Genomic DNA, 55,507 nt, shown 5'->3' on the forward strand with positions numbered 1-55,507 from the left:
GCGATGATCGGTGCGTACGTCCTGGGCGCCTGGGGTGTGTGGGCCGCCGGCTGGCTGTCCTGGACGGCCGACGGCCCGAGCGCCGCCGCCCGTGCGGCGGCGCTCCTCCTCCTCGCGGCGGGCGTCGCGCTGACGGTGGCCTGGCAGGAGACCGCCGCGAAGCACGCGGACGGCCTCGCGGTCGCCGCCGGTCTGCTCACGGTGGCCGCGTTCGGCGGCACGGCCCGCTCGGCGGTGCCGGACGGATGGACGGTTCCGGCCTGTCTGGCCTGCGGTGTCGCGTTGCTGGCGGCGGTACGGCTCAACCGGCTGCCGGATGCGGTACGGCGTGGGCTCGTCAGGGCCTCCGCCGCGGTACAGGGGCTCGCGCTGCTGTGGACGCTGCCCCCGCTGGGGATCATGCTGCTGGGTCCGGTGGGGTGGGCGGAGCGGGTGTGGTCCGGTGCCCCGGCGGACCTGCGGCAGGCGGTGACGGTGGACGCGCCGTGGCCGCCGGACGCCGCAGCGGTGCCCGTCGTCTCGGCGGTCGTCGCCGCCGTGCTGTTCCTCGCGGTGCGGGACGCGGTGTGGCGGCCCCGGGCCCTGACCGGTGTGCTGGTCCTGGTGTGGGCGACGGCGCTGGTCCTTCCGGTGGTGCTCGAAGTCCCGTACGTGGTGGGTCTGGTGGCGCTCGGGCTCACGGCGGCGGGCGCGCTCGCGGCGGCCGCGTGGCTGCGTCCGGCCGCGGCCCCGGAGGCGGAAGGGGCCCCCGCCCCGGGCGTCCCCACCCCCGCCCCGACCGCCACGGTCCTCGCCCTGTGCACCTCCGTCCCGCCCGCCTTCCTCTCCCTGGCCTCCGAGCCCGCGACCATCGCCGTACTGTGCGCGATGACGGCACTGTTCGCGCTCGCCTCCTCGAAGCCGCACCTCGCCCCGGTGACGGCCCCTGCCGCCCTCGCGTACGCCGCCGCGCTGGCCTGCTCGGCCGGTGCCGCGGCCGGCTGGCAGCCGCAGTACACCGCGCTGCTGGTCCTGGCCGTCCCGGTGGCGGCGGCCCTGCTCGCCGCACGGCTCAAAGGCTCGCCGGCGACGGTCCCGGTGGAGATCGCCGGCGCGGTCGCCGCACTGCTCGCCGTCGCACTGGTCGCGGCCGCGGCCGACCTGCCGATGCTCGCGCTGGTCCTGGCGCTGTGCGGGGTGATCAGCGCCGGGACGGCGATCCGGCCCGACCGCCGTCCCGTCGCCTACGCCTCCGCCGCCCTCTTCGTCCTGGCCGCCTGGGTGCGCCTGGCGGCCTGGGACATCGGGACACCGGAGGCGTACACGCTCCCGGTCACCGCCCCCGCGCTGCTCGTCGGTGCCCTGCGCAGGCGGGCCGACACGCAGGTCTCCTCCTGGACGGCGTACGGTCCCGGACTCGCCGCCACGCTCCTGCCGAGCCTCGTCACGGCCTGGGGCGACCCGCACTGGACCCGCCCCCTGCTGCTGGGCCTCGCGGCCCTGGCGGTGACCCTGCTGGGAGCCCGGCACCACCTCCAGGCGCCCCTGCTGCTCGGCGGCGCGGTGCTCGCCCTGGACGCGCTGCACGAACTGGCCCCCTACCTCGTGCAGGTGACCGACGCGCTCCCCCGCTGGGTGCCGCCGGCCCTCGCCGGCCTCCTGCTGCTGGCGATCGGAGCGACGTACGAGCAGCGCCTCAGGGACGCCCGCAGGATGCGGGAGTTCCTGGGAACGATGCGCTGAGCCGCCCTACGGCATCCGGTCCCCGAGCAGCGCCAGGTTCTCGATGGCGGCGAGGCCGTACAGCGCGGTGTCGTTCGTCGACACCCACGCGGCCTCGTCGCCCGGCACCAGCGCGTCCGGACCGCTCAGCTTCTCCGTCCGCCAGGGGGCCGACTCCTTGTAGCCGTCGGAGTTGTAGAACTTCTCCCACGCCCGCTCGGCGAGCTTCTCGTCACCGGTCTTCACGGCGGCGTACGCGTCCAGGCGCGAGTGGCCCTGGAACAGGATGAGGCTGCCGAAGTGGGAGCCGTAGCGCGCCGCCTGCTCGGCCTTGGTGGCGTTGAAGTAGCGGCAGTAGTCGAAGTAGGCCTCGTTGAACTTCGGCATGTCGACGAGGTCGACGAGTTCGGCGCACAGTTCGTTGAGGCCGAACACGGCGGAGAGGTGGGAGACGCTGACGACCGGCTTGTCGGCGACGGCGAACCTGCCCGTGTCGAGGTCGTACAGGCCGGTCCCCTGCACGAAGCCGTTGGGCTGGGCGGCGATCGTCTCCATGGTCGACAGCACGCGTGCCTTGGCCTTCTCCCACTTGGGGCCCTTGCGCTCCCACTCGGTCAGCCACGCCGACACGAGCCCGCTCCAGTCCGTGCCGAAGCCGATCGACAGGGCGTGCCGGTCGGGGGTGTACGGCTCGGTGCGGATCTTGCGGATCGGATCGAGGACGAGGAAGGTCTCGTCGGAGTCGACGTTGGCGTGCATGAGGTCGCCGACGCGTTCGTCGGCGGTGAGGAAGTAGTAGTAGCGGCGGTACGTGGTGTTGGCGATGCGCTGCTGCTTGGCGCTGTCGGCGTAGTGCTGCACACCGTGCCGGGTGCCGAGTCCGGCCCACTTGCCCAGGTGGTACACGTCGACCTCACCGGTGTGCCGGGTCATCGCCTCGGCGAACCGGAAGATGTCCGCGCGGCCGGAGCGAAGGTAGGCGAACCACAGCCACAGGTCCGGCGACAGCTCGGAGTTGTCCCAGGCGTAGCCGCCGATGTCGTACCGCCACTGGTGCCGCACGGTGTCGTACGTGTGCATGATGTCGCCGTGGTCCCAGAAGCCGTACCAACGGCGCATCTCCACCTGGTCCTTGTAGTAGGTGAAGAGGAAGTCGAGGTGGTCCTCGATCTTCGCCTTGGCCGGGGTGGACCGGTCCGGCTCGGCGTACAGGCCGTGGCCGAAGACCTTGGCCCTGATGAGCTGCTTGGGCGGGGCGGCCAGCTGCGGCAGCACCCGGACGGCCTCGACCTGCCGGACGAGCGTCTCGGGGCTCGGGGTGGACGCGTTGGCCCAGAAGAGGAGTTCGCAGGTGCGGGCGATGCCGTACGGCGTGCCGAAGCCGGGCTCGTAGTCCTCGTAGGTGATGTTGAGGCCTTCGAGCTGCTCGGGATAGGTGTCCTGGCCCATGCCGTCGTGGTAGAAGCGCAGGTCCATGGGCTGCGCCTCGGGCGACCAGAGCCACAGGGTGACCTCGGCCTCGTCGGTGTGGGCGTCGCGGATGTCGAGCTGGGCGGGGAACCTCTCCCAGAAGTCCCGCAGCCCGAAGGAGAGTCCGCCGCCGACCCCGCCGACGCGCCGAAGCCGGAGGCTCGCCGGCCGCCGCCCGCGCCGATCCAGCCGTGGCCCTTCTTGGTGCGCTTGCGCAGGGTGAAGCCGTCGGCGGACAGCTGGGAGAGGGTGTAATCGCCCCACTCGGGGATGTACTGCAGGCGGGTCGTCACCCGCTGGTCCCAGGTGGCGGGGTCGGGCAGCTTCCGCCCTGCGAACTGCGCCGCCTGCACGGCCGCCCCCGGGTCGCGGCGCAGTCCGGTGATCCCCTTGACGGCCTCGCGGAGCATGCCGGTGCCCTCGCCGCCGATGCGGATGTGGCGGTCGTAGGACTCGTCGCGCATCGGCACGCTGAAGCGGACGCCGATGCCGCGGATGAAGTCGCCGCTCGCCTTGCCCGGCTCCTGGGTGCCGTCGTAGGTGAGGGTGTGCACCATGCGGAAGGAGTCGGCGCCCGCGTAGAAGTAGAGCCGGATCGAGAAGGGAAGCCAGCTGCGGCTGCCCCTGCGGTGCTTGCCGTCGATCTTGACGACCGCCCGGACCGGGCCCTCCTGCTCGACCTCGACCCTGGAGATGGCCCCCTCGAAGCGCTCGGTCCTGACCGCGCCCTGCTCCTCGTCCTCGATCTCCGGCTGGCGGATCAGCACCAGCCGCCCGTTTCTGGCGATCTCCGTGGAACCACGGGTGACCGACTTGACGAGGGTCGCGCCCGACGTGCCGATCTTCGCGGTGATGACGCCGGTGGCCACGGTGATCACGCCGCCGCTGGTGTCGACGGTCACCTTCCTTTCCGGTACCGCGGCCTTTCCGGCGGCGAGGGTGAGCTTGCCGTTGCCGGAGCTCACGGCGTGCGCGGTCCACTTGAGGGAGCCGTCGGGCCAGTGGGCGAGCGGCCAGGACTGCACCGGCACGGCCCTGCCGTCCGCGTCGGTCACCGCGAAGGCCTGGCCCGGCTGGTACGTGCCCCTCGGCCACGGCACACCCACGGTGGAGCCGGGTGCGGCACCCAGGCCGCCGTCCTCCAGCCAGTTCAGGGTCACGGGGCCGTCGTCGGCCTCGGCGGCTCCGGGCGCGGCCTGCGCGTCCTTGGCACCCGGTGCCCAGCCGAACTGCGCTGCGGCTCCGGCGACGGCGGCCGCCTTGAGGAGGGACCTGCGGGGGATGGGGGACATGGCCTTTCCTTTCCGTGCGAGTGCAAGGTGGTCAGGGGCATGACAGAGAGGGCCTCATACGGCCCACGGGTCCTGTGCCGCGTGCGAGCACCGCCGCTTCAGCGGTGCCGGTACCGCTCCTCCACGGCGACGGCGGCCGCCGCGACGGCCCCCAGGACGGGGACCGCCAGCGGCGGGACGAACCAGGCGGACACGGCCACGACCGCCAGCCCGCAGACGACCAGGAACGACCCCGCGGGATCGAGCACGGTCCGCCGGCCGGCGGCCGCCAGCAACGCCCGCCAGGCCGCACCCGGCGTCCAGACCGCGGCCGCCCGCAGCAGGGCCACCGCGGCCCCGATCAGCGCGAAGACCCCGACCGCCCCGACCACGGGTCCACCGGGAATCCCGGCGCGGGCGGCCAGGACGTCCACCCACACGGCGACGGCGACCGCCCACCCGCCGAGCCCGACGGCCCAGCCGCGCCGCACGCCCGCCCGGAAGTCCTCGGCGAACTCCCGCAGGCCACCGCCGTCGTGAGCCGTACGACGCCGCAGATGCCGCGCTCCGGCGGCGAAGGCCGCGGGTAGGTGACGACCCCGAGGCAGGCCACGGCGATCCAGACGCCGGTGAGCAGGCATTCGGCGAAGACCGCGAACCGCTCGCCGAACACCGACTCCCCGCGCGGGGCACGGGCCTTCACGCGTGCGTGCGCCATGGTGACCGCCTCAGCCCTTCAGTCCGGAGGTCGCCATGCCGTCGATGAGGTACCGCTGGAAGGCCATGAAGAAGGCGATGACCGGCACCAGCGCCACCAGCGACATCGCGATCATGCTGCCGTAGTTGGAGATGCCCTCCTGGTCGCGGAACATCATCAGGCCGAGCGAGACGGTGTACTTCTCGGGGGTGTTGAGGTAGATCAGCGGCCCCATGAAGTCGTTCCAGGCGTTGATGAAGGTGAAGATGGCGCTGGTGATGAGGGCGGGGCGGCTCAGCGGAAGCACGATGGACCAGTAGGTCCTGAGGTGCCCGCAGCCGTCGAGCCTGGCGGCCTCGTCCAGCTCGCGCGGCAGTCCGCGCATGAACTGCACCATCAGGAACACGAAGAACGCCTCCGTGGCCAGGAACTTGCCCGCCACGAGCGGCACCAGGGTGTCGGTGAGTTCGAGGTTGCGGAAGAGCACGTACTGCGGGATGAGCAGCACGTGGTACGGCAGCAGCAGCGTGCCGATCATCAGCGTGAAGAGCAGGTTCCGCCCGGCGAACCCGATCTTGGCGAAGGCGTACGCGGTCAGCGAGCTGGACAGCACCACACCGGCCACGGCGAGCAGGGCGTACACCAGCGAGTTCCAGAAGAAGCTGCCGATGGAGATCCCCGAGATGCCGTCGGCGAGTCCGGAGAAGTTCTCCCGGACCGGCGCGGTGGGCAGCAGGTCGAGGCTGGCGATGATGTCCTTGCTCGGCTTGAAGGAGGCGCCGACCACCCAGACCACGGGATACAGGACGACCGCGAGGACGACGAGCGCGCCCAGGTGCCAGGCGATCGATCCGGCGCGCCGCCGCTCGTTCCCGGTGTGCGGGGCGGGGCTGACGGCAGTGGTCACTTGGCGGCCTCCTCGTAGTGCACCCACTTCTTCTGCGACCAGAACAGGACCGCCGTGACGAGCGCCACCGCGACCACCAGCGTCCAGGCCATCGCGGAGGCGAAGCCCATCTGGGCCTCCTTGAAGCCCTTCTGGTAGAGGTAACAGGTGTAGACGAGCGTGGCGTCGGCGGGCCCGCAGCGGGTGTCGGAGACGACGTAGGCGGAACCGAACACCTGGAACGCGTGGATGGACTCCAGCAGCACGTTGAAGAACAGCACCGGGGAGATCATCGGCAGCGTGATGTTCCAGAAGCGGCGCAGAGGGCCGGCACCGTCCACCTCGGCGGCCTCGTACAGCTCCTGAGGGACCTGCTTGAGGCCTGCCAGGAAGATGACCATGGGGGCGCCGAACTGCCAGATGCTCAGGGCCACGAGGGCGTAGATGACGTAGTCCGGGTTGCCGATCCAGCCGCCCACGTCGAGACCGAAGATCTTCTGCGTACGGTCCACGATCGCGTCGTCCGAGAACAGTGCCCGCCACACGAAGCCGACGGAGACGCTGGCGCCGATGAGCGAGGGCATGTAGAACGCGGCCCGGTACAGGCCCTGTCCGCGCCGCTTCTGCGCGAGCAGCAGCGCGACGCCGAGCGCGAGCAGCAGCTTCAGGGGGGTGGCCACGACGACGTACTTCAGCGTGACCTCGACCGACTTCTGCCAGCGCGGGTCCTGGAACATCGTCGTGAAGTTGTCCAGCCCCACCCACTTCGGCGGCGTGAACAGGTTGTAGCTGGTGAACGCGTAGTACAGCGACGCGATCATCGGCCCCGCCGTGAGCAGCAGGAACCCCGCGATCCACGGCGACATGAAGAGGTAGCCGGCGAGGTTCTCGCGGCGCCGCCCGCGCCGCCCGGCGGCGGGAGCGGCGGGCCGCTTCCCGGCCGGGCGCGCGGGCGCTTGCTTGACGAGCGTCATGGCGGTACGTCCCCTCAGCCCGCGAACGCGGCCTTGGCCTCGCTGAACAGCGCCTTGGCGGCGTCGGCCGGCTTGGTCCTGCCCTGGGCGACCTCGCCGCCGATGCGCAGGAACGCCGCCTCGATGACGTCGGCGCCCGACGGGTGCGGGGTGATCTTCCCGAGGACGCCGGCCTCGGCGACCTGCTCCTCGTAGGCCTTGACGCCCTTGTTGTTGGCGTCGGTGGGCGTGAAGGCGTCGTACTGCTCGTTCGTGGCGAGGATGCCGCGGTCGTAGCCCATGACCTTTCCGACCTCGGGGTCGTGGACCATGAAGTCGATGAACTGGGCGACCTCCTTGGGGTGCTGGGTCCCGGAGAAGGCGCTCAGCATCAGCGAGCCGAGGTACTGGCCGGTCCGCCTGCCGTCCGTGGTGGGGATCGGCGCCAGCCCGTAGTCCGACTCGCCCTCGCCCTCGTAGCGGATGGAGAAGTTGTCCCAGGTGAACTCGGACGCGGCGAGGCCCGCCGAGAGCGCGGACTTGGGCTTGACCTGCTCGACCTTCTTCGGGTCGGCGACGAGCCCGGACTTCACGCGCTTGTAGCCGTCCTCCCACCACTCGGTCAGATCGTCCTCGGTGAAGCCGAGCGCGGTGTCGGTGAAGAAGGCCTTGCCGTTCTGACGCAGGTACAGGTCGTAGAGATACATGATGCTGAAGTAGCCGGTGTCCCCGGCGATCTTCAGCTTGTCCTGGATCGTCTGGAGCGCGTCGAAGTACTCGTCCCAGGTCCAGCCGAACTTCGCCTCCACGCCGGCCTTCTCGAAGGCCTTGAGGTCGATGACGAGCGCCATGGTGTTGGCGCCGACGGGGATGCCGATCTGCTTGCCGTCGACCTGGCCGTTCGCCAGAACGCCGTTGCGGAAGTCGTCCAGGCTCAGATTCCCGGCGTCCGCCTGCGCCTTGAGGTCCATCAGGACACCGCGCTTGTCGTACTTGCGCAGGAAACCCACCGCATTCTGGAAAACGTCCGGCGGATTCCCGCCGGACGCCTGCGTCTGGAACTTCTCCCAGAACGCCTCGTAGTCGGTGAATTCAGGCTTGATCTTGATCTTCGGGTACTTCTTCTCGAAGAGCGCGATCGTCTTCTTGATGGCGATGGTGCGCGGCTCACCACCCCACCACGCGTAACGGAGGGTGACCGTCCCGTCTCCGGAACCGCTGTCACCGCCGCAGGCGGTCGTCGCACCCAGGCCGAGCGCGGCCGCGGAGGCCCCTGCCGCCTTCAGGATCGTACGCCTCTCAACATTCCTGCTGGTTCCCATGGTCGGGCCCCTCCCCGCAGCGTCGCCTCCGACGGCATGAATCGTTTCAAGTAAGCGCTTGCTGGCACAAGCTACGAGGGGGCCAGTGATGCGTCAATGATTCGGACAGGAATTTCTTGCGGGCCGGGGCGGCGACTTGACGGGCCGTCGGAGGCGCCCCGGCAGCCGGGCCGTCCAACTCCGCAGGCAGGACGGGCGCGACCGAGGAACCGAAAGCAAACCGGACCTGCGCACACGGCTGCCGGTCGGCCAGAACCGGCCCGTTCGGGCAAGGCCACCACAGGGCCCTCACACACGGAAGCGCACATACGACGGCGGCCCGTCCGCTCTGTCGCAGACGGGCCGCCGCATCCGGGTGGGCGATACTGGGTTCGAACCAGTGACCTCTTCGGTGTGAACGAAGCGCTCTCCCACTGAGCTAATCGCCCGGGCGCAGGAAGAACATTACCCCATGTCAGGGGGTGCGGGTGACCAGCGCGGAGCCGCAGCGGCCGAGGCCCGCACCCCGTCGCGGATCACTGGTTCTCGATCTTCCAGGGCATGACGATGCCGAACTTCCACAGGTAGATCCCGACGAGCACGCCCACGATCACGAGGCCGATCGACGTCAGGATGATGTTGCGGCGGCGCACCTTCGGGTCGAGGGCGCGCTGCGCAGCCTCGGTCACCTTGCGCTTGGTCCAGCGCAGGACGAGCTGGGCCCAGACGAACTCGGTCGCCCAGACCGCCATGCCGCAGAAGATCACGACCCAGCCGGGACCGGGCAGCGGCAGCATGACGATGCCGGCGGCCACGATCGCCAGGCCGATGATGAAGACGCCCACCTGCCAGCTCAGATGCAGCACACGGCGCGCCTTGATGAACTCCGGCGCTCTGGAGCCGAGGCCCTGCTCGCTGTCGCCCTTCACACCGTCCACTTCAGTCTCGTCCGCCGCCACGGCAACCTCGCCCGGCTCGTCACTCCCCGTATTCATACGGCCAAACCCTACCGGACCGAAACCAGTCACCGGAATGGCCGTACCTCGCAAACGGGTTCTCGGCCGGAAGAGTTACGTAAACGCACGCAAAACACTCAGAGGGGTTTACAACGGCACCGTAGGTGGCATGTCGATTTCGCCGACGTGCGAATCCCCGAGCGCACACTGAGCGAAAGGCCCTGGCGCTTATGAACACCACGGTCAGCTGCGAGCTGCACCTGCGCCTCGTTGTGTCGAGCGAGTCCTCCCTGCCTGTCCCCGCAGGCCTGCGGTACGACACGGCCGACCCCTACGCCGTGCACGCCACCTTCCACACCGGAGCCGAGGAGACCGTCGAGTGGGTGTTCGCCCGCGACCTCCTGGCGGAGGGCCTCCACCGGCCCACCGGAACCGGCGACGTCCGCGTCTGGCCGTCGCGCAGCCATGGCCAGGGCGTCGTGTGCATCGCCCTGAGCTCCCCGGAGGGCGAGGCCCTGCTTGAGGCACCTGCGCGCGCCCTGGAGTCCTTCCTGAAGCGAACAGACGCCGCCGTGCCTCCCGGCACGGAGCACCGGCACTTCGATCTCGACCAGGAGCTCTCGCACATCCTGGCGGAAAGCTAGGGCGAGGCCGCACAAGCCGCCCGGTGCCGTCGACTCGGGGAGACGGCTCGGGCCAAGACAGCCGTACAGCGGCATGCAGCAGCGCCGCCTCCGCTCAGCGGAGGCGGCGCTGCTGTGCGTGCACGCGCATCCGTCGGGCCAGGGGCCCTGCGGGAACCGTCGGCGCTCCCTCGGCGTTGTAATCGACGTCACCAGTAGGGCCTGGGCCGGTACAGCCCGGGCAGATGCCGTTACCATCGGCCACCATCGGCGGGCGCCCGCCCGACCCTCAGGCCAGGGAGCGAAACGTGCTGATCACCCATGACACCCGGTGTGCGCTCGATGCCGTGGTGGACCTGGTGAACACCGCCCCGGAGGACGACACCGCCCCGGACGGCCTGCCGGACGTCACGGCCCTGGCCGAATTCGTACGAAAGCACGAAATCAGCGATGTCGGTGTGCTCTCGGAGTTCGATCTCTCGGCGGTGCGCAAGGTGCGTGGACGGTTCGCCTCGATCTTCGAGGCGGCGGACGCGCGTGTCGCGGCCGGGCTGATCAACGAGCTGGTCGCCGCCGCGGGCACCACCCCCCGCCTCACGGACCACGACGGGTACGACTGGCACGTGCACTACTTCGCCCCCGGTGCCTCCGTCGCCGACCACCTGGCGGCCGACTGCGGGATGGCACTGGCGTTCTTCGTGGTGGCCGGGGAGCAGGAGCGACTGCGGCGCTGTGAGGCTCCGGACTGCCGCCATGCCTTCGTGGATCTCTCCCGCAACCGCTCACGGCGGTACTGCGACAGCCGTACCTGCGGAAACCGCCTGCATGTGGCCGCCTACCGGGCGCGCCGCAAGGAGGCGGCCGGCTGAGCGGCAGGGGCCGTGCACGGCGGGCACGGCGAGTGTGTCGACGCGGACCCCGGCGGGTGGCGCCGGGGACCGCGAGTACGGCTCAGAGCAGCAGCAGATCGTGCAGCGCAGCCATGAGCAGCAGACACCCGATCACCGCAAGGAAGATCATCAGCGGTGGCTGGGAAAGGGCGAAGAGGCACCCGCGAGGCTCGTCCTGAGGGGGCGCGGCCTCGCTTTGAGTCGTGTCCAGCATCTCGCGGCGATGATGACGCAGTTGCCCCTCACCGCGCGATCACCACGCCCGCGATGAGCGGGTCTTCGCTGTTTTCCGCGGTCTCCGGTCCGAGTCGTGATCGCTTACGGACGGGCGGCGACCCACTGTGTCGTTTCCCCTCCACCCAGGGGGTTCAGCCAAGGCTCATATGCCGTGCTTCTTGAGGATGGCCTCGATGTCACTGAAGTCGTCCCCGGCGTCGGCTCGGGGTGCGGTCGCCGGGCGCTTCGCCTGCCCCGAGCCCGGGCCCAGGGAGGGCGCCGAGGCCGACGGGGCCACCGCCTCGCGCTGACCGGCCGCGCGCGCTTGTCCGCGCTCCTTGCCGGTGCCGCCGCGACGGCGCTCCACCGCCCGGGTACCGGCGAACAGCAGCCAGGACGCGCCGAGGACTCCGAAGCCCGCCCAAGCCGTCGGGCTGAAGGCGGTGTCGGCCAGCCAGTCGACGACCCCGGTCATCACCAGGCCGAGCGGCACCAGGGAGTACGCGACCAGACGCGTGGCCGCGAGGAACCTCTTGCGGTAGGCCGTGACCGCCGCGATGCCCAGGCCGGCCGCGGCGACGGCGGAACAGACTGTCTCGGCAATCATCCGGGCCTCCTGGCAGGCAGGGTCGAGGTCACGGCACTTCGTCCCTTCCATCCTGCACCGCGGCCACCCCGCCGGGCCATGCCTGGCCCCGACATCAGGGACATCTCGGGGTCGCCTCCTCCGCAGGTGCCGGTCGATCCGCTCGGCGCCCCCGCCGGCACGGCACCGCCCGGGGCGCCTCCGCGATCGATCCGTGCCTCCCTGTGCAGCACGGCCGAGCGGGCGTCGAAGCGCGGGTTCCCGCTGCCCTCGGAGGGCCTCTCGTCGGGAGCGGTCCCCGCCGGTGAGTCCCGGCGCCGCACATCCCGCGGTCCGGGCCGTGCCAGGCTCGGGTACGGAACACCGGTCCGCCCTCGCCGGAGCACGAGGCCGGGTTGGGCCGTCCGCGCCGGTGCTGGGAGACTGGCGCCATGAGCGACTCCTTCCCCTACCGTCCCGCCGCCGTACTGGAGGTCTGGTGCGAGCTGCAGTGCCCCGACTGCCGCAGCGCCCTGGACGATCTGCGTGCCCTGCGCGCCCGCTACGGCGACCGGTTGGAGCTGCGGCTGCGGCACTTCCCGCTGGAGAAGCACAAGCACGCCTTCGCCGCCGCCCAGGCCGCCGAGGAGGCCCTGGAGCAGGGGCAGGGGTGGCCCTACGTCGAGGCCGTGCTGGACCGGGTCGAGGAACTGGACCGCAAGGGAGAGTCGTTCCTGGTCGAGGTGGCGCGGGAGCTCGGCCTGGACGCCGAGGAGTTCGACACGGCCCTGATCGACGGCCGGCACATCCTGATCGTCGACGCCGACCAGGCCGAGGGCAGGGCCCTCGGCGTGACCGGCACCCCGACGTACATGATCGACGGCGAGCGCCTCGACGGCGGCAAGAGCCAGGAGGGGCTGCGCCGGCGCATCGAGGAGATCGCCGACCGGCTGCTCGCCGAACAGAGCGCCTGACCGAACGCCTCCGGTCCCGGCGCCGGTCCCCTTCCGCTACAGCAGCGTCTTGTAGAGGCTGTACTGCTTCGTCTCGTAACCGAGCGACGCGTAGAGCCGCTCGGCCGGGGTGTTGTCCGCGAAGACGTTCAGACCGAGGACCCGCTGCCCCGCGGCGATCGCCTGGGCCTCGGCCAGCAGCATCAGCGTGCGGCCGTGGCCCCTGCCGCGGTGGGTCGCCTCGGTCTCGACGTCGAAGACGTAGGCGCGGCCCTCGACCGAGGCCAACCACAGCGTGCCGACGCGTGTCCCCTCGTGTTCGAGGACGCTGAGGTACACGTCCGGCGTGCGCGGGCCGTCCGGCAGCAGGGCGGCGTGGTCGCGCTCGGACCTGGCCCGGGCCTCGTCCTGCGGGACCCCGCGCCGCACCCAGTCCCGGATGTAGTTCTCGCTGCCCCTGGCGAGCCACGGCCCGTACTCGGCGTCCGTCATGGGGCGCGCCCGGCTGCCCGCCGGCAGTCGGGGCGGAGTGTCGCCGAGCGTCTTCTCCATGCCGCGGTTGCGCACGACATAGCCCAGCGCCGTCGCGAGCCGGAGCGCCGGTGCGGCGTCCGCGGGGACCGCCACCTCGATGCGCTTGCAGCCCCAGCCGCGCGCCACCTCCTCGGCCGCGAGGGCGGCCACGGTGCCCCGGCCGCGCCGTCGGTCCGGCACCTCGATGCACAGCTGCGTCACCCGGGCCACCGCCTCCCCGAAGACGGGGTGCGTGCCGAGGTGGAGGCCGCCCACGGGACGGCCGTTCACACACACCTGGTAGCGGCGCGAGCGCGTCCCGTCCGCATGGCGCTGAAGCGGCTCGGTCGGCCGCAGGGTCGTGGTCATCAGGGGTGTTCTACCCACCGTTGCGGACCACGGCAGCCCTTTTTCCCGACTCTCACGGGTCCAGGTCGTCGCCGGACCGCTCGTCGAAGACGCGCATCGCCTTGGCGGTCACCGGGCCCGGGGCGCCCGGCAGTTCGCGGTCGTCGACGCGGTGCACGGCCTGGACGTCGCGCAGGGTGGAGGTGAGGAAGATCTCGTCGGCCCGCTGGAGGACGTCCAGCGGCAGGTCGGTCTCCCTGGCGCCGGTCCACTCGATCGTCAACTGGCGGGTGATGCCCGCGAGACAGCCCGAGGCGAGCGGCGGGGTGTGGATCTCGCCGTCCAGGACGACGAAGACGTTCGACCCCGTGCCCTCGCAGAGTTGCCCCACCGTGTTGCCGAACAGGGCCTCGCTGGCACCTTGTTGATGGGCGCGGGCGAGTGCGACGACGTTCTCGGCGTACGAGGTCGTCTTCAGGCCGGTGAGGGCGCCGCGCTCGTTGCGGGTCCAGGGAACGGTGATCACAGCCGTGGAGTCGGCGCGCCGGGTGGTCTCGCCGAGAGCGACGACGAGGGTCGGGCCGTGCTCGCCGCGGTCGGAGCCGAGGGGGCCGTGGCCGCCGGTGTAGGTGATGCGCAGCCGGCCGAGCGGCATCGGGTTGGCCTCGATGACGGCGGCGCAGGCGCGGCGCACCTCGTCGTGGTCGGGGTCGATCAGCCCGAGCCCGTTCGCCGAGCGAGTCAGCCGGTCCAGGTGCCGGGTCAGCGCGAACGGACGGCCGTCCACCACCTTCAGCGTCTCGAAGATGCCGTCGCCCACGGTCAGCCCGTGGTCGAAGACGGAGACACGGGCGGACTCGATGTCCTGCAGTCCGCCGTCGAGCCAGATCCTCACGATTGCAGTCCCTCTCCACTCACCTCATACGCTCCCGACGCTACCGCGAGCAGCCGGGCGGCCTTCAGCTCGGTCTCCCGCCACTCCCCCTCGGGGTCCGACCCCCAGGTGATCCCGGCGCCGGTTCCGAACCGCAGCAGCCCCGCACCCCGGTCGACCCAGAAGGTGCGGATCCCGACGGCCAGCTCGCCGACGCCGCGGTCGGCGTCGACCCAGCCGATGCCGCCGCAGTACGGCCCGCGGGGCGCCGTCTCCAGCGCGTCGATGATCCGCAGGGCACTGGACTTGGGCGCGCCGGTCACCGAGCCGGGCGGGAAGGCGGCGTCGAGCAGCTGCGGCCAGCCGGCACCGGGGCGCAGCTCACCGCGGACGGTGGACACCAGGTGGACGAGCCCCGGGTGCTTCTCCACGGCGCACAGGTCGGGGACGGTGACGGTCCCGGTGGCGCACACCCGGCCGATGTCGTTGCGCACGAGGTCCACGATCATCACGTTCTCGGCGTAGTCCTTGTCCAGCAGGTCCGCCTCGGTACGTCCGGTGCCCTTGATCGGCCCGGACTCGACTGTCCGCCCGTCCCGCCGCAGGAACAGCTCGGGGGACGCGGTGGCGATCTCCACACCGTGCCGCGGCAGACGAATCGTTCCTGCGTACGGGGCCGGATTGCCGCGCGCGAGCAGCGCGGTCAGGGCGTCCACGTCCGCCTCCGGACCGATCGGCGCGCTCAGTACGCGGCAGAGGTTCGCCTGGTAGACCTCGCCGGCCGCTATGTGCGCGCGGATGCGCCGTACGCCCGCCGTGTACGCGGCGCGGTCGAGCGAGGACGTCCAGTCCCCGGCGACCGGGCCTCGCCAGTGCCCGGGGACCGGCGCCGGCACCGGTTCCTCTCGTACGTCGCGGAAGCGCGCGCAGGTCAGACGGCCCTCGAAGTCGGCGCAGACCGCCCAGAAGCCGCTGGAGTCCAGGGCGGCGGGATCGCTGGTGACGTCGAGGAGACCGGTGGCGACACGGTCGCCGAAGCGGGCGAGAGGAGCAAGGTCGGGCACGCAGTCGAGTCTATGGCGGCTGTCCCCCGGGTGACCTGGCCATGCCGGTTCCGGGACCGTCGGCCGGTCCCTGAGCGGGTGCAGCGCAGCACGCTGCACAAACGCGTTTTTGTACTGGCCCCGGAATCCGCTAGAGTTCAACTCGTCGCCGGGCCGCGAGAGCGGAACGAAACGACAAGCGGACGTAGCTCAGTTGGTAGAGCGCAACCTTGCCAAGGTTGAGGTCGCGAGTTCGAACCTCGTCGTCCGCTCGAAGGAACAAGGGGATCTTCCCGAACCCCTACACTCCTGGTGGAGTGGCCGAGAGGCGAGGCAACGGCCTGCAAAGCCGTCTACACGGGTTCAAATCCCGTCTCCACCTCCAAGGACGATTAGCTCAGCGGGAGAGCGCTTCCCTGACACGGAAGAGGTCACTGGTTCAATCCCAGTATCGTCCACTGGATCTTCGGATCCCCCGCGCGATTAGCTCAGCGGGAGAGCGCTTCCCTGACACGGAAGAGGTCACTGGTTCAATCCCAGTATCGCGCACGCAAGATCCACGACCCTCGGGTCGTGACCCCGAGGACGATTAGCTCAGCGGGAGAGCGCTTCCCTGACACGGAAGAGGTCACTGGTTCAATCCCAGTATCGTCCACAGCCAGAAGCCCCCGGTCGTGACCGGGGGCTTCTTCGTGCTCGGTGCGTGCTCAGCTGGAGAACAGCATGTGACCGAAGCTCTTGTGGCGGCGGTGGCCGTAGTGACCGCCGTGGGGGCCGCCGTGCGGGGCACCCCAGGCCGGGGCCTGCGGGGCCGCCGGGTAGGCCTGCGGGGCGGGTGCGGCCGGAGGCGGCGGGGCCGGCTGGGACCACTGGGACTCCAGGCGGGTCAGCGCCTCCAGCTCCCCGTAGTCGAGAAAGATGCCGCGGCAGCCGCTGCACTGCTCGATCTGGACGCCGTTGCGGTTGTACGTGTGCATCGGGGCTCGGCACTTCGGACACTGCATGGTCGGGTCAACTCCTCGCCGGTCGGTCCTGTTTCGCGTATCGCCAGGACAGACTCTGTCCGGCTGCGGTCGGTTGCACCCTACTTTGCGTATCCCTGGGTCAACTCAAGGGGGACGGAAGTCATTCGGTCACAGGCGTCGACGAGGCACTGCTCGACCTCGTCCAGGAGACGGCCTTCGGCCAGGGCTTTGGTGATCGCCCGAGCGGCCGTCTGCACGGCGAGGGCGCGGGCCGGAACGTCCAGGGCGGACCAGGGGTCGGCGTCGGCGGGGACGGCCGGGCCGCCGGCGTCGCGGTACGCGGTGAGGAAGCGGTCCCACTCGTCGGGCGGGAGCAGCCCGACGGCGTACCAGGCCGCGGGCCGCCCGAGGTCCCAGGTGGGCACGCCCACACCGAGGTCGTCGACGTCGATGAGGAGCCAGGGGCCGTCCGGGGCCGGGTGGCGGACGAGTTGCCCGAGGTGGAGGTCGCCGTGGCAGAGGGTGCTGGTGTCGGGCTGGGGCGCCTCGGCGCGCGCCCAGGCGGGGAGGGTGTCCCAGGCACGGAGAACGGCGGTGGCCTCGGCGGTGAGGGCGTTGCCGGGCGCGACCGCCGCGGTGGCCGTACGCAGACGGGACACCGCGAGCGCGGCCTTGACGGGGCCTCGCATGGGAGGAAGGGGGGCCGGGGCGGGCGTTCGATGCAGGCGGGCCAGGAGGCCGGCGGCGGCTTCCCAGGGGGCCGAGTCGGGATCGGTCGGGTCCACCGGGGCGCCGTACGGCCAGCAGGTCACCAGCCGGCCGTGCAGGTCGACGGGGGCGGGGGTGAGCGGGGGGAGGAGAAGGCCGGGGAGGCGAGCGGCGGCGGTGAGGCGGGGTGTCAGATCGGCGGGGGTGCTGTCCGGGGCGTGGGCCTTGGCGACGGTGTCGGCATGGCGGACGACGGTCGCGTCGGGGCGGTCGGCGAGGGTGACGGTGGCTCCGCAGGGACAGGCGGAGGTACGGGAGTGTGCCGCTGCTTCGGCTCGTGCGGTGAGGTCGGGCAGCAGGGGGTTCGCGGTCACTGTGATCCCTTGGGTGCGGATGCTCTGGGCGCGAGGGTACGTGGGAGGGCCGGTGATCCGACCCCCGCGGGTACCCGGGGCCGTGTGTCCCGTGGAGCCATCGCTCGCGGGCAAGAGCAATGCCGGCGCAGCTCCCCAGCTGCGCCGGCATCTGTGCCGTCCGCCGCACCCCCGTCCCCACGGGGTTTCATGGGTGGATGTCCCCGCCCGAACCGCTCTTCCGGGCCTGGGGTCGCCGCTCAGCGCCCCAGCATCACGCCCACGGACGACGCCTGTGTGGCCACCGTCTCCCAGCCGTCGAAGACGACGAGGAGCAGGGCCGCCAGGGGAAGGGCCATGATCGTCGCCACCAGGGGGTGGCGGCGGCCCTGGCGACGGGAGCGCAGAGTGATGCGCTGCTGCGTGCGGATCAGCGTCCGCGGTGCCGTCTGGGCCATGGTCCCTCTCCCGACCTGTGTCAGTTGTCGTTGGCAGCGGCGGGTGTCTGACCTCGGGGGACGAGTGCTGCACCCGCCGCTTGACCTCAAATCTAGGCGGGCGACGCCTCCGGCACGTCATGCCCTCGTACCCATTGCCGGGCCTCCCCGAGGATGAGCCATGACGTGCGGAGTACTCCCCTGGGTGGAGACGAGGTGCCAGGTCTCGGGGTCTTCCCCGAGGGGACGCCCGGAAGGATCAGCTCTGCCCTACTTTGTCTCCGACCTCTTCTCCGGACCGTCCTCCCGCGGAACCGGCTGCTCGACCAGGGCGAGCACCCGGTTCGCCATGAAGCGGGCGGTACGGACCACCGCCCCACTTCGGGTGACTTCGCTCACTTCGACGACACCCCGGCGCACCGCCGTCTCCACCCTGCGGCCCGCCCTGCTCGCCACCACCTCGTACGTGCGCGTCGTGTCCCCCGCGTCCACGACTATCTCCACGCGGTCACCCTTCACAGGATCAATCCCCCTTCTGCGATGGCTGGTTGGGGGCGGCGACCAGGTTAAGTCGCCCTGCTCACCCGCCCTCTGACCACTCTTCAAGTCTCTCACCCACCACTGACAATCGATCGCGTCGAGAGGGCGCGGCCTCTGCGCACCGCGGCCCGTGGAAACGTAAGCTGTGGCTCGTCAGACGGACCGGGCAGCGGGGATGAACATGGCGATGATGCGCCTGAGGCGCGAGGACCCGCGCGTCGTCGGCTCCTTCAGGCTTCACAGACGGCTCGGCGCGGGCGGAATGGGCGTCGTCTACCTGGGTTCCGACAAGAAGGGGCAGCGGGTCGCGCTGAAGGTGATCCGGCCCGACCTGGCGGAGGACCAGGAGTTCCGCTCGCGGTTCGCGCGTGAGGTCTCGGCGGCACGGCGGATTCGCGGCGGCTGTACGGCACGGCTGGTGGCCGCCGACCTGGAAGCGGACCGCCCCTGGTTCGCCACCCAGTACGTACCCGGCCCCTCCCTGCACGACAAGGTCGTCGACGAGGGCCCGCTCGGTGCGGCGGAGGTCGCCGCCATCGGCGCGGCCCTGTCCGAGGGACTGGTCGCCGTGCACGAGGCCGGGGTCGTCCACCGTGACCTGAAGCCCTCGAACATCCTGCTGTCCCCCAAGGGCCCACGGATCATCGACTTCGGCATCGCCTGGGCGACGGGCGCCTCGACCCTCACCCACGTCGGTACGGCGGTCGGCTCGCCCGGCTTCCTCGCCCCGGAGCAGGTGCGCGGTGCCGCCGTCACTCCGGCCACGGACGTCTTCTCCCTGGGTGCCACGCTCGCGTACGCGTCGATGGCCGACTCACCCTTCGGGCACGGCAGTTCGGAGGTGATGCTGTACCGCGTCGTCCACGAGGAGCCCCAGCTGTACGGCGTACCCGACGCGCTGGCCCCGCTGGTCCGGGCCTGTCTGGCGAAGGACCCCGAGGAGCGGCCCAGCACGCTCCAGCTGTCGCTTCGCCTCAAGGAGATCGCGGCCCGGGAGGCGCAGGGACTCTCGGACGTACGTCCGCCCGCGCCTCGTAGCGCCGAGGCGGACCGCCCCACCGGGCGGCTCGCCGACACCTATGCGCAGCAGCCGCGTGCCCAGCGACGTGCCCAGGGCACTCCCCCGCCGCGCGGCGCCGGGATGTCGCGGGGCAGCGGCGCTCCGCGCGTGCCCGGGCCCGCCCGCGACGGGGCTCCCTCACGCGGTGGTTCCCCGCACAGCGGTACCGGGGCGTCCCGGTCCGGCGCGCGGCCGATTCCCGCCTCGCGCAACCAGCCCCGGTCCGGCAGCGGGAACCGGCCCGCGCCGCGCAGCGGCACCGGGCGTCCGGCGCCGAGGAACACCGGTACCGGGCGCCGGCCCGCCAACCCGCAGCTGCTGCGGCAGCGGCTGTTCGTCTTCGTCGTGGTCACGCTGCTCGTGGCGCTCGGCATCGCCGCGGCGCAGGGCTGCCAGGGCCCGCAGCGCGGGCTCGGCGACGACGGGAACGGCGTACGGGAGCGGCAGGAGCATGTGGACCCGGGCTATGTGCCGCTCGACGGGGACTCGATGTCCGAGCGGTACGAGTCGACGTTCGAGATCACCGAGTAGCCCTTCCCCGGGGAGTGCGAGGCTTCACAGGCCCGGCAGGACGCGCTCGAAGAACTCGCGGTCGCCGTCGAAGACCGGGTCCAGGGCCAGGAACTCCCGCGGTGTGACCCAGCGGGCCTCGGCGACCTCACCCGGGTCGGGGACCACCTCGCCGGCGTCGGCGTGCGCCGTCCACCAGTGCAGGCGGAACGACCCGTCGTCGGTCTCGGACTCCCAGACCTTCGCCACGGGTACGACGGTGAGCCCCACCTCTTCGCGGACCTCCCGGACGACGGCCTCCCGCTGCGTCTCCCCCGGTTCGATCCTGCCGCTGACCGGCTGCCAGTAACCGGGGCGGGGCACGGCGGGGCCGCGGCGGACCGCGAGGATCCGCTCCGCGCGCAGCAGCACCGCGACCACCGCCTCACCCCGCGCCCTCACCGAGCTCTCACCCCTGCGGGCGGCCCGACGCCACGGCGTAGAAGGCGACCGCGGCCGCCGCGCCGACGTTGAGGGAGTCGACGCCGTGGGACATCGGGATGCGCACCCACTCGTCGGCGGCCACCAGGGCCTGGGTCGACAGCCCGTCCCCCTCGGCGCCGAGCATCAGCGCGATCCGGTCCATCCGGTGCGGGGCGGCCTCGTCCAGGGTCCTGGCCTTCTCGTCCGGGGTCAGGGCGAGGAGGGTGAAGTCGGCCTCGCGGACCGACTCCAGGCTCTTGGGCCAGGTGTCCAGGCGGGCGTACGGGACGGAGAAGACCGCGCCCATGGAGACCTTGACGCTGCGTCGGTAGAGCGGGTCGGCGCAGTCCGGTGAGAGCAGCACCGCGTCCATGCCGAGGGCGGCCGCCGAGCGGAAGATGGCGCCTATGTTGGTGTGGTCGTTGACCGACTCCATGACCACCACGCGGCGGGCGCCGCGCAGGAGTTCGGTGGCGGTCGGCAACGGCTTGCGCTGCATGGAGGCGAGCGCTCCGCGGTGCACGTGGTAGCCGGTGACCTGCTCGGCGAGGTCCGGGCTGACCGCGTACACCGGAGCCGGGAGCTCGTCGATGACGTCGCGCATGACGTCGACCCACTTCGCCGAGAGCAGCATGGACCGCATCTCGTAGCCGGCTTCCTTGGCTCGTCTGATGACCTTCTCGCCCTCGGCGATGAACAGGCCCTCGGCCGGCTCGCGCTTACGGCGCAGCTCGACGTCGGTCAGGCCCGTGTAGTCGCGCAGGCGCGGGTCGGCGGGGTCATCGACGGTGATGAGATCGGCCACAGGGTGATACTGCCTTGTCCTGGGTGCGGTGCCAACGGCTCGGTACGGGTTGTGTTACCCGGGGTTACTCGCGGGGCGCGACGGCTTCGGGGCCGACCTTGACGACATCGCCGATGACGATGACCGCCGGGGGCTTCACGTCCTCGGCACGTACGGTCTCGCCGACCGTCGCCAGGGTCGCGTCGACACGGCGCTGGGTCGCCGTCGTGCCCTCCTGGATCATGGCGACGGGCGCGTCCGGGGACTTGCCGTGCGCGATGAGCGTCTCGGCGACCTTCCCGATGGTGCCGACGCCCATGAGGATCACCAGGGTGCCGGTCAGCTTGGCGAGGGACGGCCAGTCGACCAGGGAGCGCTCGTCGTCGGGGGCGACGTGGCCGCTGACCACCGTGAACTCATGGGCGACGCCCCGGTGGGTGACCGGGATGCCGGCGGCGGCGGGCACCGAGATCGAGCTGGAGATGCCGGGGACGACCGTGCACGGGATGCCGGCCTCGGCCAGTGCCTGGACCTCCTCCATCCCGCGCCCGTAGACGAAGGGGTCGCCGCCCTTGAGGCGTACGACCGACTTGCCCTGCTTGGCGTACTCGATCAGCGCGTTGTTGATGGCCTCCTGGGCCATGAACCGGCCGTACGGCAGCTTCGCCGCGTCGATCACCTCGACGTGCGGGGAGAGTTCCGCGAGCAGGTCGCGGGGGCCCAGGTGGTCGGTGATGACCACGTCGGCCGCGGCGAGCAGGCGGCGGCCGCGGACGGTGATGAGGTCCGGATCGCCGGGGCCGCCGCCGACCAGGGCGACTCCGGGAGTGCGGGTGCGGTGGTGCGGGGCGACCAGAGTGCCGTCGCGCAGTCCTTCCACGACCGCGTCACGGATGGCGGCGGTGTGACGGGGGTCGCGGTCGCTCGCCTCGGTCGTGAGGACGGCGACGGTGACGCCTTCGCTGTGACCGGTGGCGGGGGTCCAGGCCGTCGCCTCGTCGGCGTCGTCGGAGCGGACGCACCAGACGCGGTGGCGCTCGGCCTCGGCGGAGGCCCGGGTGTTCGCCTCCGTGTCGCCGGTGGCGATCAGCGCGTACCAGGCGTCGGCGAGGTCGCCCTCCTCGTAGCGGCGGGGGAGCCAGGTGAGTTCGCCCGCGTCCGCCATCGCCTCCACGGAGGGAGTCACCTCGGGGGACACGAGGAGGATGTCGGCGCCCGCTGCGATGAGGGCCGGGAGGCGGCGCTGGGCGACCTGACCGCCGCCGAGGACGACGACCTTGCGGCCGGTGAGGCGGAGGCCTACCGGGTAGGCGGGGTTTTCGGCCATGAGGGTGCGGCTCCTCTGGTGCGCGGTGCGAGGCCCTGACGTGCGGATTTTACGGTGCGTGCGGGAAGGGCGGTTCGGGTGTCCGGTGGCTGGGCGCCGTCGCCTGGGCGGCGGGGGGTCCGTGCCCCGCCGTCGCCTTGGCGGCCGGGGGGTCCGTGCCGTCCGCTCCACTGTGCGGAACGACCGGCCGCGGACCCACGGGCCGCCCGGGAGCCACCGGCGAACAAGGCTCAGAACCTGTGGTGCGGCTCCCGCTACTTCTCGGTCACTCCCGCCGAGTCGAACGTCGCCACCTCGTGCATCGCCCTGGCCGTGCTCTGGACCAGCGGCAGGGCCAGCAGCGCTCCGGTGCCCTCACCGAGGCGGAGGTCGAGGTCGACCAGCGGGCGCAGACCCAGCTTGTTGAGCGCGGCCACGTGGCCGGGCTCGGCACTGCGGTGGCCGGCGATGCAGGCCGCGAGGACCTCGGGGGCGATCGCTCGGGCGACCAGGGCCGCGGCGCCCGCGCTCACGCCGTCCAGGATCACCGGGGTGCGCAGGGAGGCACCGCCCAGCAGGAGGCCGACCAGCGCGGCGTGCTCGAAGCCGCCGATCGCCGCCAGGACGCCGATGGGGTCGGCGGGGTCGGGCTGGTGGAGCTCGATCGCACGGCGCACGACCTCGGTCTTGCGGGCGAGGGTCTCGTCGTTGATGCCCGTGCCACGGCCCGTCACCTCGGCCGGGTCGGTGTCGGTGAAGACCGAGATCAGGGCCGCCGACGCGGTCGTGTTGGCGATGCCCATCTCGCCCGTCAGCAGCGCCTTGTTGCCGGCCGCCACCAGGTCACGGGCCGTCTCGATGCCGACCTCGATGGCCTGCTTGGCCTCCTCGCGGGTCATCGCGGGACCGGTCGTCATGTCGGAGGTGCCCGCGCGGACCTTGCGGGGCAGCAGACCTGGGGTGGCCGGCAGATCGGCCGCCACGCCCACGTCGACGACGCACACCTCGGCGCCCACCTGGCCGGCGAAGGCGTTGCACACCGCTCCCCCGCCGAGGAAGTTGGCGACCATCTGGGCCGTCACCTCCTGCGGCCAGGGCGTGACGCCCTGGGCGTGCACGCCGTGGTCGCCGGCGAAGATCGCGACGGCCGCGGGCTCCGGGATCGGCGGCGGGCACTGGCGGGACAGACCGGACAGCTGCGCGGAGATGATCTCCAGCATGCCCAGCGCACCGGCCGGCTTCGTCATGCGCTTCTGCCGCTCCCAGGCCTCGCCGAGCGCCTTGGCGTCCAGCGGGCGGATCTGGGCCACGGTCTCGGCGAGCAGGTCGTGCGGCTCCTCGCCGGGCAGGGCGCGACGGCCGTACGTCTCCTCGTGCACGACCCACGACAGCGGGCGGCGCTTGGACCAGCCCGCCTGCATCAGCTCGGGCTCCTCCGGGAACTCGTCGACGTACCCGACGCACAGGTAGGCGATGACCTCCAGGTGCTCGGGCAGGCCGAGGGCGCGGACCATCTCGCGCTCGTCGAAGAAGCTGACCCAGCCGACACCGAGGCCCTCGGCGCGGGCGGCGAGCCAGAGGTTCTCCACCGCGAGCGCGGCGGAGTACGGCGCCATCTGCGGCTGGGTGTGCCGGCCGAGGGTGTGGCGGCCGCCGCGGGTCGGGTCGGCGGTGACGACGATGTTCACCGGGGTGTCGAGGATCGCCTCGATCTTCAGTTCCTTGAACTGCTTGGCGCGGCCCTTGGGCAGGGACCTGGCGTACGCCTCGCGCTGGCGCTGGGCCAGTTCGTGCATCGCCCGCCGGGTGTCGGCGGACCGGATGACGACGAAGTCCCAGGGCTGCGAGTGGCCGACGGAGGGCGCGGTGTGCGCCGCCTCCAGGACGCGGAGCAGCACCTCGTGCGGGATCGGGTCGCTGCGGAAGCCGTTGCGGATGTCGCGGCGCTCGCGCATGACCTTGAGGACGGCCTCGCGCTCGGCGTCGTCATATGCGGGCGCGGCCGGCCCGGTGGACCGGCGTGCTTCTTCCGCCACGGTGGTGCTCTCTTCTGCGGTGTCTTCCTGGTCGGCCACCCGGGTCTCCAGGTCCTCCGCGTGCTGGACGAGTTCGGGGTCGCCCTCACGGGGGGCGGGGACGGTGGCGACGGTCGCGTCCTCCGGGGGAAGCACGGTCGGCTGCGGCGGGGTCGGCGCGAGGTGCGGGGCGGTCGGCACCGTGCCCTCCACCGGGACGAACTGACCCAGGGGCTGGTCCGGCGCGGGTTCCAGCGGCACCCCGGACGGCAGGCCCGACACGGTCTCGCCCGTACCGGACGTGTGCTCGACGGGCGGTCCGGCCGGGGCCCCGGCCTGCGCGGACCGCAGCTGCGGGCCGGCGGGTTCGGCGACGTACGGCTCGGGGGCCTCGGCCGCGGCGGGTGCGGCGTCCGGCGCCTGCGGGTCGACCGCTTCGGGCGCGACGGCTGCCGCGGCGAGCGGCTGCGGGGCCTCGGCCGGTGCGGCGTCGACCTCCGCGGTCGGCCCGGGGTCCGCCGCCTGGGCGGCGGGGTCGTCGGTGACGGCGGCTTCCGGCTGCGGGGCCTGCGCGTCGGGGGCGGTCGCGTCCGCCGGGACGGCCTCGGCGCTGTCCGGGGCGGCGGCGACCGGTGTCGGCGGCTGGGCCTGCGCGAGGTTCGGGTCGGCCATGGCTGCGGGCGCCTGCTGCGGGTCCGCAGCGGGCTGCTCGACCTGGACGGCGGGCTCCAACGGCGGGGCGGCCGAGTCCGCGTCCGCGGGTTGCGCAGCCGCTTCGGGGGCTACGACGGCGGAGGCGTCGTCCGCGGGTACGGCAGCGGCGTCCGCGGGCTGGGGCGCCGCCGCGGGCTGCTCGGCGTACGCGGACTCGTCTGCCTGCGCGGCGTCCGGTGCCGTCTGGACGGCGTCGGCCTGCGGGTCGCCCTGGGCGATCGCGGTTGCGGCGGGAGCGGCGTCCTGCGCGGCATCGAGCACCGGGGTGCCCTCAGCGGCCTCGGGAGCGGGGGCCCCGGAGGGCTGCGGGGTGGCCTCGGGAGCGGGCGCGTCCGGGCTCTGGACGGTCTCGGCAGCGGCGGCGGCCGGGACCTGCTCGGTCTCAGGGGCGACCGCCTGCGCGGGCTGGGGGGCCGTCTCCGGGGCGGTGGCCTCCGGCACGTGGACGGCCTCGGGGGCGGCTTCCTCGGCGAGTTGGGGGGCCTCGGGGGCGTGCACCTCGGCAAGCTGCGGGGCCTCGGGGGCGCTGCCCTCGGGCACCTCACCGGTCTCGGGGGCGGGCACCTCGGCGGCCTCGGGGCCGGGCACCTCGGCGGCCTGAACGGCCTCGGGGGCAGGCACCTCGGCGGGGGCGTCCGCAGCCGGGGCCGCCTCGGTCTGCGCTGCCTCGGTCTGCGCTGCCTCGGTCTGCGCTGCCTCGGCCGCGGGGGCCTGCGCGCCCGCAGCGGCGACCGAGCCCGCAACATCCGCGATCTGCACGGCGCTTGCGTCGGCCTCGCTCAGCGGGCCGCCCGGGGTGTCCGTGTCGACGGCGTTCTCGGGGACGGCGATCTCACCGGCGCCGGCATCGGCGCCACCGGTCGCGGCTTCGTCGGCCTCCTGAGCAGGCGCTGCCACCGCGACCTGTTCGGCTCCCGCAACGGGTGCGACCGCCACGGCCTCGTCGGTCTCGCCCACGGCAGCGCCCGGGACCTCGCCGGCGCCCGGGACAGGCCCGCCCTCGGCGCCCGCCATGGCGTCACCGGCCGACGGCCCCGCTGCGCCGTTCCCGGCGTCCCGCGGGGCCGGCACACCGGCCTCGGCGCTCTGGGCGGCACCCTCGGGGCCGGTGCCCGTCGCGGCACCGGCCTCGGTGACCACCCGGGCCACCACCGCCTGGGCGACGCCTCCGTGCTCACCGGCCGGGACAACCGTTTCGGCAGCCGACACCTCGACGCTCACCGGCGCGGGGGCAGGGGCGTGCACGGCCTGGGCGTGCGCCCCCCAGGGCGTCGCCGCCTGCGGGGCCGCCGCCTCGCGGTGCTGAGGGGCTTCGAAGTACTCGGGGCCCGGCTGGCGGGCGGGGGCGCCGACGGCGCCGCGGTCGGCGAGGGAGCGGACCGGGCTGGCGGAGGCGTCGGGGATGGGCGGGCCGAGATGCAGCGGACGGCGCGGGGTGATCGGTGGAATCGGCGTCGTGGGGGCCGTCGGAGCCGGCGTGCGGACCGCGCTGAGGTCGACGGAGCCGCTGTCGCGGCCGGAGAGTTCGTGCGCCTCCGGCTGGTGCACGGCCTCCACGACCGGCTCGGGCGCGGGCGGGGCCACCTCGTTGCCCCAGGCGCCCTGGGAGCCGGGCAGCAGCAGGTCTTCGTCCTCGGCGGTGGTCTCGGAGAGGTAGGGGTACGAACCGTGCGCCGCGGAGGCGCCCGGCTGCTCCACCATGCCTGCGCTCTCCGGCTGTCCCTCGGCCGGGACCTGGCCGGTGTCGGTCATGCGTACCCCTCGCCCATCGGTTAGTGCTCCTACGACCAGCTCACCGGGAACGGCGCACCGACCGCCCCCGCAGTGAAGAACGAGCGTGCGTGCCCAGCGGCACGAACGACCCGCCCAAAAAAGGCGACAAAGCCATTGAGTGGCATTGTCGTGGCCGTTCGGCCGTCGCGACAGGCTGATCCGCGACAGGCCGCTGTGGACTGCGCCACGTTGCGCGTCCTCCGGTTTCCGCCGTACCACACCCACCCCAAACGGGGCGCGTTTTTCCGGACATTGACCGACGAAGTGCCGGGCGACCGAGTGCGGTACAACGATCGGCCAGCCTACCGCGCGCGGTAGGACAACCCGATCACGGGGACGGCGGTGCGCTCACGCCGTACGGTCCGGCAGCACGCCGCTGAGCAGGAACGCGACACTGCGCTCCCGCTCCGTCCAGGCCCGCGTGTCGAGTTCCACGGACTGCAGGAGGGCGCACTCGACCTCGTAGCCGTGCTGGGCGAGGTCCCTGCCGACGAGTTCGGCGGCGTCACGGGTCGCGGCGTGCGTGACGATGCGCTGCGGACGTCGGTCCGCGACGGCGGAGACGACGTCCGGTCCCCCGCCGCCGACGCGGACGACGTCCGGTTCCGGAAGGTTCTCCAGGACGTGCGGGGCGGTGCCGTGGACGATCTGGAGCTGGACGCCGAAGGCGCGCGCGTTGGCCTCGGTGCGGGAGCAGGCCCGTGGGTCGCGGTCGACGGCGATGACGGCGGCGCCGGCCCGGGCGGCCTCGGTGGCGAAGGCGCCGCTGCCGCAGCCGATGTCCCACACGAGGTCGCCGAGGCGCGGGCCGAGCCGGGCGAGTTGGGCCGCCCGCAGCCGTTCCAGCTCGCCCTCGCCCATGAGGCCGCCGTAGGACTCGGCGGGCAGCGTCCAGCCGCGCAGTCCGGCGGCCGGGTCGCGTCCGGCGATCCAGTCCCCTGACTCCCCCGCGGCGGCCGTGCCGCCGATGACGATGACGACGTTCGGATCGCGCCAGGTGTGGTCGGCGGCCTTGTCGGAGGTGACGACGCTGACCTGCTCCCGATCGCTGCCCAGCGCCTCGCAGATGACGAAGGTGCGGTGGACGCCCTCGAGGAGCAGTCCGAGTTCGGCGGGGCCGGCGCCGGGTGAGGTGAGTACGGCGACCTTGGGGTGGGCGCGGCACACGTTGACCGCGCGTCGCAGGGTGCGTCGGTGTGCGACGACCACCTGTGCGTCGTCCCAGGGCATGCCGGCACGGGCGAAGGCGGCGGCGACCGAGGAGACCGCGGGGACGACCTCGACCTCCAGCCCGAACTCGGGCGCGCGCAGGGTCCGTACCACTCCGAAGAACCCCGGGTCGCCGTCGGCGAGCACCACGGCCGTGCCGCGGTGCGCGGCGATCCGGCGGGCGGCGAGGGCGACGCTGCCCAGCCGGATGCGCTCGGCGGCGGGCGGCACCTCGGGAAGCGCCAGGTGGTGGGCGGCGCCGGCGACCAGCGTGGCGGCCCCCAGCGCGGAGCGTGCCGCGGCGGTCAGCGGCGAGCCGTCCCAGCCGATCACCGTGACGCGGTCGGCCATCGTCGTCAGTCTCCAGGTTTCGCGCAGGTCGTCGTGGGCGGCCCGCGGGGCGGGCTTCGTGAGGGTACCCGGTCGTGCGGGCCGGGCATTCGGTGCCCGAGGGCTCGTTTCCCGTCAGTTCCACTCGCCGAACGAGGTGAAACCGCCGGTGTCGGCCAGCTGCTCGCCGGCGCCGTCGAGGTCCTCCGGCAGGAGGCTCCACACGATGAAGTCGGTGCGTACGTCGGTCCAGGTGCCGTCCTCGGTGCGGACGCGCGCTATGCAGGCGTTGCGCAGGACGCCTTCGCTGATACAGCCGATCTTCTGGGCGACCTGCTGGGAGGCGGTGTTGTCGGCGGCGGTGCGCAGCTCGATGCGCTCGAACTTCTGGTCGGTGAACAGCCACTGGGCGGTCGCGAGAGCCGCCTCGGAGGCGTAGCCCTCGCCGCGCGCCCACGGGGCGACGACGTACGACAGCTCCGTGGCACGCACCTGCCAGTTGGTCTTGGTCAGCTGGACGATGCCGACCAGCCGCTGGGTGAGGAACTCGGTGACGGCGAGGTCGAGCCCGCGGCCGCTCTCCCGTTCGGCGGGGGCGTACTCGGTGATCCAGGTGCGGGCGCCGTCCTCGGTGAAGGGCTGGGGCACGTCCGTCCACGCGCCGACCTGCTCGTCGTTCATCATCTCGGCCAGCGCGGGCACGTCGTCCTCGTCGAGGGGGCGCAGCACCAACCGCTCCGTGCTGATGGAGATGTTGGGGAAGGTGCTAGTCATGCGCCGCTCCGTAACCTTCGGAAAATCCTTCAGGACCTGCTGAACTGCCCAGCATGCAGCATGAAAGCACCGAACTGCACCACGGGGTCCACACCAGGTGATGGAGTGGACCCCGTGCGTGGCGATACGCGGTAAACGCACCGTCAGATGGAAGTCGACCTCTCAGAACGCCGCGACGACAGCCCCGTCGTACTTGTCCTCGATGAACTTCTTCACCTCGGGCGAGGTCAGCAGCTTCGCGAGCTTCTCGACGCGCGGGTCGCCCTCGTCGCCCTTCTTCACGGCGAGGAAGTTGCCGTACGGGTTGTCCTCGGGCGACTCGGCGGCGATGGCGTCCTTCGCCGGGCTGAGGTCGGCCTCCAGCGCGTAGTTGCCGTTGATGACGGCGGCGTCGACGTCGCCGAGGGAGCGCGGCAGCTGGGCCGCCTCCAGCTCCTTGAAACGGAGGTTCTTCGGGTTGGCGGCGATGTCCTTGGGGGTCGCGTCGTAGCCCACGCCCGACTTGAGCTCGATCACTCCGTTGGCTTCCAGCAGCTTGAGCGCGCGGGCCTCGTTGGTGGTGTCGTTCGGCAGGGCGATCGTGGCGCCCTTGTCGAGGTCCGTGAGCTTCTTGACGCCCTGGGAGTACACGCCGAGCGGTTCCAGGTGCACCGTGGCGTCGGGCACGGCGACGATGTCGGTGCCGTTCTTCTTGTTGAAGTCGTCCAGGTACGGCTGGTGCTGGAAGTAGTTGGCGTCGACCTCGCCCTGCTGGACGGCCGTGTTGGGGGTCACGTAGTCGGTGAACTCCTTGACCTCCAGTTCGAGGCCGGCCTTCTTCGCGAGCTTGTCCTTGACGTAGGTGAGGATCTCGCCCTGCGGGGTGGGCGTGGCGGCGACCTTCAGGGGGGCGTTCGCGTCGGAACCGGAGTCCGAGCCGCACGCGGTGAGCCCGAGGGTGAGGGCTCCGACGGCGAGGGCGGCGGTGGTGATCTTGGCGGTGTTACGCACGAAAAGTGCCTTTCCTATGGGTGGTGCGACCCCGACATGGGTGTGCGGGGAGTTCTGGGTTTCCGGCCGGTCCGGCCGAGGGCTCAGACGGTCTTGCTGGTGGCGGTGGCGGCCTTCAGCAGGCGCAGCCTGGGCGCCGGGCCCGACTGGCCGCCGCGGCGGTGCAGGGAGCGGGCCGCGTAGTCGCCGGCGAACTGGATGAGGGAGATCACGACGGCGAGGATCGCGACGGTGAGCCACATCAGCTCGGTCTCGAAGCGCTGGTAGCCGTAGCGGATGGCGATGTCCCCGAGGCCGCCGGCGCCGACCGTGCCGGCCATGGCCGAGTAGCCGATGAGGGCGACGATCGTGGTGGTGGTGCCGGCGATCAGCGAGGGCAGGGATTCGGGTACGAGGACCTTGCGGACGACGGTCCAGGTGTTGCCGCCCATCGACTGCACGGCCTCGACGAGCCCGCCGTCCACTTCCCGGACAGCCGTCTCGACCAGGCGCGCGAAGAACGGGATCGCGCCGATCGCGAGCGGCACGATGGCGGCCTCGCGGCCGATGGTCGTCCCGGTGACCCAGCGTGTGAAGCTCATCAGGGCCACCATCAGGACGATGAACGGCATCGAGCGGGCGACGTTCACGATCTGCCCGATGACCTTGTTGGCGACCACGTTCTGCAGCAGGCCGCCCCGGTCGGTGAGGACGAGGAGCACGCCGAGCGGAAGGCCGCCGACGACGGCGATGAGCGTGGAACAGCCGACCATGTAGAGGGTGTCCCAACAGGCCTGCTCCAGCAGGGGCCGCATCTCGGACCAGGTCACTTGGCACCTTCCTTCACCAGCGCGGACTCCTGCTGCGCAGCGCCCAGGACGTCGATCTGCAGGCCCTGTTCGCGCAGGAAGCCGATCGGCACGACGTTGTCCTCGTAGCGGCCGGGCAGTTCGATGCGCATCCGGCCGACCTGCAGGCCGCCGACGGTGTCGATGGCGGCGCCGAGGATCGAGATGTCGATGTTGTACGTCCGCGAGAGCTTGGAGATGACCGGCTGGGTGGCGGCCTCGCCCTGGAAGGTGACGTCGACGACGGTGCGGTCGTCGCCGGAGGCCTCGCCGCCCACCGGGAAGAGAGCGGAGGTCAGTTCGGAGCCGGGGGTCGCGAGCAGCTCGCCGACGGTGCCGGACTCGACGATGCGGCCCTGCTCCATGAGCGCGGCGGAGTCGCAGATCGACTTCACCACGTCCATCTCGTGGGTGATGAGCAGGACGGTCAGGCCGAGTTGCCGGTTGAGGTCGCGCAGCAGCTGGAGGATGGAGCGGGTGGTCTCCGGGTCGAGGGCGCTGGTGGCCTCGTCGGAGAGCAGCACCTTGGGGTCGCCGGCCAGGGCGCGGGCGATGCCGACACGCTGCTTCTGACCGCCGGAGAGCTGGGCGGGGTAGGCCTTGGCCTTGTCGGCGAGCCCGACCAGGTCGAGCAGTTCGAGCGCCTTGCGCGAGCGCTCCTTGCCGGACCTGCCGAGGATCTCCAGCGGAAGTTCGACGTTGTCCTGGACCGTGCGGGAGGACAGCAGGTTGAAGTGCTGGAAGACCATGCCGATGCGGCTGCGCGCCTGCCGCAGTTCGCGGCCGGCCCGGGGGCCGCGGCCGGCCAGGGCGGTGAGGTCCTGTCCGGCGACGGTGACCGTGCCGGCGGTGGGGCGTTCCAGGAGGTTGACGCAGCGGATGAGGGAGGACTTGCCGGCGCCGGACTGGCCGATGACGCCGTAGACCTCACCCTCGCGGACATGGAGGTCGACGCCGTCGAGGGCGGTGACCTCGCGGCCGCGTGAGCGGTAGACCTTGGTCAGGCCCGTTGTGGTGATCACTGGGGTTTTCCGTCACTGTCGAGTGCGCGGCGCATCGTGGGCGCCGGGCACGTGGCGTTCATGGTCGAAGGCGGCCAGGACGCAGCACAGTTCTCGCGGGCACGGTGGGACCGGGGAGGAGAATGTGTGCGCGGGGCGGGGCTCGGTCCCGTACGCCGGGCGTACGCGTGGACATGAGCGGGCTCTCGCTTCGGGGCGCGAGGCGCAGGGGCCCTCTAGAAGGCGCACATTCGACACATACAACGAGCACCGGGCGTCATGGTCGCCTCGGTCGCAAAGGTGCGGCAGCTCGTCGTGGTCATGCGATCAGTAAACCAGACGTACGGTCCTTACCGGCCGCCGCTGTCCGCATGCTGGACAGCGGCGGACAGTTGTCAGCCGCGGACGGAGATCTCCACGCCCGCGCCCGTGACCAGGGCGGACAGGGCCGACAGATCCCGCACCACCAGATCGGCGTCGAGCTCGTGGGCCTGGTGGGTTGTGGTCAACGCCACGGTGGTCATGCCGGCGGCGCGACCGGCCGCGAGACCGGCGGGGGCGTCCTCGAAGACGACGCAGCGGGCCGGGTCGACGCCGAGTTCGCGGGCGGCGAGGAGATAGGGCTCGGGGTCGGGCTTGCCGCGGGTGATGTCGTCGGCGGTGATCATCGTCTTGGGGAGGATCCCGACGGCGTCGAGCCGGGCCTCGGCGAGCCGCCGGGTGGCGGAGGTGACGACGGCCCAGCGGTCGGCGGGCAGTGAGCCGAGGAGGGCCTTCGTGCCGGGCAGCAGGTGGACGCCGCCGTTCGGCACGTCCTGCACCTCCAGCGCCTCGATCCGGGCGAGCGCTTCCGGCACGACGTCGGCCGGGAGCAGGTCGGCGACTATCTCGACCGCCGGACGCCCGTGCAGCTCGACCCGGGCGAACTCCCGTGTGACGCCGTACTCCTCGGCCCATCGCGCCCAGCAGCGGTCCACGGAGGCCAGGGAGGAGACGAGGGTGCCGTCGTTGTCGAACAGGAGAGCGTGCGCATGGATCGTCATGGTCTAGACCCTACGGGCCGCAGCGGTCCGCCCGGCGGGGAGGCCGAGGGACGAGGTCGACCGCCGGGTGGAGCGGACGGGTGCGATCGGGAGCGGAAGACGGCCCGGGCCCGCGCACCGAGGCGGTCCGGCCGACCGACGGGGGCGGCCGCATCAGGTCTTTTGGCCCGTAATAGGCTCGCCACATGCTTGATGCCCTGACGCTGGTGACCGGTGTCGCCGCGCTGCTGCTCGCCGCCTGGTGCGGGTGGGCGGCCTACCGTGACCAGCCGACGAAGGACTGGCACTTCATCGGGATGGCCGTGGTGACGGTGCTGGCCCTGGTGCAGTTGGTGGCCGGGATCGTGCTGCTGGCGCAGGGCGAGAAGCCGGAGCAGGGCACGACGATCTTCGTGGCGTATCTGCTGGGCGCGTTCGCGTGCGTCCCGGCCGCCGGGTTCATGTCACTGGCCGAGCGGAGCAAGTGGGGTTCGGTGACGGTCGCCGCGGGTGGTGTGGTGCTGGCCGTGCTGGAGGTGCGGCTCTATGACATCTGGGGAGGCTGAGGTGGCCGCGACGCAGGAGAAGCGGACGCGGCTGATCAGCGGGCCGGGGATGCTGCTGGTCTGGCTGTACGGCGTGATGGTCGTCGGGGCCGTGTCGCGCTCGGCGTACCAGATCGCGACTCAGTTCGACCGGGCGCCGCTCGCCTACGCGCTGTCGGCGGTGGCGGGGCTCGTGTACGGCTTCATCACGTACACCCTGGTCCGCGGCGGGGAGACGGCCCGCAAGGCGGCGCTGGTGTGCTGCGCCGCCGAACTCGCGGGCGTGGCGGTCGTCGGCACCTGGACCCTGCTGGAGCCCTCGGCGTTCCCCGACGCGACCGTCTGGTCCGACTACGGCATGGGGTATCTGTTCATCCCGGTACTGCTGCCCCTGTCGGCCCTGTACTGGCTCCGCAAGGCGCGCACCGTCACGCCGTAGCGGCGAACGCGCCCGCCTGCTTCTCCAGGACGATCATCGGGACGCCGTCGGCACCCTTGGACGTGCCCACCGCCTCGTAGCCGACCTTGCGGTACAGGCGGAGGTTGCCCTCGCTGCGGTGGCCCGCTTCGAGCCGGAACGTCCTGGCTCCGCGCTGCTCGGCCAGGGCCGCTTCCGCAGCGCGCAGGAGGCGGGCGCCGATGCCATGGCCCTGGAGACGGGGGTGTACGCAGAGTTTGCCGATGGCGGCGGCGCCGTCCTCGGTGACACTGCCGCGGACCGAGCCGACCACCTCGTCGCCGAGCCGTGCCACGAAGACGCAGTCCGCGGCGACCTCGGCCCGGACCGAGTCCAGCGTCTGGACCAGCGGGTCGATGCGGTAGTTCCCGTACAGCGCCGCTTCGCTCTGGAAGCACAGGTACTGCAGCCTGAAGATCTGCTCCGCGTCCTGCTCGGCCGCCGCAGAGATGGTCACGCTCATGCCCATGTGCGCACGCCTCCCGCTCACCTGATCGCCTGTCGTCCCTCACTCCTATCCCCGCGCTCCGCGGGCCGCAACCTCCGGTGCAAGCAATCGACGCAGACATCCCAGGCATCTGGAACGTTCCGGGCCGAGACTGCCCTGTGAGATACCCAACTCCCCCGCGATTTCCCGGTATGTCAGGTCGTCCGGGGAGAGAAGGGCCTCCATCAGGCGGGGGCAGCGGCCCGGCAGGCGGCGCACCGCCTCGCGCAGGTCCCGGTGGTGGGCGGCCGCCAGGGCGAGGTGTTCGGGGCCGGCGGCGGCTTCGTCCGCGGGCTCGTCCTCGTACGGCCGCTCCCGGTGGTTCGTACGGCGGTTGCGGCGTGCCTCGGAGCGGACGGCCCTGCGCAGCCACCGGTGGGGGTCCGGGGGCGGGCCGTGCGCGTCGAGGCGCTCCAGGAGGCGGAGCCAGACCGCCTGTTCCAGGTCGCCCGGTTCCGCTCCGCAGGCGCGGGCCTCGGCACGGGCCTCGGCGGTGAGCAGGGGTCGCAGGGTGGCGACCAGGTCGTTCCTCATATGCGGCACGACGCGGCCGCCCGGGCACGGGGTTGCCCGGGCGGCCGGCCGTCACCCTGACCGGCGCCCGGGGCTCAGTCGTTGACGAAGTCCTGGCGGGCCAGCAGACCCGTGTCCGGCTGGTCGGTGAACACACCGTCGATGCCGGTGGCGAAGTACGCCTTGTAGGCGCCGAACACGTCACCGTAGGCGTCGGCGTCGGTGCCCTTGCGGAAGTTCGCGGGCAGGAAGGGGTTCTCGTTGCGCAGCGTCCAGGGGTGCAGGAGCAGGCCGACCTTGTGCGCGTCGTTCACCAGGGTGGTGGGCGTGGTGAGGTTGCCGCCCGCGTCCTTCGGGATGATCAGGTCCAGGGTGGGGCCGATGCCCTGGGCGTAGGAGGCGATCTCCCTGAGGCCGGCCGGCTCGACCAGGTCGGCGACGGTGCGCGGGTCGCCCGTCTCGACGAAGTCCCAGGGGCGGGTGGCCGGGCCGGAGAGCAGGACCACCAGCGGGTTGTCGACCAGTTTGTTCAGGCGCTGGATGCTGGTCGGCTCGAAGGACTGCAGGACGACCGGCGAGTTCCGCCGGTCCTTGCGGTGCTTGTGCAGCACTTTGGCGACCCGCTCCTCCAGGGGAAGGCCGAGCTTGCGGAAGTAGGTGGGGTGCTTGAGCTCGGGGTAGATCCAGACCTGCTTGCCACGCCTGCGGGTCTGCTCGTCCTGCCACTTCAGGACCTCTTCGAAGGTCGGGATCTCCCAGCGGCCGTCGTAGAGGGTGTTGTGCGGCCGGTTGGCCGGGATGCGCTCGGTGGCGCGCAGGGTCTTCAGTTCGGCGAGCGTGAAGTCCTCGGTGAACCAGCCGGTCGTGGCGACGCCGTCGAGGGACTTGGTCTTCTTGCGGTCGGCGAACTCGGGATGGTTCGCGACGTCGGTGGTGCCGCCGATCTCCGGCTCGTGCCGGCAGACGAGGTGGCCGTCCCTGGTCGGCACCAGGTCGCCCGCCTCGACGATGTCGGCGCCCATGTCGAGCGCCAGCTGGTAGGCGGCGAGGGTGTGCTCGGGCCGGTACCCGCTGGCGCCGCGGTGGCCGATGATCGTGGGCTTGGGCAGGCTCCGCAGACCGCCACCGCCGCCGTGCCCGCCCTCGGCCGCGCGCGCCGTGCCGGACAGCCCGAGGACCGCTCCGCCGGCGCCGAGCACGGCCGCGCCGAGAAGCATCCGCCGTCCGGTCACGCCCGTCTGCTCATTGTCCTGCGTTCCCATGGGGCCCTCCCTGGCCGTCTTCCGTTCGGTGCGGGCCGATCGTAGGTGCGTGTACATGACGGACGGGAGACGTGCGGCGAAACTCGCCGGTGACGCCGGATGTCGTACGAGAACAGAATGATGTCGTCCCGTCGGATTCGGACGGGCGATCGAGGGGAGTCGTTCGGCAGGGCCTGTCGTGTGAACGCCGGGGCGACCGGGCGACGGGCTTCAGGGCTTCAGGGCTTCAGGGCGATGTCCGTCACATCATGGCGGGAGCGTTACGCGCCGTCCTCGGCGCGGCACCGCAGGTGAACGTGCGTCAACAGTGCGTAAGACCTCGGTGAAGTCGACGCACCCGATGTGCGGGACCCCCGGGTCCGCGAGTATCGTCCTCACCTGCACAGACTCATACAGAACCCCTTGACACCGGAGGGCCCGTTGTCCCGCTTCGCGCTCATCAAGGCAGTGCTCGGACCGATCATGCGCCTGATGTTCCGCCCACAGGTGGAGGGTGCGGAGCACATCCCGGGCGACGGTCCGGTCATCCTGGCCGGCAACCACCTGACGTTCATCGACTCGATGATCCTGCCGCTGGTCTGCGACCGGCAGGTGTTCTTCATCGGCAAGGACGAGTACGTCACCGGCAAGGGCCTCAAGGGCCGTCTGATGGCCTGGTTCTTCACCGGCGTCGGCATGATCCCGGTCGACCGGGACGGCGGTCGGGGCGGCGTGGCGGCGCTGATGACGGGCCGCCGGATCCTGGAGGAGGGCAAGGTCTTCGGCATCTACCCCGAGGGCACGCGGTCTCCCGACGGCCGGCTGTACCGGGGCCGTACCGGCATCGCGCGCCTGACGCTGATGACCGGGGCGCCGGTCGTTCCGTTCGCCATGATCGGCACGGACAAGATCCAGCCGGGCGGGGCGGGGATGCCCCGGCCCCGCAAGGTGACGGTTCGCTTCGGTGAGGCGATGGAGTTCTCGCGGTACGAGGGGATGGACCGGGACCGTTATGTGCTGCGGGCGGTGACCGACTCCGTGATGGCGGAGGTCATGCGGCTGTCCGGCCAGGAGTACGTGGACATGTACGCGAGCAAGGCCAAAGAGGCCGCGTAAGGCCCGTTCGGAACGGCGGGTCGCCCATCGGGCGGCCCGCCGTTCGTGTGTTCCTGACCGCCGCGACCGCAGACCGGTCACGACCCCCCGTCCCTCAGCCGGTGCTGTCCAGCCGTTGGCCCCGGAGCATGAACCAGGCCGCGACCGCCGCGGCCAGCAGCACCGCCGCGCCGGTGCCCGCCGCGAGGGACAGGCCGTCCACGAAGGACTGCCGGGCAGCGTCCAGCAGCGCCTCGGACGTGTGGGCGGGCAGGCCCGCCGCCGCCTCCACGGCTCCGCCCAGCGACTCGTGCGCCGCGGCCGGAGTGCCCGCCGGGCCGACGAAGTCCCGGTACACGCCGGTCACGATCGAACCCAGCACCGCGATGCCCAGGGCCGCGCCCAGTTCGTACGCCGTCTCCGAGACGGCCGACGCCGCGCCCGCCTGCTCCTTGGGGACGGACGACAGGATCACGTCGGACGTCACCGTGAAGGACAAGCCCGCGCCGGCGCCGACCACCAGCAGCGCGGCCCCGAGCAGGGGGTAGCCCGTGGTGCGGTCGATCACGGTGAGCACGGCCAGGGCGAGGCCGATCGCCGCGAGGCCGCCGGAGACGACGGCCCGAACCGAGAAACGGCGGGCGGCACGACCGGCGATCAGGCCGGCGACCACCGCGCCGATCGCGGCGGGCAGTTCGGCGAGACCCGCCTCGAAGGGGCCCCTGCCCTGCACGAGTTGCAGGAACTGGGAGAGGAAGAACACCAGCCCGGACAGGCCGAGGATGGTCAGCAGGTCGGCCAGCACCGCGCCGCTGAAGCCGCGGTGGCCGAACAGCCGCATGTCCAGCAGCGGCGTCGGCAGGGTGAGCTGCCGGCGTACGAAGCCGTACAGCGCGGCCGCGCCCAGCAGGCCCATGGCGAGTGTGGCCCAGGTGACGCCGTGCGTGGCGGCTTCCTTGACGGCGTACACGACGCCGACCATGCCGACGAGGGACAGCGCGACGCTGCTCAGGTCCCACGGACCGGAACCCGGGTTCCGTGATTCGGGCAGCAGCTTGATGCCGACCAGGACGAGGACCGCCATCACGGGCAGGTTGATCAGGAAGACCGAACCCCACCAGAAGTGTTCGAGCAGGAAACCGCCGACGATGGGGCCGACGGCCGTGCCGGCGGAGGCGGTGGCGCCCCAGATGCCGACGGCGAGGCTGCGCTCGCGCGGGTCGTGGAAGAGATTGCGGATCAGGGCGAGCGTGGCGGGCATCAGGGTGGCGCCCGCGACACCGAGCAACGCCCGCGCCGCGATCATCAGTTCAGGGGTCGTCGCATAGGCGTTGAGCACGGATATCGCGCCGAACGCCGTGGCGCCGACGAGCAGGATCCGCTTACGGCCGATGCGGTCGCCGAGGCTGCCCATCGACACCAGCAGACCGGCGATGACGAAGGAGTAGACGTCGCCGATCCACAGGAGCTGAGTGCCGGAGGGGTTGAGGTCCTCGCTGATGTAGGGGGTCGCGAGACCGAGGACGGTCGCGTCGACGGCCACCAGCAGCACGGCGAGCACGAGGACGGACAGCGCGAGCCAGCGGCCGGGGCGCTTCACCGCCTCGGTCGTGCTCGCCGGCTGCAGGGTGCTGGTCATGGTTCCTCTCTCCGTAGTGCGCCGCCGAGCAGCAGCTCGACGATCATGTGCTGGAAGTCCTTGGGTGCGCCCTTGCCGCTGTGCACCATCCAGGCGCCGGAGGCCATGAGCCCGTACAGCGCTTCGGTGAGCCAGGTCGGCGTGAGGTCGATGCGGAACTCGCCGCTGAGCTGACCGCGCCGGAACACGGCGGCGATGCGGTCGTCGATCCGGGTCCAGCCCGCGTTCTGCTCCTCGCCCTCGAACAGCTGGTTCTCGGTGTAGAGGAAGGCGAGCAGCCCGGCGACCGGCTCGACCGCGGCCACCAGACGGCGTACCGCATCCGGTGCCGTGCCGGCGTCCAGGTCGGCCGCGTCCAGCGCGGCCTCGCACTCCGCGATGCCGAGTGCCTCCAGCGCCCGTACCAGGGCGTCGCGCCCGGCGAAGTGGCGGTGCAGGGTGGCCCGGCTGATCCCGGCGGCCTTCGCGACCTCGTCCATGGTCGCGGTGGATTTGCGGGTCAGCAGGGCTGCGGCGCTGCGGAGGACGTGGTCACGATCGACGGCCATGAGACAAGAGTAGCGCATGTGAGACATTGATGTCTCATTCTGAATCCGCGTGACTCACGACTGCCTGATCATCGGCGGCCCTTCAGTGCCAGGGCAGCTGTCCGCGCCGCTCCCAGTACGCTTCCGGCTCCTCCACCAGCGCGGCGAGGCGCTCCAGCTGGCCTTCGTCGAGGTCGACGGCGGCGGCGTGCAGGTTGGAGGCGAGCTGTACGGTCGTCGCGGCGCCGGAGAGGACCACGCCGGCCCAGGGCTGGCGCAGGACCAGCGCGAGGGCGACGGCGTCGCACCCCAGAGACGTTTCTTCGGCCACGGCTTTCAGCGCGTCCGGCGCGTACGGGTCCGCGAGCCGTCCGTTGGCCATGCCCTCCTTGACGATCACCGTGAGCCCGGCGTCGTGGGCCTCGGCGAGGGCTGGACCGGCCGAGGTCTCCAGGGCGTTGTACGTCGACTGGACGGTACGGAAGAGGGGCTCGCCGTCGACCGTCACGGCGAGGGCGGCCCGGATCGCGTCGGCCTGGGCGGGGCCGCTGGTGGAGAAGCCGATGGTGACGCCCTCGGCCGCGGCTTCGGCCAGCCGGGCATGGAGGTCCTTGTCGGTGAGCGCTGGGCTGTCCGGGGTCACCGAGTGGATCTGGTAGAGGTCGAGCCGGTCACCGAGCAGGGCGTCGGTCTCGGCCCGCTGACGTTCGTACGTCCGGAGGCTGTGGTCCTTGACCTCGTGCTTCTCGGCGTCGGTGGTCCAGCCCGCCGTGTAGGTGTAGCCCCACTTGCTGCCGACGACGATGTCGTCGATGTCGGGGCGGGCGTTCAGCCAGTCAGCGAGGAACTCCTCCGAGCGCCCGTAGGAGCGGGCGGCGTCGAAGTACCGCACGCCCTGGGCGTAGGCGGCGTCGAGCAGTTCGTGGGTGCGGGTGCGCAGGGCGTCGACGGTGCGCTCGGCCGGGAGGTCGTGCTCCCGGCCGAGGTTGATGTACCCCGGGCGGCCCACCGCGGCCAGGCCGAGCCCCAGGTGGGCGGTGGGGGTGGTAGCGGCGGCCAGACGGCTGAACGGCATGGCGGGCTCCGTGCACGGTCGGCGGACGGGTAACCCGCACCAATCTACCGACGCCCGTCCGGCGAGCGTGCGTGCCGGGCGGCACCGGGCGTGCGGGAATGCGGCGACAGGACCCAGGCACGGGCGGGCGCGGACGGGCGCGGACGGCTCAGCCCACGCTGAGGCAGCGCGGCGCGAAGGCCGGGTCGGCGGGCCCGCTGCGCCCGAGGGCGTTGAGCACCCACTGCCGTACCAGCGCGGACTTGGGCGCCTGGTCGTGCTCGGTGAGGTCGAGCGGGCAGCGGTCCTGGAGCAGGACGTTGGTGACGTAGGAGGCGGGCCCGTCGAGGAAGGAGCTGGTGTACGGCAGCACGACCTCGTCGTACTTGGTCGCGATCGCCGTGTAGTCGGGGCCGACGGGGGTCTCGGGGTCGGCGTTGAGCTGCTGCAGGAAGTCCGAGCCCGCGGTCTGGTCGACGCAGGACGGGCAGAGGGTGGCGCCGGCCACGAGGGCGAGCGGGTTGGTGGTGCCGTGGTTGGAGGGCACGATGCCGACGAGGTCGTCCACCTTGGTGGCGCCGCCCAGGAACTTGACGTAGTAGCGGGGCATCATGCCGCCCTGGCTGTGGCCGACGAGGTCGGCCTTCTTGGCGCCGGTCGCGCCGAGCACGGCGTTCACGAAGTCGCGCAGTTCGGCTGCGGAGTCGGCGACCGGTGCGGTCTCCAGGTCGCCGTACTCGAAGGTGAAGACGCAGTAACCGGCGTTCGCGAGGGCGGGCGAGAGGGTCAGCCAGTTCTCGTAGGAGGTCTTGAAGGTGCCGTTCACCAGGACCACGGGCTGCGGATGGGCCGAATCCGGCTTGCAGGACCAGTCGTTGGCGCCGGGCGGCGGAGTGTCGGCGGCGCTCGCGGGGGCCGTGAGACCGAGGGCGCACAGGGCGGCGGTCGCGACGGCGGCGAGGAGGCGGGCGGTTCGTCTGGGGCGTCTCGCGCGCATGATGTCCCTTTCATGCTCGACCATGATCGACCGGCGTTCGGCAATGTCGACCGGGAACCGGAATGCTTACTTCCGAGTAGGAAGAAGTCAAGGATTCGGTCAGTGGCCGAATCCTTACCGTTACCGGGCGCGCCGGGACGGCGTGAACGGCGCGGCCCGCCGCAACAAGGCCCGCCCCGGACAGCGCGAAGGGCCCGGACGAGATGTCCGGGCCCTTCTCAGAACTGTGTGCGGAACGCTACGCGCGCTTGGCCGTGGCCCACTCGTGCTGCGCCGCCACGTCCGCCTTCACCTCGGCCAGCTGCACGGCGACCGCGCTCGGCGCCGTACCGCCGCGGCCGTTGCGGGAGGCCAGGGCACCCGGCACGTTCAGCACCGAGCGCACCTGAGGCGTGAGGTGGGCCGAGATCTTCGCGAACTGCTCGTCCGTCAGGCCGTCCAGTTCCTTGCCCTCGGCCTCGGCGACCTTGACGCACTCGCCGGCGACCTCGTGCGCCACCCGGAAGGGCACGCCCTGCTTGACCAGCCACTCGGCGATGTCGGTGGCGAGGGAGAAGCCGGCCGGGGCCAGTTCCTCCATGCGCTCGCGGTTGACGGTGAGGGTCGCCATCATGCCGGTGAAGGCGGGCAGGAGGACCTCCAGCTGGTCGCAGGAGTCGAAGACGGGCTCCTTGTCCTCCTGGAGGTCGCGGTTGTAGGCGAGGGGCAGCGCCTTCAAGGTCGCCATCAGACCGGTCAGGTTGCCGATCAGGCGGCCGCTCTTGCCGCGGGCCAGCTCCGCGATGTCCGGGTTCTTCTTCTGCGGCATGATCGACGAGCCCGTGGAGAACGCGTCGTGCAGGGTCACGAAGGAGAACTCCTTCGTGTTCCAGATGATGACCTCCTCGGCGATCCGGGAGAGGTTCACACCGATCATCGCGGTGATGAAGGCGAACTCGGCGACGAAGTCACGCGAGGCCGTGCCGTCGATGGAGTTGGCGGCGGAGCCGTGCTCGAAGCCGAGGTCCTTCGCCACCGCCTCCGGGTCCAGGCCGAGGGAGGAACCCGCCAGGGCTCCCGAGCCGTACGGCGAGACCGCCGTGCGCTCGTCCCACTGGCGCAGCCGCTCGGCGTCCCGGGACAGCGACTGGACGTGGGCCAGGACATGGTGGGCGAACAGCACCGGCTGGGCGTGCTGGAGGTGGGTGCGGCCGGGCATCGCCACGTCCGGGTGGGCCTCCGCGAGGCCGATCAGCGCGTCCTGGAGGTCGGCGATCAGGCCGCCGATGATCCGGGCGTGGTCGCGCAGGTACATCCGGAAGAGGGTCGCGACCTGGTCGTTGCGGGAGCGCCCGGCGCGCAGCTTGCCGCCGAGATCGGGACCGAGGCGCTCCAGCAGGCCGCGCTCCAGGGCGGTGTGCACGTCCTCGTCGGCGATGGTGCCCACGAAGGACCCGTCGGCGACGTCCGCTTCGAGCTGGTCCAGTCCGGCGATCATCCGGGTCAGCTCGTCCTGCGTGAGCAGCCCCGCCTTGTGCAGCACGCGTGCGTGGGCACGGGAACCGGCGATGTCGTACGGCGCCAGCCGCCAGTCGAAGTGGACGGACGCGGACAGCTTGGCCAGGGCCTCGGCGGGACCGTCGGCGAAACGGCCGCCCCAGAGCCGTACGTCACCGCTGTTGCTGCTCACTTGCTGTGCTCCTTGGGAGGTCCGGGTGTGGCACCGCCTCCCCGTGGCGTGAACGGGGAGGCGGTCGTCAGGTTAGTGCGTCGCAGATGCTGTGACCTGGACGCGCGCGACCGAGGTCCGCGTCAGGCTCCGCCGGCGAGATCGCGCCGTGCCGCGAGCTTCGACGACAGGCTGTGGATGTCGATGAAGCCCTTGGCCGCGGACTGGTCGAAGGTGTCGCCCGTGTCGTAGGTGGCGAGGTCGAAGTCGTACAGCGACTGCGCCGAGCGCCGGCCGGTGACGACCGCGCGACCGCCGTGCAGGGTCATGCGGATGTCGCCGGAGACGTACCGGTTGGCCTCGTCGACGAAGCCGTCGAGGGCCCGCTTGAGCGGGGAGAACCACTGGCCGTCGTAGACGAGTTCACCCCAGCGCTGCTCGACCTGGCGCTTGTAGCGGGCGAGTTCGCGCTCGACGGTGACGTTCTCCAGCTCCTGGTGGGCGGTGATCAGGGCGATCGCGCCGGGGGCCTCGTAGACCTCGCGGGACTTGATGCCGACGAGGCGGTCCTCGACCATGTCGATCCGGCCGACGCCCTGGGCGCCCGCGCGCTCGTTGAGCTGCTGGACCGCCTGCAGGACGGTGACGGGCCTGCCGTCGACGGCGACGGGGGCGCCCTGCTCGAAGGTGATGATCACCTCGTCGGGAGCCCGCTGGACGGCCGGGTTCTGGGTGTACTCGTAGATGTCCTCGATCGGGCCGTTCCAGATGTCCTCCAGGAAGCCCGTCTCGACCGCGCGTCCGAAGACGTTCTGGTCGACGGAGTACGGGGACTTCCTGGTGGTCGCGATCGGGAGCTGCTTCTCCTCGCTGAAAGCGATTGCCCTGTCCCTGGTCATCGCGTAGTCGCGGACCGGGGCGAGGCACCTGAGGTCGGGGGCGAGGGCGACGATGCCGGCCTCGAAGCGGACCTGGTCGTTGCCCTTGCCGGTGCAGCCGTGGGCGACGGTCGTGGCGCCGTGTTTCTTCGCGGCGGCGACGAGGTGCTTGACGATCGCCGGCCGGGAGAGCGCCGAGACCAGCGGGTAGCGGTCCATGTAGAGGGCGTTGGCCTTGATCGCGGGGAGGCAGTACTCGTCGGCGAACTCGTCCTTGGCGTCGGCCACTTCGGCCTCCACCGCGCCGCACGCGAGAGCGCGCTTGCGGATGACGTCGAGGTCCTCGCCGCCCTGGCCGACGTCCACCGCGACGGCGATGACCTCGGCGCCCGTCTCCTCGGCGATCCAGCCGATGGCGACGGAGGTGTCCAGACCGCCCGAGTAGGCGAGTACGACGCGCTCGGTCACGGGATTCTCCTCAGCACCGCATTCCCTGTCCTGCATGAGTATGCAGAGCAATGCATGATTCGTCAATCGAGGGTGGTGGACCGGCCGGGCCACCAGCCCGCCGAGGAGACCGGGGAGGGCAAGCGTGAAGGTTTTTCATCTCTCTTTGAACGCGAGCAACCGCTTTCCCGTACCTCTCGCCGAACGCAGGCGCCGCGTTTCACGACCACGACCACCTGACCCGAGTGAGGCATCCGCATGTCCAGGGCTCTTCCGAAGTACAACAAGCGTCGCGTCGCGTTCATCGGCGGCGCTGCCGCGGTGGCGCTGTCCGGCACGGTGATCGCCGGCTTCGCCCTCGCGGGGGAGACGTCCAAGAGCAACGGGACCAGCGCCCGCACGCTGGCGAGCCCGGGCACGATCACATGCCCGGACGTCAGGTCGAAGCTGCCCGCGATCCCGGCCTCCGCCAAGGCCGAGGTCGACCGCAACCTCACGCTGCTGAACACCCAGATCCAGGAGGCCAACCAGCGCCTGGTCAAGACGGTCGGCCAGGGCGGGCCCAACTTCGTCCAGAACGCCATCCTCGGCCCCCTGAAGGACAAGCGGGTGGCGACGGTCAACCGCATCGCCACCGCGATCGGACGGACGGCGGCCAAGCCGCAGGGGCTGGACGCGCTGGCCCCGTGCGCCCTCAACCGCGCCGGCGCCAAGGCCACGCCTGCGGCGCCCGCACAGCAGCAGGGCGGCGGCAACACCGGCAATGCCGGTGCCGGCAACACCGGCAACGCGGGCGCGGCCGGCACCATCAGCTGCCCGGACGTCACCGGCCGGCTGCCCGCGATCCCGGCCTCCGCCAGGGCCGAGGTCGACCGCAACCTCGCCCAGCTCCAGACGCAGATCGACGAGGCCAACAAGCGCCTCGTCGACACGGTCGGCCAGGGCGGGCCCAACTTCGTCCAGAACGCCATCCTCGGCCCCCTGAAGGACAAGCGTGTCGCCGCGCTCAACCGCATCGAGACCGCGATCGGCCGAGCGGCCGCCAAGCCCGAGGGACTGGAGGCGTTCGCCACCTGCACGCTGAACAAGTGACGTGACAGCCGGCCATGGCCGCCCCGTCCGCACGCCGGCCGGGGCGGCCATGGCGCTGCCGAACGGAACACGCAATTCCTTAGACAGTCGAACGACCCCCGCCCATACTCGGTGGACGTGGGAAAAACTTACGAACGCATAGACGGCAGGCTCCGCAGGTTCATCGAGGAGCAGCCCCTCTTCTTCACGGCGACCGCTCCCCTCTCCGAGGAGGGGACGGTCAACCTCTCCCCCAAGGGCCTCAAGGGCTCCCTCGTCATCCTCGACGAACTCACCGTGGCGTACCTCGACTTCGCCGGGTCCAACGCCGAGACCGTCGCGCACCTGCGGGAGAACGGCCGGATCACCCTCATGTGGTGCGCCTTCCAGGGCCCGCCCAACATCGTCCGCGTGCACGGCCGCGGTGAGGCCGTCCTGCGCGACGATCCGCGGTTCGCGGAACTCCTCGCCCACTTCCCCGACATCGACCCCTCCCAGCACGGCCTGCGCGCGATCATCGTGGTGCGGGCCGAACTCGTCCGTGACTCCTGCGGGTACGCGGTGCCCCTCATGACGTACGACGAGGACCGCGACCTGCATGCCAAGCGGTTCGCGCGCGAGGACACCGAATCGCTCAGCGCGTACTTCGCCAAGAAGGAGCACATCGCGAGCAGCCTGGACGGCCTGCCAGGCCTGCCGCTGCCGCTGCCGCTGCCGCTGCCGCTGCCGCCGTCCAGCGTGTGAGCCACGCGCCCCGGTGCCGTCGTCGCCCGCGCGTCCGTGCCCCTGCTCCTGCCCGGCGCCCCGCCCGGGCGGAGGCGGCCTCGGCTTTCCGCGCGCACGACCGGCACCGGGGCGGCCGGGCACCCCGTCCGGCACGGGCTGCCGCACGCACTCGTCGCCGGAACGGCGGGCGAACCGACCGCGAACGCCCGGTACCGGACGAGCGGCACTGAACACACGGGCCTCCCCGCACGTATCTCTGGGCCAAGGGACCACGTCGATAGCCCCTTGCTCCCGTCCCCGGAGGAACCGTGACCACCACGCTCGCAGGCGGCCGTGCCGCCCGCCGCCAGACGATGCGCCGCATCCGACCGCGCCGATCCCCGGCCGTTCCGCTGGTCGTCGCCCTATGGGCGGGCGCGGCGGCGGTGTTGTGGCTGTGGTGGGACAACACGCCTTCCCTGGCCGACAACACCGCAAGGATCCTCGCCGCGGGGCGGATCACCGGCCTGCTCGCCGGATACCTCATGGCGCTCGTGGTGCTCCAGATGGCCCGGGTGCCCGCCCTCGAACGGCGGGTGGGCTCGGACCGGGTGGCACGCTGGCACGCGATGAGCGGCCGCTACACGGTCTGCCTGGTCATCGCGCACGTGTTCCTCACGATGTGGGCGTACGCGCTGCAGGCCGGCAAGACGCTCGGGGACGTCGTCCAGCAGACGATCGACTCGGTGAACACGCTGCCGGACATGGGCAAGGCGGCCATCGGCACCGGCCTGTTGTTCTTCATCGCGTTCATCTCGATCGGGGGCGTCCGCCGCCGGATCCCCTACGACACCTGGTACCACGTGCACCTGCTGACGTACGCGGCGGTGTACCTGACGTTCTGGCACCAGATCACCACCGGCAACGAGTTCGCCGTCGAACCCGCGGCGAAGACCTTCTGGTACGGGCTGTACGGCGCCGTCACGGCGCTGGTCCTCTGGTACCGGATCCTCACCCCGATCCGGCTCAACCTGCGGCACCGGATGTACGTCGAGGCGGTGATCGAGGAGACGCCGGGCATCGTGTCGGTGCTGATCGGCGGGCGCAAACTGCACCGGATGGGGGCGGAGGCCGGGCAGTTCTTCCGGTGGCGGTTCAAGGCGCCCGGCATGCGTTTCAGCTCGCACCCCTACTCGCTGTCGGCGGCGCCCCGCCCGGACATGCTGCGGATCACGGTCAAGGCCATCGGTGACCACACCTCACGGCTGCGCGACCTCGAACCCGGCACCAAGGTGTGGGCCGAGGGCCCGTACGGTGCCCTGACCGCCCAGCGCCGCAGCCGGGGCAAGGTGCTGCTGGTGGCGGGCGGTGTCGGCATCACGCCGATGCGGGCCCTGTTCGAGACGCTGCCCGGCGCGGCCGGTGACATCACCCTGCTCTACCGGGCCAACAGCACCCAGGACCTGGCCCTGTGGGACGAGCTCGCGGCCATCGCCGACGAGCGCGGCGCCCGGCTGATGTACGCGGTCAACAGCCCGGACGGCGAACGGCCCGACATCTCGGCGGAGCGGTTGCGGCAGAAGCTGCCGGACATCGACGAGCACGACGTGTTCATGTGCGGGCCGCCCGGCTTCGCGCAGTCCGTGTACGAAGCACTGCGCGGCGCGGGTGTGCCCGCCCGCCGCATCCATCACGAGTCGTTCGAGATGTGAGCGACGGGATCTCACAGAACAGACTTTCGGACTTCAGGAGCTGTAGGACCGATGAGGAAGAGTCACCCCATCCGGCGTGTCGTGCTGGCCGGCGCCGCCACCGTCTCCGGGATCGTGCTGCTGCTGTCGCTGAAACCGGCGACGGATCCCGGTTCCGCGCAGGCGGCCGGCGTCGGGGTACCACCGGCGGCCTCGGCTCAGGGCGGCGCCCAGGCGGCCGGGACCGGCACGGTCACCGGTGACGCGGCGCAGACCCAGTACGGGGCCGTGCAGGTACGGCTGACCGTGAGCAACGGCAAGATCACCCAGGCGGAGGCCGTCCAGGCTCCCAAGGGCGGCCAGAGCGACCAGATCACCGCGAACGCCGTACCGAAACTCAACCAGGCGGCCGTGACCGCGCAGAGCGCCGACATCGACGCGGTCTCCGGGGCCACCTACACCAGCGCCGCGTACAAGAAGTCCCTCCAGTCGGCCATCGACAAGGCGAACGCGAGCGCCGGCTCCTCACAGGGCTCGGGGGCCGCCCAGGCGGCCACGGTCACCGGCAGCGCCTCCCAGACCCAGTACGGTGCGGTCCAGGTACGCATCACCGTCAGCGGCGGCAAGATCACCAAGGCGGAGGCCGTCCAGGCTCCCAAGGGCGGCCAGAGCGACCGGATCACCGCGAACGCCGTACCGAAACTCAACCAGGCGGCCGTGACCGCGCAGAGCGCCGAGATCGACGCGGTCTCCGGGGCCACCTACACCAGCGCCGGCTACAAGGAATCCCTCCAGTCGGCCATCGACAAGGCGAACGCGAGCGCCGGCTCCTCGCAGGGGTCGGGCTCCCAGGGCTCCGGCGCCGCCCAGGCGCGCACCGTCACCGGCAGCGTCTCCCAGACCCAGTACGGCCCGGTCCAGGTACGCATCACCGTCAACGGCGGCAAGATCACCAAGGCCGAGGCGGTCCAGGCACCCAGCGGTGGCCAGAGCACCAACATCACCGCGAACGCCGTACCGAAGCTCAACCAGGCGGCCGTGGCGGCCGGGACCGCCGACATCGACGCGGTCTCCGGGGCCACGTACACCAGCGCCGGCTACAAGGAATCCCTCCAGTCGGCCCTGGACCAGGCCGGTGGCTGACACGGTGGCCGGGCCGGCAGAAGCTCCCGCCGCGGTACGTCGGGCGGAGGAGGCCATGGGGACGGTCTTCTCCTTCGACGTCCGCGGCGGGGATCCCGGTGCCGTGCGGTCGGCGCTGGATGCGGCGGTCGCCGGGTTGCACCGGGTCGACGAGGTGTTCAGCACCTATCGCGACGACAGCCAGATATCGCGGCTGGCGCGCGGGGAGCTGACCGTGGACGAGTGCGATCCGGAGGTCGCCGAGGTGCTCGATCTGGGTGCCGAGGCCGAGCGGACCAGCGAGGGCTGGTTCAGCACGACCTACGAGGGCCGCGTCGACCCGACGGGCGTCGTCAAGGGCTGGTCGGTCGAACGGGCGGCCCGGCTCCTCGCCGCCGTCCCCGGGGTGACCGGCGTGAGCGTCAACGGCGGCGGTGACGTGCAGCTCCTGGGCGTTCCGGGTGGGCAGCGGCCGTGGCGGGTGGGTGTCGCCGACCCGCTCCGCCCGGGGGGCCTGGCCGCGGTGATCTCCGCCGCCGGTCTGGACGAACTGGCCGTGGCCACGTCCGGTACCGCGGAGCGGGGCGCCCACATCGTCGACCCGCGCACGGGACGCTCGGCGGTGACGGACCTGGTGGCGGTGACGGTGGTGGCCCCCGAGCTGACCTGGGCGGACTGCTGGGCGACAGCGGCGTTCGCGATGGGGTCACGGCAGGGACTGCGCTGGCTGGAGTCCCTGCCGGGCGTGGAGGCGCTGCTCGTCACGGCGGGCGACGAGGTGCGGTGCACGGGAGGCCTGGCGGCGCGGCTCGGCTGACCGGGCCCCGACTCACGCACCGGCTCTCGTCCCCGCCGGCCATGAAAGCCCAGCTCGTGTACGACGGGCTACGGGTGACGGGCGACGGCATGCAGTGCACAGTCACCCCTCGGCGCGCGGCACGATGGGCCGAGGCCGCCCCGCGTCGAGGGGCGAGGCACCGCATTGCCCTGCGCCGTTCGCCGTGTGGGCGCGTCCGGGCCCGGCACACCCCACCCGGCTCGCGGCCCGCGCGGCCGCCGGCTCAGTCGCCGTCGGCCGACCGCGACGCACCCCACTCGACGCACGAGCGCGGCCGCCGGCTCAGTGGCCGTTCTGCGCCAGCCTCAGCAGATGATCGGCCAGGGCCTGACCGCCGGTGGGGTTCCGGCTGATCAGCATCAGCGTGTCGTCACCCGCGATGGTGCCCAGGATGTCGTGCAGCTCGGCCTGGTCGATGGCCGAGGCCAGGAACTGCGCGGCTCCCGGCGGGGTCCGCAGGACCACGAGATTGGCGGAGGCCTCCGCGGAGATGAGCAGCTCCTGCGACAACCGCCGCATCCGCTCCTCCTTCGCCGACTCCCCCAGCGGCGCACGGGGCGTACGGAACCCGCCCTCGCTCGGCACCGCGTAGATCAGATCACCGTCGGTGTTCCGGATCTTCACGGCGTTGAGCTCGTCCAGGTCCCGGGAGAGCGTCGCCTGGGTGACGCTCAGCCCGTCGTCCGCGAGCAGCTTCGCGAGCTGGCTCTGCGACCGCACGGGCTGCCGGTTGAGGATGTCCACGATCCTGCGGTGACGCGCGGTGCGGGTCTGCGGCACGGCAGGTCCGGCGACTGAATTCGCCTCGTTCTGCCCGTGGTCCTGCGGCGCCTGACTCATCGTCGTCTCATTCTCCGGATCATGCGTCCCCGTCGGCCTCGCCGGCCCCGTCCAGGATGCCGGGCAGGGCCTGAAGAAGCGCTTCCACTTCGTCGACGCCGAGGTTCAGCGGCGGCATGAGCCGTACGACATCGGGGGCGGGCGCGTTCACCAGGAAGCCGGCGTCCTGAGCCACCTGCTGCACCCTGGCGGCGAGCGGCTCGGTGAGCACGATACCCAGGAGCAGACCGGAGCCCCGGACATGGCTGATCAACGGGTGACCGAGCGCCTCGATCCCGTCGCGCAGCGTCTCGCTCTGCCGCTTGACGTTCTCCAGCAACCCCTCGTTCGCGATGGTGTCCAGCACGGCGAGCCCCGCGGCGCAGGCGACCGGGTTCCCGCCGAAGGTGGTCCCGTGGTGGCCGGGCTGGAGCAGCTCCGCCGCCCGCCCGAAGGCGACCGTCGCGCCCAGCGGCAGCCCGCCGCCGAGCTGCTTGGCGAGGGTGACGACGTCCGGCAGCACGCCCTCGTGAGCCTGGTACGCGAACCAGTGCCCGGTGCGGCCGATGCCGGTCTGCACCTCGTCGAGGACGAGCAGTGCCCCCGTCGCGGCCGTGATCGCCCGTGCCGCCTTGAGGTAGCCGGCCGGGGGCACCACGACACCCAGCTCGCCCTGGATCGGCTCGATGATCACCAGAGCCGTCTCGTGCGTCACCGCGGCGGCCAGCGCCTGCGCGTCGCCGTACGGAACGTGGGTGACGTCACCGGGCAGCGGCAGGAACGGCTCCCGCTTGCCGGGCTGGCCGGTCATCGCGAGGGCGCCCATCGTGCGGCCGTGGAAACCGCCTTCGGTGGCCACCACGTGCGTCCGCCCGGTCAGCCGGCCGATCTTGAACGCGGCCTCGTTCGCCTCCGCGCCGGAGTTGCAGAAGAAGACCCTGCCTTCCCGGCCGAAGAGCTGGAGGAGCCGCTCGGCGAGGGTGACGGTCGGCTCGGCCATGAAGAAGTTGGAGATGTGGCCGAGGGAGGCGATCTGGCTGCTGACGGCTTCGACGACGGCCGGGTGGGCGTGGCCGAGCGCGTTGGTCGCGATGCCCCCGACGAAGTCGAGGTACTGCCTGCCCTCGGCGTCCCAGACCTTGAGGCCCTCACCGCGGACCAGCGGCAGTCGCGGTGTGCCGTAGTTGTTCATGAGCGCGCCCTGCCACCGCGCGGTCAGCTCCTGGTTGCTCATGACGCCCCCTGTTCGTCCGGCACGACCATCGTGCCGATGCCCTCGTCGGTGAAGATCTCCAGCAGGATGGAGTGCTGTACGCGGCCGTCGATGACGCGCGCGGTCTGGACGCCGTTGCGCACCGCGTGCAGGCAGCCCTCCATCTTGGGGACCATGCCGGAGCTCAACTCCGGCAGCAGCTTCTCCAGTTGGGAAGCGGTGAGGCGGCTGATCACCTCGTCGGAGTGGGGCCAGTCCTCGTAGAGGCCCTCGACGTCCGTGAGGACCATGAGGGTTTCGGCGCCCAGCGCAGCAGCGAGTGCCGCAGCCGCCGTATCAGCATTGACGTTGTAGACATGGTGGTCGTCCTGGGAACGGGCGATCGACGAGACGACCGGGATCCGGCCGTCGGCCAGCAGGGCCTCGATCGCGCCCGTGTCGATGTCGGTGATCTCGCCGACCCGTCCGATGTCGACGAGTTCGCCGTCGATCTCGGGCTGGTGCCGGGTGGCGGTGATGGTGTGCGCGTCCTCGCCGGTGAGGCCCACGGCCAGCGGCCCGTGCTGGTTGAGCAGCCCGACCAGCTCGCGCTGCACCTGTCCGGCCAGGACCATCCGTACGACGTCCATGGCGTCCTCGGTGGTGACGCGCAGGCCGGCCTTGAACTCGCTGACGATGCCGTGCTTGTCGAGGGCGGCGCTGATCTGCGGGCCGCCGCCGTGCACGACGACCGGCTTGAGGCCGGCGTGGTGCAGGAACACGACGTCCTGCGCGAACGCGGCCTTCAACTCCTCGTCGATCATGGCGTTGCCGCCGAACTTGATGACGACGGTCTTGCCGTTGTGCCGGACGAGCCAGGGCAGCGCCTCGATGAGGATCTGGGCCTTGGGAAGGGCGGTGTGCTTCCGCGTCGGATTGCTCATGAGCTGTAGGCGCTGTTCTCGTGGACGTAGTCGGCGGTGAGGTCGTTGGTCCAGATGGTGGCGGTCTCGGAGCCGGCGGCGAGGTCGGCGACGATGTGCACCTCGCGGTAGCGCATGTCGACCTTCTCGCGGTCCTCGCCGACACCGCCGTTCTTGCACACCCAGACGCCGTTGATGGCGACGTTGAGCCGGTCGGGCTCGAAGGCGGCCTTCGTGGTGCCGATCGCGGAGAGGACGCGGCCCCAGTTGGGGTCCTCGCCGTGGATGGCGCACTTGAGCAGGTTGTTGCGGGCGATGGAGCGGCCCACCTCGACGGCGTCGTCCTCCGTCGCGGCGTTGATCACCTCGACCTTGATGTCCTTGCTGGCGCCCTCGGCGTCCCGGATGAGCTGCCGGCCGAGGTCGTCGCAGACCTGCCGTACGGCGTCGGCGAACTCCTCGTACGCCGGGGTGACTTCGGCGGAGCCGGAGGCGAGCAGCAGCACGGTGTCGTTCGTGGACATGCAGCCGTCGGAGTCGACGCGGTCGAAGGTGACCTTGGTGGCGGCGCGCAGGGCCCTGTCCAGGGTCTCGCTGTCGAGGTCGGCGTCGGTGGTGAGAACCACCAGCATGGTGGCGAGGCCGGGGGCGAGCATGCCCGCGCCCTTGGCCATGCCGCCGACGGTCCAGCCGTCCTTGGTGACGACGGACGTCTTGTGGACGGTGTCGGTGGTCTTGATGGCGATGGCCGCCCTCTCACCGCCGTGCTCGGAGAGTTGCGCGGCGGCCGTCTCGACGCCCGGGAGCAGCTTGTCCATGGGGAGGAGGACACCGATGAGCCCGGTGGAGCAGACGGCCACCTCGATGGCACCGCGGCTGAGCACCTCGGCCGCCTTCTCGGCGGTGGCGTGGGTGTCCTGGAAGCCCTTGGGTCCCGTACAGGCGTTGGCGCCACCGGAGTTGAGGACGACGGCGGACACCTGTCCGCTCTTGAGCACCTGCTCGGACCAGAGCACGGGCGCAGCCTTCACACGGTTGGAGGTGAAGACACCGGCGGCGGCGCGGCGGGGTCCGGTGTTGACCACGAGGGCCAGGTCCGGGTTGCCGTTCTCCTTGATCCCGGCGGCGATGCCCGCGGCCGTGAATCCCTTGGCTGCCGTGACGCTCACGGTGCGACTCCGATCGTGGAAAGCCCGGTGGTCTCGTCGAGACCGAGGGCGAGGTTCATGCTCTGGACGGCACCGCCCGCGGTGCCCTTGGCCAGGTTGTCGATGGCGCTGATCGCGATGATGCGGTTCGCGGCCGGGTCGTACGCGACCTGCACCTGAACGGCGTTCGAACCGTGGACGGACGCCGTGGCGGGCCACTGGCCCTCGGGGAGCAGGTGGACGAAGGGCTCGTCGGCGAACGCCTTCTCGTACGCGGCGCGCACGGACTCGGCGGTCACGCCGGGCCGCGCGGAGGCGCTGCAGGTGGCGAGGATGCCGCGGGGCATCGGGGCGAGGGTCGGGGTGAAGGAGACGCGGACCCGCTCCCCCGCGGCCGCGCTGAGGTTCTGGATCATCTCGGGTGTGTGCCGGTGGCCGCCGCCGACGCCGTACGGCGTCATGGAGCCCATGACCTCGCTGCCCAGCAGATGGGGCTTGGGTGCCTTGCCCGCGCCGGAGGTGCCGGAGGCGGCGACGATCACGGCCTCGGGCTCCGCCAGGCCGGCGGCGTAGGCCGGGAACAGGGCGAGCGAGACGGCGGTCGGGTAGCAACCGGGCACCGCGATGCGCTTGGACCCCTCCAGCGCAGCGCGGCCACCCGGCAGTTCGGGAAGGCCGTAGGGCCAGGTGCCGGCGTGCGGGGAGCCGTAGAACGCCTCCCAGTCGGCCGCGTCCTTCAGCCGGAAGTCGGCGCCCATGTCGACGACCAGGACGTCCGGGCCGAGCTGCTCGGCGACGGCGGCGGATTGCCCGTGCGGCAGCGCGAGGAAGACGACATCATGTCCGGCAAGGACGTCCGCGGTGGTCTCCTGGAGTACCCGGTCGGCGAGCGGCATCAGGTGCGGCTGGAGGGCACCGAGGCGCTGCCCCGCGTTGGAGTTGCCGGTCAGGGCACCGATCTCGACCTCGGGGTGCGCCAGGAGCAGACGCAGGACTTCCCCGCCCGCGTATCCGCTCGCTCCGGCCACTGCCGCACGTACCGCCATGGAATCCTCCTCCTAGAGGGCATGACTATACGTTTCGCTGCACGTTTATGCAATCCTGGCCCGTGTCGGCCCGCCGGGGAGGGCCACCGGGCCGCCGTCCTGCCCCGGACGCCGAACAGGCACTGCCGGCGGCCCCGGGGTGGGCCGCCGGCAGGTGGCGCGTCGGGTCGGGGCGTCGTGTGCCGCCCCGGCGCCGTCACCTCTGCTTGATCCGCAGGAACGTGACGGAGTTCGCCGGGAAGGTGTAGGTGAACTTCCCGGCCACGCCTCTGAAGGTGGACGTCACCGGCGTCACCGGCGTGTCCGTCTCGGTGTTCACGGCGTCCTGGTCGGCCGCCAGCGTGGTCACGCGGGCCGAGGAGGAGACCTCGGCGCCGCCGAGGT

51 protein-coding genes, 6 tRNA genes and 2 pseudogenes (2 of these 59 only partly in view) are annotated in these 55,507 nt (G+C 71.7%); 18 read left to right on the plus strand and 41 right to left on the minus strand.

The genetic code is table 11. From position 1 onward, the window contains the following. Positions 1–1,722 carry the 3' portion of an SCO7613 C-terminal domain-containing membrane protein gene (locus ACWCPI_RS20365; RefSeq protein ID WP_451039431.1) on the plus strand. 693 nt of this gene lie to the left of the window's left edge, so the window shows 1,722 of its 2,415 coding nt (coding positions 694–2,415); the start codon falls outside the window, past its left edge; it ends in the stop codon at positions 1,720–1,722. Positions 1,723–1,728: 6 nt separating this feature from the next. Here ACWCPI_RS20365 and ACWCPI_RS20370 read toward each other — a convergent pair. The 7 genes and pseudogenes from ACWCPI_RS20370 to ACWCPI_RS20400 form a co-directional block, all read right to left on the minus strand. Then, positions 1,729–4,463, minus strand: a pseudogene (locus tag ACWCPI_RS20370) (exo-rhamnogalacturonan lyase family protein). A 98-nt stretch (positions 4,464–4,561) separates the two neighbouring features. Next, a pseudogene (locus ACWCPI_RS20375) lies at positions 4,562–5,160 on the minus strand (hypothetical protein). A gap of 10 nt (positions 5,161–5,170) precedes the next feature. Continuing rightward, on the minus strand, positions 5,171–6,046 hold the full coding sequence (locus ACWCPI_RS20380; RefSeq protein ID WP_451039432.1) for a carbohydrate ABC transporter permease: 876 nt from the start codon (positions 6,044–6,046) through the stop codon (positions 5,171–5,173). Next, positions 6,043–6,999, minus strand: coding sequence for a carbohydrate ABC transporter permease (locus ACWCPI_RS20385; RefSeq protein ID WP_451039433.1), 957 nt, complete (start codon positions 6,997–6,999; stop codon positions 6,043–6,045). The genes ACWCPI_RS20380 and ACWCPI_RS20385 overlap by 4 nt, the downstream gene beginning before the upstream one ends. Positions 7,000–7,013: 14 nt before the next feature. Then, positions 7,014–8,300, minus strand: coding sequence for an ABC transporter substrate-binding protein (locus ACWCPI_RS20390; protein WP_451039434.1), 1,287 nt, complete (start codon positions 8,298–8,300; stop codon positions 7,014–7,016). A gap of 356 nt (positions 8,301–8,656) precedes the next feature. Beyond that, positions 8,657–8,728: transfer RNA gene (locus ACWCPI_RS20395), tRNA-Val, on the minus strand. An 87-nt stretch (positions 8,729–8,815) separates the two neighbouring features. Beyond that, a complete protein-coding gene (locus ACWCPI_RS20400) occupies positions 8,816–9,274 on the minus strand; it encodes a TIGR02611 family protein (protein ID WP_451039435.1) in 459 nt (152 codons plus the stop codon). Positions 9,275–9,465: 191 nt separating this feature from the next. Between ACWCPI_RS20400 and ACWCPI_RS20405 the strand changes: the two genes are divergently transcribed. Next, complete coding sequence (locus ACWCPI_RS20405; protein WP_004002642.1) at positions 9,466–9,879, plus strand: SsgA family sporulation/cell division regulator; 414 nt, start codon at positions 9,466–9,468, stop codon at positions 9,877–9,879. Between the two features lie 287 nt (positions 9,880–10,166). Further along, positions 10,167–10,727, plus strand: coding sequence for a CGNR zinc finger domain-containing protein (locus ACWCPI_RS20410; protein ID WP_451039436.1), 561 nt, complete (start codon positions 10,167–10,169; stop codon positions 10,725–10,727). 82 nt (positions 10,728–10,809) lie between these two features. Here the strand turns inward: ACWCPI_RS20410 and ACWCPI_RS20415 are convergent, their stop codons facing one another. Beyond that, a complete protein-coding gene (locus ACWCPI_RS20415; RefSeq protein WP_004002639.1) occupies positions 10,810–10,962 on the minus strand; it encodes a hypothetical protein in 153 nt (50 codons plus the stop codon). A gap of 165 nt (positions 10,963–11,127) precedes the next feature. Continuing rightward, positions 11,128–11,571, minus strand: coding sequence for a hypothetical protein (locus ACWCPI_RS20420; RefSeq protein ID WP_451039437.1), 444 nt, complete (start codon positions 11,569–11,571; stop codon positions 11,128–11,130). Between the two features lie 410 nt (positions 11,572–11,981). On the opposite strand from ACWCPI_RS20420, the gene ACWCPI_RS20425 reads away from it, so the two are divergent. Beyond that, entirely contained in the window at positions 11,982–12,503 is a 522-nt protein-coding gene (locus ACWCPI_RS20425) for a DsbA family protein (RefSeq protein ID WP_451039438.1), read from the plus strand. 36 nt (positions 12,504–12,539) lie between these two features. Here the strand turns inward: ACWCPI_RS20425 and ACWCPI_RS20430 are convergent, their stop codons facing one another. Genes ACWCPI_RS20430 through ACWCPI_RS20440 form a run of 3 tightly spaced genes read right to left on the minus strand, consistent with a single transcriptional unit; the run spans position 12,540 to position 15,281 of the window. Continuing rightward, positions 12,540–13,364, minus strand: a complete 825-nt coding sequence (locus ACWCPI_RS20430; protein ID WP_451039439.1) for a GNAT family N-acetyltransferase — start codon at positions 13,362–13,364, stop codon at positions 12,540–12,542. Between the two features lie 52 nt (positions 13,365–13,416). Then, complete coding sequence (locus ACWCPI_RS20435; RefSeq protein WP_451039440.1) at positions 13,417–14,238, minus strand: aminotransferase class IV; 822 nt, start codon at positions 14,236–14,238, stop codon at positions 13,417–13,419. Then, positions 14,235–15,281 carry a chorismate-binding protein gene (locus ACWCPI_RS20440; RefSeq protein ID WP_451039441.1) on the minus strand — a complete coding sequence of 349 codons (1,047 nt, stop codon included), beginning with the start codon at positions 15,279–15,281 and terminating at the stop codon, positions 14,235–14,237. Before ACWCPI_RS20440 ends, ACWCPI_RS20435 begins: the two co-directional genes overlap by 4 nt. A 178-nt stretch (positions 15,282–15,459) precedes the next feature. On the opposite strand from ACWCPI_RS20440, the gene ACWCPI_RS20445 reads away from it, so the two are divergent. The 5 genes from ACWCPI_RS20445 (at position 15,460) to ACWCPI_RS20465 (ending at position 15,915) form a co-directional block, all read left to right on the plus strand. Further along, positions 15,460–15,532 (plus strand) — tRNA-Gly (locus ACWCPI_RS20445). A gap of 39 nt (positions 15,533–15,571) precedes the next feature. Beyond that, positions 15,572–15,645, plus strand: a tRNA-Cys gene (locus ACWCPI_RS20450). A 1-nt stretch (position 15,646) separates the two neighbouring features. Continuing rightward, a tRNA-Val gene (locus ACWCPI_RS20455) sits at positions 15,647–15,718 on the plus strand. Positions 15,719–15,737: 19 nt separating this feature from the next. Then, positions 15,738–15,809 (plus strand) — tRNA-Val (locus tag ACWCPI_RS20460). Between the two features lie 34 nt (positions 15,810–15,843). Further along, a tRNA-Val gene (locus ACWCPI_RS20465) sits at positions 15,844–15,915 on the plus strand. 52 nt (positions 15,916–15,967) lie between these two features. On the opposite strand, the gene ACWCPI_RS20470 is transcribed toward ACWCPI_RS20465, so the two are convergent. From ACWCPI_RS20470 to ACWCPI_RS20485, 4 genes are all read right to left on the minus strand, one after another. After that, positions 15,968–16,264 carry a TFIIB-type zinc ribbon-containing protein gene (locus ACWCPI_RS20470; protein WP_451039442.1) on the minus strand — a complete coding sequence of 99 codons (297 nt, stop codon included), beginning with the start codon at positions 16,262–16,264 and terminating at the stop codon, positions 15,968–15,970. 80 nt (positions 16,265–16,344) lie between these two features. Then, on the minus strand, positions 16,345–17,307 hold the full coding sequence (locus ACWCPI_RS20475) for a phosphotransferase family protein (RefSeq protein WP_451039443.1): 963 nt from the start codon (positions 17,305–17,307) through the stop codon (positions 16,345–16,347). Positions 17,308–17,546: 239 nt separating this feature from the next. Next, positions 17,547–17,744, minus strand: coding sequence for a hypothetical protein (locus ACWCPI_RS20480; RefSeq protein WP_451039444.1), 198 nt, complete (start codon positions 17,742–17,744; stop codon positions 17,547–17,549). Positions 17,745–17,993: 249 nt separating this feature from the next. Then, positions 17,994–18,242, minus strand: coding sequence for a hypothetical protein (locus ACWCPI_RS20485; protein ID WP_451039445.1), 249 nt, complete (start codon positions 18,240–18,242; stop codon positions 17,994–17,996). Positions 18,243–18,438: 196 nt separating this feature from the next. Here ACWCPI_RS20485 and ACWCPI_RS20490 point away from each other — a divergent pair, with 196 nt between their 5' ends. Beyond that, positions 18,439–19,854 (plus strand): protein kinase domain-containing protein, encoded by a 1,416-nt coding sequence (locus tag ACWCPI_RS20490; protein ID WP_451039555.1) that lies wholly within the window; start codon positions 18,439–18,441, stop codon positions 19,852–19,854. A gap of 24 nt (positions 19,855–19,878) precedes the next feature. Here ACWCPI_RS20490 and ACWCPI_RS20495 read toward each other — a convergent pair whose 3' ends face one another. The 10 genes from ACWCPI_RS20495 to ACWCPI_RS20540 all read right to left on the minus strand — a co-directional run bounded on the left by ACWCPI_RS20495 (position 19,879) and on the right by ACWCPI_RS20540 (position 33,061). After that, complete coding sequence (locus ACWCPI_RS20495; RefSeq protein ID WP_451039446.1) at positions 19,879–20,274, minus strand: NUDIX domain-containing protein; 396 nt, start codon at positions 20,272–20,274, stop codon at positions 19,879–19,881. Positions 20,275–20,281: 7 nt separating this feature from the next. Then, positions 20,282–21,100 carry a TrmH family RNA methyltransferase gene (locus ACWCPI_RS20500; protein ID WP_451039447.1) on the minus strand — a complete coding sequence of 273 codons (819 nt, stop codon included), beginning with the start codon at positions 21,098–21,100 and terminating at the stop codon, positions 20,282–20,284. A 64-nt stretch (positions 21,101–21,164) separates the two neighbouring features. After that, positions 21,165–22,406, minus strand: coding sequence for a uroporphyrinogen-III C-methyltransferase (gene cobA, locus ACWCPI_RS20505; RefSeq protein WP_451039448.1), 1,242 nt, complete (start codon positions 22,404–22,406; stop codon positions 21,165–21,167). A gap of 254 nt (positions 22,407–22,660) precedes the next feature. Next, a complete protein-coding gene (gene cobT, locus ACWCPI_RS20510; protein WP_451039449.1) occupies positions 22,661–26,866 on the minus strand; it encodes a nicotinate-nucleotide--dimethylbenzimidazole phosphoribosyltransferase in 4,206 nt (1,401 codons plus the stop codon). Positions 26,867–27,235: 369 nt separating this feature from the next. Next, positions 27,236–28,447 carry a precorrin-6y C5,15-methyltransferase (decarboxylating) subunit CbiE gene (cbiE, locus tag ACWCPI_RS20515; RefSeq protein WP_451039450.1) on the minus strand — a complete coding sequence of 404 codons (1,212 nt, stop codon included), beginning with the start codon at positions 28,445–28,447 and terminating at the stop codon, positions 27,236–27,238. A 114-nt stretch (positions 28,448–28,561) separates the two neighbouring features. Next, a complete protein-coding gene (locus tag ACWCPI_RS20520; protein WP_451039451.1) occupies positions 28,562–29,200 on the minus strand; it encodes a GNAT family N-acetyltransferase in 639 nt (212 codons plus the stop codon). A gap of 162 nt (positions 29,201–29,362) precedes the next feature. Continuing rightward, on the minus strand, positions 29,363–30,190 hold the full coding sequence (locus tag ACWCPI_RS20525; protein WP_451039452.1) for a MetQ/NlpA family ABC transporter substrate-binding protein: 828 nt from the start codon (positions 30,188–30,190) through the stop codon (positions 29,363–29,365). Positions 30,191–30,273: 83 nt separating this feature from the next. After that, on the minus strand, positions 30,274–30,999 hold the full coding sequence (locus tag ACWCPI_RS20530; protein ID WP_451039453.1) for a methionine ABC transporter permease: 726 nt from the start codon (positions 30,997–30,999) through the stop codon (positions 30,274–30,276). After that, positions 30,996–32,039, minus strand: a complete 1,044-nt coding sequence (locus ACWCPI_RS20535) for a methionine ABC transporter ATP-binding protein (RefSeq protein WP_451039454.1) — start codon at positions 32,037–32,039, stop codon at positions 30,996–30,998. Before ACWCPI_RS20535 ends, ACWCPI_RS20530 begins: the two co-directional genes overlap by 4 nt. A 374-nt stretch (positions 32,040–32,413) precedes the next feature. After that, on the minus strand, positions 32,414–33,061 hold the full coding sequence (locus ACWCPI_RS20540) for an HAD-IA family hydrolase (protein WP_451039455.1): 648 nt from the start codon (positions 33,059–33,061) through the stop codon (positions 32,414–32,416). Positions 33,062–33,246: 185 nt separating this feature from the next. On the opposite strand from ACWCPI_RS20540, the gene ACWCPI_RS20545 reads away from it, so the two are divergent. Both ACWCPI_RS20545 and ACWCPI_RS20550 read left to right on the plus strand, forming a co-directional pair. Next, on the plus strand, positions 33,247–33,606 hold the full coding sequence (locus tag ACWCPI_RS20545) for a hypothetical protein (RefSeq protein ID WP_451039456.1): 360 nt from the start codon (positions 33,247–33,249) through the stop codon (positions 33,604–33,606). A 1-nt stretch (position 33,607) separates the two neighbouring features. After that, positions 33,608–34,024: a hypothetical protein gene (locus ACWCPI_RS20550; protein WP_451039457.1), complete on the plus strand. Its 417-nt coding sequence runs from the start codon at positions 33,608–33,610 to the stop codon at positions 34,022–34,024. Here ACWCPI_RS20550 and ACWCPI_RS20555 read toward each other — a convergent pair. The 3 genes from ACWCPI_RS20555 to ACWCPI_RS20565 form a co-directional block, all read right to left on the minus strand. Beyond that, positions 34,014–34,511, minus strand: coding sequence for a GNAT family N-acetyltransferase (locus ACWCPI_RS20555; protein WP_388806974.1), 498 nt, complete (start codon positions 34,509–34,511; stop codon positions 34,014–34,016). The genes ACWCPI_RS20550 and ACWCPI_RS20555 overlap by 11 nt on opposite strands. 45 nt (positions 34,512–34,556) lie before the next feature. Next, positions 34,557–35,063 carry an RNA polymerase sigma factor gene (locus tag ACWCPI_RS20560; protein ID WP_451039458.1) on the minus strand — a complete coding sequence of 169 codons (507 nt, stop codon included), beginning with the start codon at positions 35,061–35,063 and terminating at the stop codon, positions 34,557–34,559. A 74-nt stretch (positions 35,064–35,137) separates the two neighbouring features. After that, a complete protein-coding gene (locus ACWCPI_RS20565) occupies positions 35,138–36,304 on the minus strand; it encodes a glycerophosphodiester phosphodiesterase (protein ID WP_451039459.1) in 1,167 nt (388 codons plus the stop codon). Positions 36,305–36,724: 420 nt separating this feature from the next. Between ACWCPI_RS20565 and ACWCPI_RS20570 the strand changes: the two genes are divergently transcribed. Then, entirely contained in the window at positions 36,725–37,399 is a 675-nt protein-coding gene (locus ACWCPI_RS20570; protein WP_019757317.1) for a lysophospholipid acyltransferase family protein, read from the plus strand. 94 nt (positions 37,400–37,493) lie between these two features. Here ACWCPI_RS20570 and ACWCPI_RS20575 read toward each other — a convergent pair whose 3' ends face one another. The 6 genes from ACWCPI_RS20575 to ACWCPI_RS20600 form a co-directional block, all read right to left on the minus strand. Beyond that, the gene (locus tag ACWCPI_RS20575) at positions 37,494–39,017 is read right to left on the minus strand and encodes an MFS transporter (RefSeq protein WP_451039460.1); all 1,524 of its coding nucleotides are present in this window, start codon (positions 39,015–39,017) and stop codon (positions 37,494–37,496) included. Beyond that, the gene (locus ACWCPI_RS20580) at positions 39,014–39,565 is read right to left on the minus strand and encodes a TetR/AcrR family transcriptional regulator (protein ID WP_451039461.1); all 552 of its coding nucleotides are present in this window, start codon (positions 39,563–39,565) and stop codon (positions 39,014–39,016) included. The genes ACWCPI_RS20575 and ACWCPI_RS20580 overlap by 4 nt, the downstream gene beginning before the upstream one ends. Before the next feature lie 82 nt (positions 39,566–39,647). Then, positions 39,648–40,619 carry an aldo/keto reductase gene (locus ACWCPI_RS20585; protein ID WP_451039462.1) on the minus strand — a complete coding sequence of 324 codons (972 nt, stop codon included), beginning with the start codon at positions 40,617–40,619 and terminating at the stop codon, positions 39,648–39,650. Positions 40,620–40,767: 148 nt separating this feature from the next. Next, the gene (locus ACWCPI_RS20590; RefSeq protein ID WP_451039463.1) at positions 40,768–41,595 is read right to left on the minus strand and encodes an alpha/beta fold hydrolase; all 828 of its coding nucleotides are present in this window, start codon (positions 41,593–41,595) and stop codon (positions 40,768–40,770) included. Between the two features lie 238 nt (positions 41,596–41,833). Beyond that, positions 41,834–43,264, minus strand: a complete 1,431-nt coding sequence (gene argH, locus ACWCPI_RS20595) for an argininosuccinate lyase (protein ID WP_451039464.1) — start codon at positions 43,262–43,264, stop codon at positions 41,834–41,836. A gap of 122 nt (positions 43,265–43,386) precedes the next feature. Continuing rightward, on the minus strand, positions 43,387–44,589 hold the full coding sequence (locus tag ACWCPI_RS20600) for an argininosuccinate synthase (RefSeq protein ID WP_451039465.1): 1,203 nt from the start codon (positions 44,587–44,589) through the stop codon (positions 43,387–43,389). Positions 44,590–44,826: 237 nt separating this feature from the next. Here ACWCPI_RS20600 and ACWCPI_RS20605 point away from each other — a divergent pair, with 237 nt between their 5' ends. The 5 genes from ACWCPI_RS20605 to ACWCPI_RS20625 all read left to right on the plus strand — a co-directional run bounded on the left by ACWCPI_RS20605 (position 44,827) and on the right by ACWCPI_RS20625 (position 49,974). Continuing rightward, positions 44,827–45,660, plus strand: a complete 834-nt coding sequence (locus tag ACWCPI_RS20605) for a hypothetical protein (RefSeq protein ID WP_451039466.1) — start codon at positions 44,827–44,829, stop codon at positions 45,658–45,660. Positions 45,661–45,777: 117 nt separating this feature from the next. Then, the gene (locus ACWCPI_RS20610) at positions 45,778–46,383 is read left to right on the plus strand and encodes a pyridoxamine 5'-phosphate oxidase family protein (protein ID WP_451039467.1); all 606 of its coding nucleotides are present in this window, start codon (positions 45,778–45,780) and stop codon (positions 46,381–46,383) included. Between the two features lie 290 nt (positions 46,384–46,673). Then, complete coding sequence (locus ACWCPI_RS20615) at positions 46,674–48,056, plus strand: ferredoxin reductase family protein (RefSeq protein ID WP_451039468.1); 1,383 nt, start codon at positions 46,674–46,676, stop codon at positions 48,054–48,056. A gap of 51 nt (positions 48,057–48,107) precedes the next feature. Further along, positions 48,108–49,178: an FMN-binding protein gene (locus ACWCPI_RS20620; protein ID WP_451039469.1), complete on the plus strand. Its 1,071-nt coding sequence runs from the start codon at positions 48,108–48,110 to the stop codon at positions 49,176–49,178. Between the two features lie 55 nt (positions 49,179–49,233). Continuing rightward, positions 49,234–49,974 carry an FAD:protein FMN transferase gene (locus tag ACWCPI_RS20625; protein ID WP_451039470.1) on the plus strand — a complete coding sequence of 247 codons (741 nt, stop codon included), beginning with the start codon at positions 49,234–49,236 and terminating at the stop codon, positions 49,972–49,974. 303 nt (positions 49,975–50,277) lie between these two features. Here ACWCPI_RS20625 and ACWCPI_RS20630 read toward each other — a convergent pair whose 3' ends face one another. The 6 genes from ACWCPI_RS20630 to ACWCPI_RS20655 form a co-directional block, all read right to left on the minus strand. After that, the gene (locus ACWCPI_RS20630) at positions 50,278–50,835 is read right to left on the minus strand and encodes an arginine repressor (protein WP_451039471.1); all 558 of its coding nucleotides are present in this window, start codon (positions 50,833–50,835) and stop codon (positions 50,278–50,280) included. 19 nt (positions 50,836–50,854) lie between these two features. Beyond that, positions 50,855–52,048 carry an acetylornithine transaminase gene (locus tag ACWCPI_RS20635; RefSeq protein WP_451039472.1) on the minus strand — a complete coding sequence of 398 codons (1,194 nt, stop codon included), beginning with the start codon at positions 52,046–52,048 and terminating at the stop codon, positions 50,855–50,857. After that, positions 52,045–52,950, minus strand: a complete 906-nt coding sequence (gene argB, locus ACWCPI_RS20640) for an acetylglutamate kinase (protein ID WP_451039473.1) — start codon at positions 52,948–52,950, stop codon at positions 52,045–52,047. Before argB ends, ACWCPI_RS20635 begins: the two co-directional genes overlap by 4 nt. Beyond that, positions 52,947–54,098, minus strand: a complete 1,152-nt coding sequence (gene argJ / locus ACWCPI_RS20645) for a bifunctional glutamate N-acetyltransferase/amino-acid acetyltransferase ArgJ (protein ID WP_451039474.1) — start codon at positions 54,096–54,098, stop codon at positions 52,947–52,949. Before argJ ends, argB begins: the two co-directional genes overlap by 4 nt. After that, a complete protein-coding gene (argC, locus tag ACWCPI_RS20650) occupies positions 54,095–55,123 on the minus strand; it encodes an N-acetyl-gamma-glutamyl-phosphate reductase (protein WP_451039475.1) in 1,029 nt (342 codons plus the stop codon). The genes argJ and argC overlap by 4 nt, the downstream gene beginning before the upstream one ends. A 196-nt stretch (positions 55,124–55,319) precedes the next feature. Continuing rightward, on the minus strand, positions 55,320–55,507 hold the end of the coding sequence (locus ACWCPI_RS20655) for an alpha-L-arabinofuranosidase C-terminal domain-containing protein (RefSeq protein ID WP_451039476.1). 2,299 nt of this gene lie beyond the right edge of the window; the window shows 188 of its 2,487 coding nt (coding positions 2,300–2,487); its start codon lies off the right edge, out of view; it ends in the stop codon at positions 55,320–55,322.

It is taken from the genome of Streptomyces sp. NPDC001920, assembly GCF_053594495.1.

Excerpts from the sequence above, each read along its gene's own strand:
- ACWCPI_RS20385 (WP_451039433.1), bottom strand. The coding sequence starts at position 6,999 with ATGACGCTCGTCAAGCAAGCGCCCGCGCGCCCGGCCGGGAAGCGGCCC.
- ACWCPI_RS20390 (WP_451039434.1), bottom strand. The coding sequence starts at position 8,300 with ATGGGAACCAGCAGGAATGTTGAGAGGCGTACGATCCTGAAGGCGGCA.
- ACWCPI_RS20400 (WP_451039435.1), bottom strand. The coding sequence starts at position 9,274 with ATGAATACGGGGAGTGACGAGCCGGGCGAGGTTGCCGTGGCGGCGGAC.
- ACWCPI_RS20405 (WP_004002642.1), top strand. The coding sequence starts at position 9,466 with ATGAACACCACGGTCAGCTGCGAGCTGCACCTGCGCCTCGTTGTGTCG.
- ACWCPI_RS20415 (WP_004002639.1), bottom strand. The coding sequence starts at position 10,962 with ATGCTGGACACGACTCAAAGCGAGGCCGCGCCCCCTCAGGACGAGCCT.
- ACWCPI_RS20420 (WP_451039437.1), bottom strand. The coding sequence starts at position 11,571 with ATGATTGCCGAGACAGTCTGTTCCGCCGTCGCCGCGGCCGGCCTGGGC.
- ACWCPI_RS20425 (WP_451039438.1), top strand. The coding sequence starts at position 11,982 with ATGAGCGACTCCTTCCCCTACCGTCCCGCCGCCGTACTGGAGGTCTGG.
- ACWCPI_RS20430 (WP_451039439.1), bottom strand. The coding sequence starts at position 13,364 with ATGACCACGACCCTGCGGCCGACCGAGCCGCTTCAGCGCCATGCGGAC.
- ACWCPI_RS20470 (WP_451039442.1), bottom strand. The coding sequence starts at position 16,264 with ATGCAGTGTCCGAAGTGCCGAGCCCCGATGCACACGTACAACCGCAAC.
- ACWCPI_RS20480 (WP_451039444.1), bottom strand. The coding sequence starts at position 17,744 with ATGGCCCAGACGGCACCGCGGACGCTGATCCGCACGCAGCAGCGCATC.
- ACWCPI_RS20490 (WP_451039555.1), top strand. The coding sequence starts at position 18,439 with ATGAACATGGCGATGATGCGCCTGAGGCGCGAGGACCCGCGCGTCGTC.
- cobA (WP_451039448.1), bottom strand. The coding sequence starts at position 22,406 with ATGGCCGAAAACCCCGCCTACCCGGTAGGCCTCCGCCTCACCGGCCGC.
- cobT (WP_451039449.1), bottom strand. The coding sequence starts at position 26,866 with ATGACCGACACCGGCCAGGTCCCGGCCGAGGGACAGCCGGAGAGCGCA.
- cbiE (WP_451039450.1), bottom strand. The coding sequence starts at position 28,447 with ATGGCCGACCGCGTCACGGTGATCGGCTGGGACGGCTCGCCGCTGACC.
- ACWCPI_RS20520 (WP_451039451.1), bottom strand. The coding sequence starts at position 29,200 with ATGACTAGCACCTTCCCCAACATCTCCATCAGCACGGAGCGGTTGGTG.
- ACWCPI_RS20540 (WP_451039455.1), bottom strand. The coding sequence starts at position 33,061 with ATGACGATCCATGCGCACGCTCTCCTGTTCGACAACGACGGCACCCTC.
- ACWCPI_RS20545 (WP_451039456.1), top strand. The coding sequence starts at position 33,247 with ATGCTTGATGCCCTGACGCTGGTGACCGGTGTCGCCGCGCTGCTGCTC.
- ACWCPI_RS20555 (WP_388806974.1), bottom strand. The coding sequence starts at position 34,511 with ATGGGCATGAGCGTGACCATCTCTGCGGCGGCCGAGCAGGACGCGGAG.
- ACWCPI_RS20560 (WP_451039458.1), bottom strand. The coding sequence starts at position 35,063 with ATGAGGAACGACCTGGTCGCCACCCTGCGACCCCTGCTCACCGCCGAG.
- ACWCPI_RS20565 (WP_451039459.1), bottom strand. The coding sequence starts at position 36,304 with ATGGGAACGCAGGACAATGAGCAGACGGGCGTGACCGGACGGCGGATG.
- ACWCPI_RS20575 (WP_451039460.1), bottom strand. The coding sequence starts at position 39,017 with ATGACCAGCACCCTGCAGCCGGCGAGCACGACCGAGGCGGTGAAGCGC.
- ACWCPI_RS20580 (WP_451039461.1), bottom strand. The coding sequence starts at position 39,565 with ATGGCCGTCGATCGTGACCACGTCCTCCGCAGCGCCGCAGCCCTGCTG.
- ACWCPI_RS20585 (WP_451039462.1), bottom strand. The coding sequence starts at position 40,619 with ATGCCGTTCAGCCGTCTGGCCGCCGCTACCACCCCCACCGCCCACCTG.
- ACWCPI_RS20590 (WP_451039463.1), bottom strand. The coding sequence starts at position 41,595 with ATGCGCGCGAGACGCCCCAGACGAACCGCCCGCCTCCTCGCCGCCGTC.
- ACWCPI_RS20605 (WP_451039466.1), top strand. The coding sequence starts at position 44,827 with ATGTCCAGGGCTCTTCCGAAGTACAACAAGCGTCGCGTCGCGTTCATC.
- ACWCPI_RS20620 (WP_451039469.1), top strand. The coding sequence starts at position 48,108 with ATGAGGAAGAGTCACCCCATCCGGCGTGTCGTGCTGGCCGGCGCCGCC.
- ACWCPI_RS20625 (WP_451039470.1), top strand. The coding sequence starts at position 49,234 with ATGGGGACGGTCTTCTCCTTCGACGTCCGCGGCGGGGATCCCGGTGCC.
- ACWCPI_RS20630 (WP_451039471.1), bottom strand. The coding sequence starts at position 50,835 with ATGAGTCAGGCGCCGCAGGACCACGGGCAGAACGAGGCGAATTCAGTC.
- ACWCPI_RS20635 (WP_451039472.1), bottom strand. The coding sequence starts at position 52,048 with ATGAGCAACCAGGAGCTGACCGCGCGGTGGCAGGGCGCGCTCATGAAC.
- argB (WP_451039473.1), bottom strand. The coding sequence starts at position 52,950 with ATGAGCAATCCGACGCGGAAGCACACCGCCCTTCCCAAGGCCCAGATC.
- argC (WP_451039475.1), bottom strand. The coding sequence starts at position 55,123 with ATGGCGGTACGTGCGGCAGTGGCCGGAGCGAGCGGATACGCGGGCGGG.